The sequence below is a fragment of the Xylanimonas oleitrophica genome, assembly GCF_003244315.1.
GTDB lineage: Bacteria > Actinomycetota > Actinomycetes > Actinomycetales > Cellulomonadaceae > Xylanimonas_A > Xylanimonas_A oleitrophica.
Genome location: NZ_QKWH01000001.1, coordinates 509,248 through 561,849, shown reverse-complemented (window position 1 = coordinate 561,849; position 52,602 = coordinate 509,248). Strand labels below are relative to the sequence as shown.

The window sequence follows — 52,602 nt, the reverse complement described above, 5'->3', positions numbered from 1 at the left end:
GTCGGCGACGGCGGACAGGCCGGGGTAGGTCAGGGCGATGGCGGGCAGCCCGCCGGTCTCCTCGAGGCGGCGCACGGCGGACTTCATCGCTGCGGCGTTGCCGAGGTGGGCGGAGTAGAGCACGAGCCCCTTGACGCCGACCTGCTGCAGGCCTGCGGCGAGCTCGACGAGCAGGGAGACGAGCGTCGCGTCGCTGATGGACAGGCTGCCGTCGAAGTGCTCCAGTGACCAGACCTGGCCGTACGGCAGGACCGGCAGCTCGAGAAGGTCGGCGGCCTCGGCGATGCGGGCGGAGAACGCCTCGGCCGCGTACACGTCGGTGCCGAGCGGCAGGTGGGGCCCGTGCTCCTCGACGGCGCCGAGGGCGAGGATGGCCACCGGCTGCCGCTCGACGGCCTCGCGGACCTGCGGCCAGGTCAGCTCGTTCCAGCGGGTCATCGGCGTCCCTTCCTCTCGGCCAGGCGGCTGTTGACGAGCAGCATCAGGATCAGCACGACGCCGTTGACGACGAGCTGCACCGGCGACGGGATGTTGTAGGAGTTGAGCACCGTGGTCAGGAACGCGAGCACGGCGACGCCCGCGAAGGTACCGGTCATGCCGCCGTGGCCGCCTGCGAGCGAGGCGCCGCCGATCACGGCCGCCACCACGGAGTTGAGCGCGTAGCTGTCCCCGGCGGTCAGGGACGGCGACCCGGAGTAGGCGATGAGCAGCACGCCGGCCACCGCGGCGAGGGCGCCGGAGGCGACGTAGGCGGTCAGGGTGTGCGAGCGGACGGGCACGCCGGAGAGCCACGCGGCCCGGGGGTTGGCGCCCACGGCCTTGAACTGGCGGCCGGCGACGGTGGTGGTCAGCACGAGGCCCACCACGACGAGCAGGCCCAGCCAGACGAGCAGCGAGGCGGAGAAGGGAAGGCCGAGCACGCGTCCGTCGGCCAGCTGGCGCAGCTCGCCCGGGACGACGCCGCGCGGCTGGCCACGGGTGACCAGCGCGTTGACCCCCTGCACCACGGTGGCCATGGCCAGGGTGCCCAGCAGCGGCGGGATGCGGGTGAAGGCGAGCATGACCCCGTTGACGAGCCCGATGCCGGCGCCGACGAGGATCACGACGGGCAGCGTGGTGGCCAGGCTCGCGCCGCTCGCCGCGGACAGCGACGCCGTCAGGATGGCGGCGGTGTTCATGACGGGTCCGACCGACAGGTCCAGGCCACGGTTGATGATGACGAGCGTCTGGGCGATGGCGACCACGCCGAGGGGGGCCGCGTTGGACAGGATCCGCAGGAGCCGGTCCGGGTCGAACCCGTTGCTGGTGCTCAGGCCGAGCAGCAGGAGGCATGCGGCGGTGAGGCCGTAGGCCACCCAGATGGGCGTGGGGACCCGGGCGACCCGCTCGGCCAGGGTGGGCGCGCCGAGCGCGGGCACCTGACGGGGCGTGGTGTCGAGGCTGGTCACGACGCGCTCCTCTCGTCGGCGGGGCGGGCGACGGCAGGCTGCCGCAGCCGCCACGGGACGGTGATCTTCTTGCCGGCGAGGCTGTAGACGCCCACGGCGGCCACGAGCAGCACGCCCTTGAAGATCGTCTGGTAGTAGCTGTCGGTGCCGGTCAGGGTGATGACCTGGCCGACGACGGCGATGATGAGCGCGGCGGGCAGCACGCTCAGGACGGAGCCGATGCCGCCGGTGATGACGATGCCGGCCACGAGCACGGTGGCGATCGAGTCGATCACGGCGCTGGAGCCGACGAGGGCGTCGGCGGTGTAGGTCCGCACCACGATGGCGAGGCCGCCGACCGAGGAGAGCAGGCCGGAGACGGCGTAGACGACGAACGTGGTGCGCCGCACGGGGAACCCGAGGCGGGTGGCGGTCCGGCGGTCGTACCCGGCGGCCTGCACGACCCGCCCGGTGCGGGTCTGCCCCACCCAGAGCCAGGTCGCGACGAGCACCACGAGCGCGACGACGGCGAGCAGCGGCACCGGTCCCACGCTCGCCCCGAGCACGTCGAACACGGCGCCCGGGATGCGGGCTCCCTCGGTGCCCTGCAGGAGCAGGGCCACGCCCTGGACGACGCCGGACATCGCGAACGTCATGAGCAGCGGGTTGATCCCGGCGACGACGCCCGCGGCGTTGAGCAGGCCCACGACGAGGCCGCCGGCGAGGACGAGCGCCAGGGCGAGCGGCGCGCCGCCGGGGAGCACGGGGCTGAGGGCCACGAGCACGGTCGCCAGGCCTGCCGTGGCACCGACGCTCAGGTCGATCCCGCCGTACATGACCACGACGGCCTGGCCGACGGCGATGAGCAGGATCGGGGTGAGGCTGGCGAGCAGCGAGCCCACGCTGACGGGGTTGCGGAACGCGGGCAGGGCGACCGCGGCGACGACGACCACGAGCGCGGCCACGAGCCACAGGAAGCGTGCGCTGCCGACGGACCTGAGCGAGGTGGTGGAGACGCGCGGGAGCAGGGATCCTGCGGCGCTAGACATGGTCGTTCCCTCCGGTGGCGAGGTGCATGACGGACTGCTCGGTGGCGCCGTCGGCGGGCAGGCGGCCGGTGACGCGACCGGCGTACATGACGTACACCTGGTCGGCGAGGCCGAGGATCTCCTGGAGGTCGGTGGACACGAGCAGCACGGCGACGCCCCGGTCGGCGAGCGCCCGCACGACGTCGTAGATCTGCGCCCGCGAGCCGACGTCGACGCCGCGGGTCGGGTCGTTGAGGACCAGCACCTGCAGGTCGTCGTCGATGAGCCAGCGGCCCACGAGCACCTTCTGCTGGTTGCCGCCGGACAGCTCGACGACGGGCTGGAGCACCGAGGCGCACCGGACGGCGAGGGTCTGGACGACGCCGAGCACGGTGGCCCGCTCCTTGCGGGCGGAGACGAACCCGGAGCGGAAGATGCGCGGAGCGGCGGCGAGCATCGCGTTGGCGGTGATCGACTGGTCGAGCAGCAGCCCGTCGAGGCGGCGGTCCGGGGCCACGTACCCGATGCCCGCCCGGACGGCAGCCCTCGGGGTGGCGAACCGCACCGCCCGGCCGGAGCGGCGCACGGTCCCGTGGTCGGGACGGCGCACGCCGGCCACGACCTCGGCCAGGTCGGACTGACCGTGCCCTTCGAGCCCGGCGACGGCGGTGATGACCCCGGCGGGGAAGGAGACGCTCACGTCGTGCAGCCGCCCGGCGACGCTCACGCCGTCGAGCTCGACCGCCGCGGTGGCCTCGTCGGCTGCCCGGACCGCGTCGGGCGCGGCCCGGTCGGGGTAGAACGACGTCGTCTCACGCCCCACCATCGACGCGACCAGGTCCGCACGGGTGCGGGTGGCCAGGTCGCCGAAGTCGACCTGGGCGCCGTCGCGCATGACCAGCACCCGGTCGCAGAGCTCGAAGAGCTCGTCCATGCGGTGCGAGACGAACACGACGGCGGTGCCGGCGGCGGCGAGCCGGCGCACCGCGCGGAAGAGCAGCTCGACCTGCGGCCCCTCCAGGGAGGACGTCGGCTCGTCGAGGATCAGCAGCACGGGGGCCACGGTGATCGCCTTGGCGATCTCGACGAGCTGGCGCTGGCCGACGCTCAGGTCACCGACGGTCGCGTCCTCGTCGATGTCGACGCCGAGCCGGTCGAGCACGGCCCGGGCGCGGGCCCGGCTCTCTGGCTCGCTCGCGGGCTCCGCGTGGTCGAGGGCGAGGTTCTCCGCCACCGTGAGGTTGGCGAAGAGGCTCAGCTCCTGGTGGACCATCGCCACGCGGCGCCCGAGCTCGCCGGTCGGCTCGGCGACGGTGATCTCGCCGGTGTCCGGGGCGAGGCCGCCGGACAGCATGTTCATGAGGGTCGACTTGCCGGCCCCGTTCTCGCCGACGAGGGCGAGGACCTCACCAGCGTCCAGGTGGAAGTCGACGTCGGCGACGGCCCGGGTCGGTCCGAACGACTTGGACACGTGCGTGCACGTCAGCGCCTCCCGTCGTTCACCGGGTCGCGTTCCGTGGGTCTTCTGGCTCACTGGTGAGGTCCTCTGCTCCGTCACGGCGGGTCAGCTCGCGAAGAGCGCCCGGATCTCGTCGTCGGTCATCTCGGTGTTGACCCAGAGGCTGTCGGGCAGGTCCGGGCGGACGAACTCGCCGACGTTCTCCGCCGTGATGACCTCGGGGTCGAGGATCTCGTCCTTGGGGACGTCCTCGCCGTCGAGCACGGCGAGCGTGTTCTCCAGCGCCCGGGCCGAGATCCAGGTGGGCTTGGCGACGGCGATGCAGTCGAAGCCGGTGTCGCCGGCCTCGGTCAGCGCCTGCCACTTCTTGAGCAGGCCGTTGCTGTCCTCACCGGTCATGGGGACCAGCGGGACGCCGGCTGCCTCGAACGCCTCGATGGCACCGAGCGTCATGGAGCCCCCCTGCGACCACACGCCGTCGATGTCCGGGTTCGCGGCGAGCACCGACTCGACCGCCGTCTTGGTGGTGGCCTGGTCCCAGCCGCCGTCCACGGTGGAGACGATCTCGATGCCGGGCGCCGCGTCGAAGACCTTCTTGGCACCGGCGAACCGCAGGTCGCTGGTGGGGACGCCGGCGAGGCCGTTGATGGCGATGATGCGGCCGTTGCCACCGAGCTTGTCGACGAGCCACTCGGCACCGGTGGCACCGAAGTCCTCGTCGTCGACGTTCACGTACGAGGCGTACGCGTCGGTGTCCGCCCCCTGGGCGTTGAGGACCACGGTGATGCCGGCCTGCTCGGCCTGCTGCAGCACGGGGGCGATGCCCTCGGGGGAGATGGGCGTGACGATGATGGCGTCGACGTTGCGGGCGATCATCGACTGCACGTTGGAGATCTGTCGCTGGGCGTCGTTGTCGGACTGCGTGACGATGACGTCCGCGATGCGGTCCGCCTCGCGCTGGGTCGCCGAGGTGAACTCCGCCTCGAGCTGGGCCGACCACGTGTTGCCGACGAAGTAGGAGTCGTAGCCGATGACGTAGGTGCCGTCGTCCTGGCCGCCTCCGGCGACGGTCTCGGACGAGCAGGCGGCGAGGCCGAGGGCGGCAGCGGCGGCGGCCGCGGTGGCTGCGGCGTGCTTCCAGGTCTTCATGGTGATCCGCTTTCCGTCGGGGGCTGGATGTGGGGTGGATCACCAGTACGCTCGCAGTTGTCCGGTCAACCCGTCAACCGGCGAAACACAGTCTTTACCTTTCTGCAACCCACCTTCAAGGAGAACTGATGGGCCTCGCACCGCTCGGCAGCCTCTACGCCTTCCCCTCCGACCTGCTGGACGAGGGACCCGCGCAGGTCGCCCACCAGGCACGGGACCTCGGGTTCGGGTCCCTCGCCGTGGCGGTGGCCTACCACCAGGCCCGGGACGTGGTGCCGCACGCGGGACCCCGCCGCCTGCGTTACAGGCAGGACGGCGTCTTCCTCACCCTCGACGAGCGCCGGTGGCACGGCGCATCCCTGCGCCCGCTCCCCCAGCCCGCCGACGAGACGCGCGCCGTCCAGGAGCTCCTCGCCCTGGACGACCGCCCCGCCGTCGAGGCCTGGACCGTGTTCCTGCACAACACCTCGCTCGGCGCCCAGCACCCGGGCTCCGCCTCGCAGACCTGCTTCGGGGACGCGCTGCTGTCCAACCTGTGCCCCTCCTCCCCCGCCGTCCGCGCCTACGCGACCGCGCTGGCCGACGAGGTCGCCTCCCGCGGCACCGACGTGGTCGCCGAGGCCCTCAGCGCGCAGACCTTCGCCCACGGCCACCACCACGAGCGGTCCTTCGCCCCCGTCGGGCCCGGTGCCGAGGCGGTGCTGGGCCTGTGCTTCTGCACCGGTTGCAGCACCGGAGCTGCCGACGCCGGCGCGGACGTCGAGCGTCTCGCGGCGAGCGCCCGCGCCGTCGTCGACGCGGCGTTCGACGGCGCTGCGCCGTTCCCCGCCACCCTCGACGCGCTCACCGAGGTGCTGGGCGAGGACCTCGGGCACCTGCTGCGCGCCCGGAGCTCCGCCGTCACCTCGCTCGCCGCGCAGGTCGCGGCCGTCGTGCGCAGCCACGGGCAGCGGCTGGCGTTCATGGACCTCACCGGCGCCGTCCTGGGGTACGACGACGGCCTGCCCGAGGGCGCGCCCGCCGCCGCGCAGGCATGGCGCCTGGCGATCGACCCCGCCGCCGTCGCCCGCGAGAGCGACGCCTACGTGGTGCTCGGCTACGCGGCCGACCCGGAGCGCCTCGCGGCCGACGTCGCCTCCGTGCGCGAGGCCGTCGGGAGCGCCGAGCTGCGCGTGATCCTGCGGCCCGGCCACCCGGACACGCGCTCGGCCGAGCACCTGCGCTCGAAGGTCGCGGCCGCGACCGAGGCCGGCGCGGACCGCATCGAGATCTACAGCTATGGGATGGCGCCGCGCCCGGTGCTCGAACGGGTCCGGCTGCCGTACGCCCCGGGGGCCACCCAGGCATGACCGCCTGGCGCGGGCGACCGCCGCGGCACCGCCGCGGCACAGACGAAGGAGGGGCCGGCGCGCGGCGCCGGCCCCTCCTTCGTCGTCTCACCTCAGGCGGCGGACTCGTGGCTCTGCTGCTCGAGCGTCGGCAGCCGCCAGTCGACGGCGTCGTCGGCCCTGGCCCACTCCTCGATCGCGGCGGACCACTGGTCCAGCACGGTCACGTCCTGCACGTTGTTGACGTCGAGAAACTGCATGACGCGCTGCCCCCTGACTGCGACTCCGATCTACCTCGTGCACCGTACTCATCGGCAGCGCACCCCGCACGATGAGGGAAATCGTGCACGCGACGCAGTCACAGCCCGAGCACGCGCATCGCCTCCGCCGCCATCTCGGACGCCCCGAGCGCGTTGGGGTGCACGGGCACCGCGCTGGTGCCCCACAGCACCGGCTCCACCCAGCGGGTCCCTGCGGGCGCACAGGCGTCGCGTCCCTCGCTCGCCTCGGACAGGTCGACGAACGTGGTGCCGGTCTCGGCGGCGGCCTGGGCGATGACGCCGTTGAGCGTGGCCTGCAGGTCGCGCAGGTACGGCACGTCACCGCGTGCGACGGGCATCTTGGTGTAGCAGCCCTCCTGTGCCGGCAGGATCCACGGGTACCCGAGGATCGCGACCTGGGCGTGCGGGGCCCGCGCGTGGATGTCGGTCAGCGCCTGGCGCACTGCGGGGTAGGTGGTCGAGCGGACGACGTCGTGGAAGTGGCTGCCGTACCAGCGCTGACACGGGTTGCCGTAGCCGGCCGTGGTCGCTCCCTTGGCCGCGCACGCCAGGAGCGCGCCGACGAACACGTTGCTGTCGTTGCCGCCGATCGTGATGGTGACGAGGTCGGTGTCCTCGCTCAGCGCGTCGAACTGCGGACGCACGAGGCCCGGGTACTGGGCGCGGGCGAGGTCGGCGGTGTCCGCTCCGCCGCAGGTGACGTCGGCGAGCACCGCCCCTGTCGTGGTGGCGATGATGCGGGGGTAGCTCGCCGTCGATCGCAGGCAGATCGCGGGGGCGGACCTGTCAGGCGGCCACACGCCCGACCCGGCCGAGAACGAGTCGCCCATCGCGACATAGCGGGCGGGCTCCTCGGCGGCCGACGCCGAGACGGCGGTGGCAGGGGTGGCAGCGGTGGCGGTGGCCGTCAAACCGGCTGCTGCGAGCAGCGAGATCAGGCGGGCGGCACGACGGTGTGCACGGCGCATGGCACAACTCCTTTGTTGTCACCTGGCACGGGTGGGTGCGCTGTCAGGACGACACTGCATCCGCTCGTGCTCACGCGCCAGCAGCGGGCGCGGCTCACACCACCCCGGTGACCCCCAGCAGGGACCCGATCCCGTACGTCACCGCGAGCGCGAGCGCCCCGCCGATCACCACGCGGAGGGTGGAGCGCCCGGGCGCCGACCCGCCGATCCACGCGGCCACCCACCCGGCGACGGCGAGCGCCGCCAGCACCACGGCCACGGTGACGGGCACCTTCCACGGCACGGCGACGGCGAGCACCGCGAGCAGCGGCAGCACCCCGCCGGTGAGGAAGGCGACGGCGGAGGCGAACGCGGCGTGCCAGGGGCTGACGACGTCGGCGTCGGCGAGCTCGAGCTCGCCGCGGGCGATGTGGGCCTTCTCGGAGTCGCGCTGGCTGGAGACGGAGACGTACTCCCCGAGCGCCATGGAGATGGCTCCGCCGACGAGGGCTGCGATGCCGGCGGTGAGCAGGGCGGAGCGGGAGGTGGTGGCTCCGGCGACGCCGACGACGACGGCCGCCACGGAGACGATGCCGTCGTTGGCGCCGAGCACGCCGGCGCGCAGCCAGTTGAGGCGTTGGGCGAGGCTCCCGCGGGCTTCGAGCCCCGCGGCGCTCGAAGCCTCGGGGCGCACGCGCGAACCGGGCAGGTGGAGAAGGTCGGCGACGCTCATGGGACCAGCAGAACCCCTGCTGGGGGGTTCGCGCCAGCAAGCGCAGGCTTGCCGAACGGCGCTCAGGCCGACCTCAGATACGGCTCTGACCTGGGTGGACAGCGTGGAACCCGCCCGCAGACCTCACCCGCTCCCCCGACGAGGTGGCGCGCCGTGATCGCCGCTCAGTCGTGCGCGGCCAGCCCGTCGGCGTAGCCGCGCGCGTACGCCTCGGCGGAGCCTTCCCGGAAGAGGTCGTCCTGGCTGGGCCGCACCAGCGACCGTGCGCCGACGGGGGCGACGGCGGGGCCGCCGCCGGGTGCACCGCCGTCGGACGCCTCGCCCCACGCGGCGGGGACGAACCGCCCGAGCCCGCGGACGACGGCGACGGGCCTCCCACCGGCCTTGCCGCGCACCAGCTCCGACGCCGAGGCGATCTCGTCGACGACGGCGGTCACGGTCACCGACAGCGGCCGCCCGTGGGAGTCGACGCCCCCACGCAGGTCGTCGGCCACCTGGACGCCCGCGGCACCGATGGCGATGTCCACGAGCCCGTCGCGCCAGGCACGCCCGGCGGTGTCCGTGACGACGACGCCGAGCCGGTCGATGCCGAACCGCGACCGCAGGGCGTCGCGGAGCGCACGCGCGGAGGCGTCCGGGTCCTCGGGCAGCAGCAGCACCGTGCCCTCGGGCGTGTTGGAGGCGTCCACGCCGGCGGCGGCCATGACCAGGCCGAGCCGGTTCTCCACGACGCGCAGCGGCGGCAGCCCGGGACGTTCGCGCGTGGCCACCACCCGGACGGTCTCGTCGGTGATGGCCTGCTCGCGGTCGTCCGCGGCCACCACGCGCCCCTCGGCCTTGGACACGATCTTGGACGTGACGACCACGACGTCGCCCTCGGCCAGCGCGTCGGGATCGCCGGCGGGGCGGTCGAGCAGGTCACCGACGAGCTCGGCGAGGTCGTCGCCGGGACGCACCTCGCCGAGCCCGGCGGGGGCCCACACGGCCAGCCGCTCGCCGGCCGGCTCACCCACGGGCACGGTCACCGGGAGAGCTTCGGCAGCACCTCGCGGCCGAAGACCTCGATCCACTCGCGCTGGTTGCGCCCGACGTTGTGCAGGTAGATGCGGTCGAACCCGAGGTCCACGTACCTCTGGATGGCCTCGCGGTGCTTGTCCGGGTCGGAGGAGATGACCATGCGGCCCTCGAAGTCCTCCGGGCGCACCAGCTTGGCCATCTGCGCGAAGTCGTGCGGGGAGCGGATGTCGGCCTTGGGGAACTTCATGCCACCGTTGGGCCACTCGGTCATGGCGTTGGCGAGGGCCTCCTCGTCGGTCTCGGCCCACGACATGTGCACCTGGAGCACCTTGGGCATGCCCTCGGGGTCGCGGCCGGACTCGCGCACGCCGTCGTCGAACTTGCCGAACAGCATCTCGATCTTCTCCAGCGGCGCGCCCACGGTGATGAGGCCGTCGGCGTGCTTGCCGGCCCGCTTGGCGGTGACAGGGCCCGCGGTGGCCACGAGGATCTCCGGGGCCACCTCGGGCATGGTCCACAGCCGCGTCGACTCGAGCTTGTAGAACTGGCCCGAGTGCTTGACGTCCTTGCCCTCGATGCCGGACTGGAAGAGCTTCTTGATGATGTCGATGGCCTCGAACATCCGGTTGATGCGCTCGGGAGCCTCGGGCCAGTAGCCCGCCACGACGTGCTCGTTGAGCGCCTCACCCGACCCGAGACCCAGCCAGTGGCGGCCGGGGTACATGGCGGCCAGCGTCGCGGACGCCTGCGCCACCATCGCGGGGTGCCAGCGGAACGTGGGGGCCGTGACGCCGGGGCCGATGTCGCCGCGGGTGCGCTCGCCCAGCGCGGTCAGCACGTTCCACACGAACGCCGCCTGGCCCTGCTGCGGCACCCACGGCTGGAAGTGGTCGGCAGCCATGACGCCGGAGAAGCCGTGCTCCTCCGCGTAGGCCGAGAGCTCGACCACCTCGGTGGGGTGGAACTGCTCGAGCATCGCGGCATAGCCGACGGTCAGACGAGAGGAAGCAGCCATGCTCAGGAGCCTAGTCCCGCCACGGCCCCCACGTCCGCCGGCACCTCGACGGCCGGCACGGCTCCGGTGCCGCGCCACGCGACGTGGAGCACGCAGGCGTCGTCGCGCTGGTTCGCCTCCAGGTCGAAGAACTGCCCCAGCACGTCCCCCTCGTCGACAGGGTCGCGGCGGGCCGCCACCCGCGCGAGCTGGTCGAGGCCGTCACGCAGCCGGCGGTCGCGCCGCTCCACCACGCCGTCGGTGTAGAAGAGCACCACGTCCCCCGGCGCGAGCCGCACCTCGCCCTCGGCCCGCAGCCCCCCGCCTGCGGGCACTCCCAGCGGCGAGGACCGGCCGCCCCACAGGTACTCGACCGTCCCGTCCACGCGGACCAGGAGGGGTGGCAGATGGCCCGCGCAGGCGTACCGCAGCGTCCCGACGACGGTGTCCAGCTCCGCGTAGACGAGGGTGGAGGCGTAGCCCACCTTCCGCCGGGCCACGAACTGGTCGACGAGACCGAGCGTTCCGGCCGGCCCCAGGCCCGGGGCCGCGAGCGCCCGGGTCGCGGTGCGCAGCTGCCCCATCGCGGTCGCGGCGTGCAGCCCGTGGCCGACGACGTCCCCCACGGCCACGGCCAGGGTGGTGTCGTCGACGGGGAACGCGTCGTACCAGTCGCCGCCCACCTCGAGCCCGCTGACGGCGGGGCGGTACTCGGCCAGCACCTCCACCTGCCCGTCGCTGGGCAGGTCCTGCGTGAGCATCGCACGTTGCAGCTCGTGAGCGACGGAGACGCTCTGCTCGTGCAGCAGCGCCCGCTCCAGGGCCACGCCGCCCTGCTGGGCGATCGTGCGCAGGGCCTCGTGGTCGAGCGGGGGGTCTCCTGGGCGGCCGTGCAGCGTGACCTCCAGGTGCGCGTACGTCTCGCCGGTGCCTGCCACCGGGACGACGACGGCACCGCCCGCCGTACCGCCCTGGATCGCGTCGTCCCCGGTCGCGAGCGCCTCCCCGCCGTGCCCCGCCCTACCTTGCCCCGGCCCGCCGTGCCCCGCCCCGACGGCGTGCAGCGCCGCTGCGGCGATCGCGGGGTGACGCGCCACGCTGTCGGTCAGGGCCTGCTCGACCTGCGGCACGGTCGCCGCCCGGGACAGCACCGTCAGCGCGTCGTGCACCCAGTGCAGGCGCTCGGCCGCCTCCTCCGCCGCCGTGCGGGCGGCCACGAGCTCCCTGTCGAACCGCACCCGCTCGCGGGCGGCGAAGAGGGCGACGTCGACGACGGCCTGCCGCTCGTCACGGCGTGCCACCAGGGACAGCAGCACCGGGAGCGGCCCGGCGGGCGTGCGCAGCTCGACCGCCACCTCGTCGACCCGTCCCTGGAGGGTGAGGAACGGTGCCAGGTGGGTCTCCCAGTAGATGCGCCCGCCCACGGTGAGCAGATCGCTCAGACGTCGGCCGCGGACGTCGGGCCGCTCCCCCGGGCCGTCACCGCCCGCCCAGGCGAGGAAGGTGTCGTTCGCGTCGAGGATGCGGCCGTCGCCGTCCAGGCGCAGGAGCGCCACGGGACTGTTGTCCCACGATCGGGCACGGCCGGCGGGTGTCATACGGTGAGGTACTCCCGCATGGCACCGACGAGCTCGTCGGGGGCGCTCAGGTTGGGGCAGTGGCCGACGGCGTCGATGAGGGCGAACTCCGAGCCCGCCAGGTTCTCGTGCACGTACCGGCCCACCTCGACGGGCGCGATGACGTCCTCCCGGCACTGGACCACCAGGCTCGGTGTGCGCACGGCGGCGAGGTCGGCGCGGTTGTCGGAGAGGAACGTGGCGCGGGCGAACCGGTGGGCCACCTTGGGGTCGGTGCGGCAGAACAGCTCGGTCAGCTCGCTGCCGAGCTCGGGCCGGTCCGGGTTGCCCATGATGGCCGGCGCCATGACGGCCGACCACCCCAGGTAGTTCGTCTCCATCGTGGCCAGCAGCTCGTCGATCTCCTCGGCGGAGAACCCGCCGCGGTAGCCGTCGTCGTCGATGTAGCGGGGGCTGGGGCCCACGAGCACCAGCCGCTCGAACAGGTCGGGGCGGCGGGCAGCGGCGAGGATGCCGATGGTCGCGCTCACCGAGTGCCCGGCGAAGACGACCGGGCCGAGGGCGAGCTCGTCCAGCAGGTCCACCACGTCGTCGGCGTACCCGTCGAGGGTCGCGTGACGCTCCGCGTCATAGGCGTCGGGGTGCGCACCGCCGGCGCCGGCGTGGTCGAAGAGCACGACGTGGTGGTCCGCCTCGAAGGCGGGGGCCACCAGGCGCCACATCGACTGGTCGCACCCGAACCCGTGCGCGAAGACCATGGGGGTGCCGTCCGGCAGGCCGGACAGCTTGACGTTGTGGCGCTCTCGTAGGGTCACGCGGTCACAGTACGGCAGGGCGACCGTGGGCGGCCCGGCGAGACGCCCCCGGCGGCCCTGCCCGGGGCGTGCCGCTGGACACACCCCCGCGGGCTGTGCCGGGGCGCCCCCGTGGTGCACAGTGCTCCGGTGAGACGTGTGCATGGTGAGCGCAAGGTGCCCGGTGGCAAGCTGGTCGTCGTCGAGGCGGTGGTGGACGACGGCGGGGCGGCCCCCGAGAGCGGCACGCCGCGCCTGCGCGACGTCGTCGTCTCGGGTGACTTCTTCCTGGAGCCTGACCCGCAGCGTGACGGGAGCCCTCAGCACGGGCAGGACCCGTGGGGCGAGGACGACGCGCTCGCCCGGCTGACGGCGGCGCTGGAGGGCGCCGCCGTCGACGCCCCCTTCGACGCGCTCGTCCAGGCGGTCGAACGAGCCGCCGCGGGAACCGCGCTCATCGGCTTCTCGCCCCGCGACCTGGTGCTCGCCACGATGCGGGCCCTGGGCCGCGCCTCCACGTGGGAGGACCACACGTTCGAGCTGCTCGACGCCGGCTACCAGGGCCCGCGCATGCAGATGGCGCTCGACGAGGTGCTGGCCCGGCAGGTGGCCGAGGGCCGCCGCCGCCCCACCCTGCGGTTCTGGGACTGGGCGGCGGGGTCCGTGATCATCGGCTCGTTCCAGTCGCTGCGCAACGAGGTGGACGTCGAGGCGGCCGACCGGTTCGGCCTGGAGGTGGTTCGGCGCATCACGGGCGGCGGAGCGATGTTCGTGGAGCCGGGCAACGCGATCACGTACTCCCTCTACGTGCCGGACACACTCGTGGCGGGGATGTCGTTCGCCGACTCCTACGCGTTCCTCGACCAGTGGGTGCTGCGGGCGCTGCGCACCGTGGGCGTGGACGCCACCTACCAGCCGCTCAACGACATCGCCTCGCCGCAGGGCAAGATCGGCGGGGCGGCCCAGAAGCGCCTGGCCGCCGGCGGGGTGCTGCACCACGTCACGATGAGCTACGACATCGACGCCCAGAAGATGCTGGACGTGCTGCGTATCGGGCGGGAGAAGCTCTCGGACAAGGGCATCAAGAGCGCGGTCAAGCGGGTGGACCCGCTGCGGTCCCAGACCGGGCTGCCGCGGGAGGATGTGATCGCGGCGATGGTCGCGGAGTTCACGGCTTCGTACGGGCTGCGCCCGGTGAAGCTGGACGACGAGACCCGAGCCGAGGCGCAGGAGCTGGCCGACGGCAAGTACGCGGATCCCGCCTGGCTCGCCCGCGTGCCGTGACAGGGCAGCCTGGTCCGGCTCGACGCGAGGGCTTCCTGTCATGACCGTCTCGCGATAGGTTTCTATCGTTATTCGATAGGTGTCGATCCGGGGAGCCGGCGATGGGTGCGGTAGCGGTCAACTTCCTCAAGGTGCTGCTCGTGGTGGCGATGGGCGGTGTGCTGCTGGTCCAGCTCGTCGTGCTGCCTGAGCAGGCCGCCTGGATGGCCTCGCAGGCGCCCGAGCTCGCTCACCTGCGCTACCCGGTCCTCACGATCGCCGCGCTCGGGCTCGTCCCCGCCCAGGTGGTCGTCGTGTGCCTCTGGCGGCTGCTGACGATGGTCCGAGACGACACCGTGTTCTCCCCGGCGGCGTTCCGGTGGGTCGACGTCGTCATCGCCAGCGGCATCGTGGCCGCCGTGGTCGCGGCGGGGCTGAACGTGGGCCTGGTCGCCGCCGGTGCCGGCCAGCCGGGCGTCATGCTCATGCTCGGTTTCGCGACGGCGGTGGGCGCAGGCGTCGCCCTGCTGGTGTACGTGCTACGCCTGCTGCTCCAGCGGGCCGTGGCGCTCGACGCCGAGACCACCGCGCTGCACGCCGAGCTCGACGGGGTCGTCTGATGCCGATCGTTGTCGACATCGACGTCATGCTCGCCCGCCGCAAGATGTCGGTGGGCGAGCTCGCCGAGCGCGTGGGGATCACGCCGGCGAACCTGGCGGTGCTCAAGAACGGGCGGGCCAAGGCCGTCCGGTTCACCACGCTGGAGGCGCTGTGCGTCGCGCTCGACTGCCAGCCGGGCGACCTCCTGCGCTGGGACCCCGCGCCAGAGGCAGCGCACGCGCAACCCTCCGCTGGTTCTGACACAGCGAGGAGTCAGAGCACCTTCTCGTAGAAGTGCGTCGCGTTCGGGTTGTCGTTGTACCGGTCGATGCGGCGGTAGCCGGCCCGCTCGTACATCGCGATCGCCTCGACGAGCTCCTCGTTCGTGTCGAGCCGCACGACGCCGAGCCCGCGCTCGGCGGCCAGGCCTTCCAGGTGGCGCAGCAGGCGTGATCCCAGGCCGGCACCGCGCCAGCCACCGTGCACCCACATGCGCTTGATCTCGGCCACACCGTCGGCGATCCGGTGCACTCCCCCGCACGCCACGGCCTCGCCGTCGGACACCGCGACGACGAACGCGCCGTGCGGCGCCGCGAGCTTGCGGGCGTCGGCAGCCACGGCCGCGCCGACGTCGACGACGTTGTCCTCGCGGAACCGACGGGCGAGCTCGGCGAAGTAGGCGCCGACGGCGGCACGTGCCGCCGGGTCGCGCGGGTCGACGACCCCGAGCTCGACGGTCGCCGCACGCACCAGGAGGTCCGCCTCTGCGAGCGCCGCGGCGAGCCGCTCCCGCTGGCGGGAGGTGAGGGGGTCGAGGAGCGTCCGTGCGGTGCGCTCGGAGCGGCGGTCGAGCTCCTCCCATGCGGCCCGCCCGGGGTCCGTGAGGTCCACGAGCCTCCGGCGGCGGTCCGCCGGATCGGGCACGACGGCGACGAGTCCCTCGCGCTCGAGCCGGCGCAGGAGCCGGGAGAGGTATCCGGAGTCCAGGCCGAGCCGGGCACGCAGGGCACGCGTGGTGCCGGGCTGGGTACCGATCTCGAAGAGCAGCCGGGCGGTGCCCAGCGGCATGCCGGTGCCCAGGAACGAGTCGTCGAGCACGCCGATGCGCTGGGTGTAGGAGCGGTTGAACCGTCGCAGCACACCGACGTCATAGGAATCCGTGGTCACAATCTCTGACATTAGTCAGAGATCTGCTCCATGACCAGTAATTCCGCACGAGTCGCTCGGCACCCACCGTGGCGCACGAGCCCGTCGGGGCGCACAGTTGGAGGCATGGCGATCACCGGCATCATCGGCAGCGGTCACGTCGGCAGCACCATCGCACGCCTGGCGCTCGGCGCCGGGGACGAGGTGGTGCTGGCCAACAGCCGCGGCCCGGAGACGTTGCAGGGCCTGGTCGAGGATCTCGGGCCTGGCGCGAGCGCGGCGACGGCGGCCGAGGCTGCCGCACGGGCGGACCTCGTCGTCGTCTCGGTGCCGCTCACCGCGTTCGGCTCGCTGCCCGCCGCCGAGCTGGCGGGCAAGCCCGTGCTCGACACCTGCAACTACTACCCGGACCGCGACGGGCGCATCCCCGAGCTGGACTCCGAGGAGACGACGACGTCGGAGCTCCTCGCCCGGGCGCTTCCCGGGGCGCACGTGATCAAGGCGTTCAACAACATCAACTTCCACCACATGTGGACCCTGGCCCGGCCGACGGGGAGCACCGAGCGGTCCGTGCTGCCCGTCGCGGGCGACGACCCGACGCCGGAGGCGGCACGGGCCAAGCAGCTCGTGATCGCGTTCCTCGACCGGGTGGGCTGGGGCGCCTACGACGTCGGGCCGCTCGCCGAGGGCTGGCGGTTCCAGCGGGACACACCTGCCTACGTGCGGCCCTACGACCCGGACGAGCTGGCCTACTGGCCGCCGCGCAGCGACGGCCGGCAGGTCACGGCCGAGCAGATGGCGGAGCTGATCGCGGGGGCGAAGCGCTACCGCGACATGTGACCCGTGCCAGAGGTAGCGCACACCATGGCGTGCGCGGCCTCTGACACCAGCGCGAAGGTGCGATCCGCCGTCGCGGATCTGGGACAATGAGCGACCATGAGCGACTTCCCGACCCCCTCCCCCGCCACGACCCCGCAGCCCGCCACCGACGCGGTATCCGGCGACGTCGTCCGCGCGGTGGTCCGGGAGGTACCGGACAAGGTCTCGCTCGAGGGCCTGGAGCCCAAGCTGGACGAGCGCTGGACCTCCGAGGGCACCTTCGCGTTCGACCGCAGCAAGACGCGCGAGCAGGTCTTCTCCATCGACACGCCGCCGCCCACCGTCTCGGGCTCGCTCCACGTGGGCCACGTCTTCAGCTACACCCACACCGACGTCGTCGCGCGCTTCCAGCGCATGCGCGGCCGTGAGGTCTTCTACCCGATGGGCTGGGACGACAACGGCCTGCCCACCGAGCGCCGCGTGCAGAACTACTACGGCGTGCGCGTGGACCTCTCGCTGCCCTACGACCCCGACTTCACGCCGCCGCACGAGGGCACCGAGGGCAAGGCCGTGAAGCCGGCCGACCAGGTGCCCGTCAGCCGCCGCAACTTCATCGAGCTGTGCGAGCGGCTCACCGCCCAGGACGAGAAGCAGTTCGAGGCCCTGTGGCGCCGCCTCGGCCTGTCGGTGGACTGGTCGCAGACGTACCAGACGATCGACGAGACCTCGCGCGCCACCGCGCAGAAGGCGTTCCTGAAGAACCTGGAGCGCGGGGAGGCCTACCAGGCCGAGGCCCCCGGCCTGTGGGACGTCACGTTCCAGACGGCCGTGGCCCAGGCCGAGCTCGAGGCCCGCGAGTACCCCGGCTCGTTCCACCGCGTCGCGTTCCACCGGCCCGACGGCGAGAAGGTCTACATCGAGACCACCCGCCCCGAGCTCATCCCCGCCGTGGTCGCCCTGATCGCGCACCCCGACGACGAGCGCTACCAGCCGCTGTTCGGCACCACCGTCACCTCCCCGCTGTTCGGCGTGGAGGTGCCCGTGCTGGCCCACCCGGCCGCCGCGATGGACAAGGGCGCCGGCATCGCCATGTGCTGCACCTTCGGCGACCTCACCGACGTGCAGTGGTGGCGCGAGCTGCAGCTCCCGACCCGCTCGGTCATCCAGCGCGACGGGCGCCTGTCCCGTGAGACGCCCGAGTGGATCGCCGGCGGCCCCGGCGCGACGCTGTACGCCGAGGCGCTGGCGGGCAAGACGACGTTCAGCGCCCGCACCGCCGTCGTCGACGCCCTGCGCGAGTCGGGTGACCTGGACGGCGAGCCCAAGCCGACCCAGCGCATGACGAACTTCTACGAGAAGGGCGACAAGCCCCTCGAGATCGTCACCAGCCGCCAGTGGTACATCCGCAACGGCGGCCGCGACACCGAGCTGCGCGAGCAGCTCCTGCAGCGCGGCAAGGAGCTCGAGTTCCACCCCGACTTCATGCGCGTGCGCTACGAGAACTGGGTGGGCGGCCTCAACGGCGACTGGCTCATCAGCCGCCAGCGCTTCTTCGGCGTCGCCATCCCCCTGTGGTACCCGGTGCTGGAGTCGGGCGAGGTCGACCACGACCACCCGATCGTGCCGTCCGTGGACCAGCTCCCCGTCGACCCGACGTCGCAGGCGCCCGCCGGCTACACCGAGGACCAGCGCGGCGTGCCGGGCGGGTTCGTCGGCGACGCCGACGTCATGGACACCTGGGCGACCTCGTCGCTCTCCCCGCTGATCGTCAGCGGCTGGGACCGCGACCAGGACCTGTTCGAGCGTGTCTACCCGATGGACCTGCGCCCCCAGGGCCAGGACATCATCCGCACCTGGCTCTTCTCCTCGGTGGTGCGCTCGCACCTCGAGCTGGACACCCTCCCCTGGGCCAACGCCGCCATCAGCGGCTGGATCCTCGACCCGGACCGCAAGAAGATGTCCAAGTCCAAGGGCAACGTGGTCACTCCCATGGGCCTGCTGGAGACGCACGGCTCGGACGCGGTGCGGTACTGGGCGGCCTCGGCGCGCCTGGGCACCGACGCGGCGTTCGAGGAGGGCCAGATGAAGATCGGTCGCCGCCTGGCGATCAAGGTCCTCAACGCCTCCAAGTTCGCCCTGTCGTTCGGCGTGGACCCCGAGTCGGGCACCGGCGAGATCGTGCTCGACCCGTCGCTCGTGACCGTCGAGCTCGACCGGGCCATGCTCGCCGGGCTCGCGTCCGTGGTGGACGCCGCCACCGACGCGTTCGAGTCCTACGACCACACGCGGGCCCTGGAGACCACGGAGACGTTCTTCTGGACGTTCTGCGACGACTACCTCGAGCTGGTCAAGGACCGCGCCTACGGCGCGGGCCTGTCCGCCGACGAGGTCTCGGCGGAGACGGCCTCCGCCCGCACCGCCCTGGCCCTGGCGCTCGACACGATGCTGCGCCTGCTGGCGCCGTTCCTGCCGTTCGCGACCGAGGAGGTCTGGTCGTGGTGGCGCAACGGCTCGGTGCACCGCGCGCCGTGGCCGACGTCGGAGGGCCTGCGCGCCGCCGCGGGTGACGCCGACCCTGCTCAGCTCTCCGCTGCCGGCAACGCCCTGGCCGCGCTGCGCAAGATCAAGTCCGAGGCGAAGGTCTCGATGCGCACGCCGATCCTCTCGGCGACGCTCGCCGTGCCGTCCGCTGCGCTCACCGGGGTCGAGTCGGCCCTGGTCGACGTGCGTGGTGCCGGCCGGGTCGAGGGTCCGCTCGAGCTCGTGGCCGCGGCCGAGGGCCAGGGCGACGCCGATGTCCAGGGCGGCATCGTCGTCGTGAGCAGCGAGCTGGGCGAGCCGCCGGCGAAGGCCCCCAAGGCCTGACCCCGAGACCTGCCAGAGACCGACGAGGCGCCCCGTCCCTGCGGACGGGGCGCCTCGTCGTCCCGGAGCCGTGCCTGCACGGCTGCGGCCGTCAGCCGCGCGTCACTGCAGGCGCTCGTCGTCCCCGCTCATGGTGGCCGCAACCTCGCGCGGCGTGCCCTCGTCGTCCCACCTCAGCGTCGCACCGACGCCGTCGATCAGCTCGACGGAGCCCTCGGGCGCGAACGTCAGCCCGGCGTCCTGCCCGAACGCGGCACGGATCAGGGCCACCGCGGCGGGCAGCTCCTCGATCCCGTCCGTCACGCCCGCGTCCACCAGCGTGTCCTTCGACGTCGCGATCGAGAGCGGGTCAGGGCCGATCCACAGGCAGCGCCCGTTGAGCGGCCCGCCCGCGCCCTCGTCCTCGACACGCAGCTGGGCGTCGTAGGCGACGTCCTCGCTGAGCACCAGCTCCTCGACCTGACCACGGGCGAGCACGGCCACGACGTCGTCCAGGCTCGTGACGGCGCCCTGCTCGCGGCCCAGCCCCTGACGGAGCGCGGAGAGCGCCTTCTCGCGGCGCCGCTCGCGGTAGGAGTCGAGCGCGTCCTCCACGTTCTCGACGAAGGTGTCCTCACGCACCCCCGCGTTGCGCCCACCGCCCGGCACCTCGACGGTGATCTCCGCGACCGGTCGGTTCAGCTCGTCCTTGACGAGGTTGACGGTCCGGACGTCACCGGTGATCAGCACGATCTCCGGCCGCTCGTCGGCCACGACCTTCTCGATCTCCCGGGCCACCGCCTCGGCGTTGCGCTCCCACGAGTCGAGCGCTCGCGCCTCGATCGTGGCGCTGCCGCCCCGGTCCGCGTTGTTGCCGTGGGAGTTGCTGCGCCGGTCGCTCTGCGTGATCTCGTCGTGCGGCGACTCGAAGGTGCGCGCCTCGTCCCACGCCCGCTGACCCACCAGGCGCAGGTCGGCGCCGGTGCGGTCGACCTCCACCTTGAGGGCGTCGACCTCCTCGTCCGCGGCGAGAGCCGCCTGGAGCAGCGCCGGCGTCGTGCTCCAGACGCCGGCCGGCACCGCCGGGGGCGTCCGCAGCGCCTTGTCCACCAGCACGCCGCTCTCGTCGGCGATGATCACCCGCCCGTGCGCGCCCGGCTTGCGCGTGCGACGCAGGGCGGCGTCCTCGACGGCGGCGAGAACCCCGTCGGGTGCGCCCTGGTCGGCGAGCGCCCGGCGCACGCCGTTCCACCGGGTCACCACGTCCTTGTCGGCGGCGTCGGCCGACCGGGTCGAGTCCAGGTAGACGGTGGCGAAGGGGCCCGGGTGGCCGATGAGCGGCTTGATCCAGTCGATCTTCATAGCTGTAGTCACACCTCGCTGTTCTCGGCGGTCCCTCCAGCCTGCGACGGGCCGGAGGGCCACGCCACCGCGCGCGGCGCTCGTCGACCGTCCTGGGCCCACGACGGCGGGACGTGTCCCTGCGGGACGAGAGGTGCGGGGCTGCCTACCCGCTTCAAGAGAACGTGTCGAGCGGCGGCAGGTCGCCCTCGCGGCGGCCCGCCTCGTACTCCGCGGCGATCAGCTCGTGGTGGCGGATCACCTCGGCCACGATGAACGCACGGAAGGCCTCCGCGAACGCCGGGTCCAGCCCCGACTCCGTGGCGATCCCCGTCAGCCGTGCGATCTGCTGGTCCTCCCGCGAGGGGTCGGCGGGCGGCAGCCCGCCCTGCGCCTTCAGCTCCCCCACGCGCCGTGTGAGCTTGAACCGTTCGGCCAGCAGGTGCACCAGCGCCGCGTCGATGTTGTCGATGCTGCGCCGCAGCCCGAGGATCTCGGCCGGCATCTCGGGGTTCGCCATGCCCCGATCCTACGTTCGCGCCCCTGGGCGGCCCGACGCCGTCCGGCCCTCTCGCGCGGCCGTGTAAGGTCACCCCCGGTCCGGGCGCCCCTGCCCGGGCGCAGACGGCAGGAGACGAGCCCCGCATGAACACCGCCACGACGCCCGCTCTGGTGGATGTGCCCGAGAGCACCAGCATCAGCACGCTGCTGGCCGACCGCGTCGCACGCGCCGGTGAGGCACCGCTCCTGGAGCGCCGGGAGACGCCCGACGGCCCGTGGCTGCCGGTGACGGCTGCCGAGTTCGACGCGGACGTGCTCTCCGTCGCACGCGGCCTGCTCGCCCGCGGCATCGCGGCCGGGGACCGCGTGGCGATCATGTCCCGCACGCGCTACGAGTGGACCTTGCTCGACTATGCCGTGTGGGCTGCGGGCGCCGTGCCCGTCCCCGTCTACGAGACGTCGTCCCCCGAGCAGGTGCACTGGATCCTGTCGGACGCCGAGGTGCGCCTCGCCGTGGTGGAGACGCCGGCGCACGCCGACGCCGTGGCCTCGGTCCGTGACCGGCTGCCGGCCCTCGAGGACGTCGCCGTCATCGACACCGGCGCTCTCGACGCGCTGCGGGAGGCCGGTGCTGCGGTCCCTGCCGAGAAGGTGGCCGAGCGCCGCGCCCAGGTGCGTCGCGACGACCTGGCCACGATCATCTACACCTCTGGTTCCACCGGCCGCCCCAAGGGGACCGAGCTGACCCACGGGAACTTCGCGCACCTGGCGCTCAACGCCCGCGAGGTGCTGCCCGAGCTCCTGGAGCGCGACGGCGCCCGCACGCTGCTGTTCCTGCCGCTCGCCCACGTGTTCGCCCGCCTGATCCAGGTCGCCGTCATCACGTCGAGCGCGGTGCTGGGCCACACCCCGGACGTCAAGAACCTCGTGCCGGACCTGGGTTCGTTCAAGCCGACCTTCCTGCTCGCCGTGCCGCGCGTGTTCGAGAAGGTCTACAACTCGGCCGAGCAGAAGGCCGCCACCTCCGCGCTCAAGCGCCGCATCTTCCACTGGGCGGCCCGTACCGCCATCTCCACCTCCCGCGCCCAGGACGCCGGCACGGTGCCCGTGGGCCTGCGCGTGCAGCACTCCCTGGCCGACCGGCTCGTGCTGGGCAAGCTGCGCGAGGCCATGGGCGGGCGGGTGGAGCACGCCGTCTCCGGCGGCGCGCCGCTGGGCGAGCGCCTGGGCCACTTCTTCCGCGGCGTCGGCGTCACCGTGCTCGAGGGCTACGGCCTCACCGAGACCACGGCGCCCACCGCCGTGAACCTGCCCCGCTCCGTGGCGATCGGCACCGTCGGCCCCGCGTTCCCGGGCACGAGCATCCGCATCGACGACGACGGCGAGATCCTCCTGGCCGGGCCCCACCTGTTCCGCGCCTACCACAACCAGCCCGAGCTGACGGCCGAGGCGATCCAGGACGGCTGGTTCCGCACCGGCGACATCGGCTCGCTCGACGCCCAGGGCCGGCTGCGCATCACGGGCCGCAAGAAGGAGATCATCGTGACCGCCGGCGGCAAGAACGTCGCACCGGCCGTGCTCGAGGACCGCCTGCGCTCGCACCCGATCGTGTCCCAGGTGGTGGTGGTCGGCGACCAGAAGCCGTTCATCGCCGCCCTGGTCACGCTGGACGCCGAGATGCTTCCCGGCTGGCTCTCGACCCGTGGCCTGCCGGCCATGCCCCTCCAGGAGGCGCGCACGCACCCCGACGTGCTGGCGCACCTGGAGCGGGCCGTCTCTCGTGCGAACGAGGCCGTGTCCCGCGCCGAGTCGATCCGCAAGATCCACGTGCTGGAGGACGACTTCACCGAGGCGAACGGCTACCTGACACCGTCGCTGAAGGTCAAGCGCGCCCTGGTGCTCCAAGACTTCGCCGACGTGATCGAGGCGATCTACACGAGCGGCCCCAGGCCGAGCGTCCAGAGCGTCGACGTCACGGGCTGACGACCCGCCCAGCACAGCCTGCACAGCACGCTGCCGCCGCCCCTGGCTCAGGGACGGCGGCAGCGTCACGCTCGGGCTCGTCCCTCCGAGAGGACGAGCAGCGGGTCAGGCGCTCTTCTCGCGCGGCGTGCGCCCCCGGACGGGGTTCGCGCGCGGCACCAGTGTCGGGTTCACGTTCTCGAGCACCACGGCGCGGGTGATGACCACACGCTCGACGTCGTCTCGGCTCGGCACGTCGAACATGACCTGCTGCAGCACCTCTTCCATGATGGCGCGCAGACCACGGGCGCCCGTGCCGCGCAGGAGTGCCTGCTCGGCGATGGCCTCGACCGCGTCGTCCTCGAACTCCAGCTCGACGCCATCGATCTCGAACATCCGCTGGTACTGCTTCACCAGGGCGTTGCGCGGCTCGGTGAGGATCCGCACGAGCGCCTCGCGGTCGAGAGGCGAGACGGACGCGATCACGGGCAGACGGCCGATGAACTCGGGGATGAGACCGTACTTCTGCAGGTCCTCGGGCCGGACCTCGGCGAAGAGGTCCTCCTCCGCACCGGTCTCCATGGGGGCCCCGAAGCCGATGCCGCGCTTGCGGGCCCGCGCGGCCACGATGTCGTCGAGGCCGGCGAAGGCACCGGCCACGATGAACAGCACGTTGGTGGTGTCGATCTGGATGAACTCCTGGTGCGGGTGCTTGCGCCCGCCCTGCGGGGGTACCGACGCGGTGGTGCCCTCCACGATCTTCAGGAGCGCCTGCTGCACGCCCTCGCCCGAGACGTCACGGGTGATCGACGGGTTGTCGGCCTTGCGGGCCACCTTGTCGACCTCGTCGATGTAGATGATGCCCGTCTCGGCCTTCTTGACGTCGAAGTCAGCGGCCTGGATGAGCTTGAGGAGGATGTTCTCGACGTCCTCGCCCACGTACCCGGCCTCGGTCAGGGCCGTGGCGTCCGCGATCGCGAAGGGGACGTTGAGCATCTTGGCGAGCGTCTGCGCCAGGTACGTCTTGCCGGTGCCCGTGGGGCCGATCAGCAGGATGTTCGACTTGGCGATCTCGACGCCGTCCTCGCCGTCGGTGCGCCCGGCCTCCGCGGCCTGGATGCGCTTGTAGTGGTTGTACACCGCCACGGCCAGCGCCCGCTTCGCGGAGTCCTGCCCGATGATGTACTGCTCGAGGAACTCGAAGATCTCCCGCGGCTTGGGCAGCTCGGTGAGCCCGAGCTCGGCCGCCTCGTTGAGCTCCTCCTCGATGATCTCGTTGCACAGGTCGATGCACTCGTCGCAGATGTACACGCCTGGGCCTGCGATGAGCTTCTTGACCTGCTTCTGCGACTTGCCGCAGAACGAGCACTTGAGCAGGTCAGCCCCGTCACCGATCCGTGCCACCAGGCGTCTCCTTCTCTACAGCGGGAGTCATGCAACTGCGACCATTCCACACCACCGCGGCGACGTTGTCAGCCGGTTTGCCCGGTGCGTCGCATCTCCGACGGCGTGACCAGGAGATTTCCCCCGGTCACGCCGTCGGGACGTGCCTCAGCGGGCCGTGACCGCCTGCGGCTTGCGCGACTCCAGCACCAGGTCGACGAGTCCGTAGTCCTTGGCCTGCGCCGCCGTGAGGATCTTGTCGCGCTCGATGTCCTCGCGGACCTGCTCGACCGTGCGGCCCGAGTGGTGCGCGAGGGTCTCCTCGAGCCACTCGCGCATGCGGATCAGCTCGTTGGCGTGGATCTCGATGTCCGACGCCTGCGCGTAGCCGCCGCCCTCCATGGCCGGCTGGTGGATCAGCACGCGCGCGTTCGGCAGCGCGTACCGCTTGCCCTGCTGGCCGGCGGCCAGCAGCACGGCCGCGGCGGAGGCCGCCTGGCCGAGGCAGACCGTCTGGATCTGCGGCTTGATGTACTGCATCGTGTCGTACAGCGCCGTCATCGCGGTGAACGAGCCGCCGGGGCTGTTGATGTACATCATGATGTCGCGGTCCGGGTCCTGGGACTCCAGGACCAGCAGCTGCGCCATGACGTCGTCGGCCGAGGCGTCGTCCACCTGCACGCCGAGGAAGATGATGCGGTCCTCGAACAGCTTGGTGTACGGGTCCTGGCGCTTGAAGCCGTAGGCGGTGCGCTCCTCGAACTGCGGCAGCACGTACCGGCTGGACGGGGCGCCGTGGGGCAGCCCGATCCCGCCGGGACGGGCGAAGTCGCCGGCGAGGCGGCCGGCCGTGGCAGCGAACTGCACGGGGTTGATCGACTCCGAGCTCATGTGGCTCACCTGTTTCTCCTTCGCTCTGCGTTCGCCGGTCAGCTCGCGGTGTTCATGCCGCCGCCGCCCGCGAGCGAGGCGTTCTCGACCACGTGGTCGATGAAGCCGTACTCGAGCGCCTCGGAGGCCGTGAACCAGCTGTCACGGTCGTTGTCCTTGAGGATCTGCTCCAGCGGCTTGCCGGTCTGCTCCGCGGTCAGCTCCGCCAGCACCTGCTTCATGTGCATGATGAGCTGCGCGTTGATGCGCACGTCGGTGGCCGTGCCGCCGATGCCGCCCGAGGGCTGGTGCATCATGACGCGGGCGTGGGGCGTCGCGTAGCGCTTGCCCTTGGCGCCCGAGGAGAGCAGGAACTGCCCCATCGAGGCGGCCATGCCCATCGCCACCGTGGCGACGTCGGGCTCGATGAACTGCATCGTGTCGTAGATCGCCATGCCGGCCGTGATCGAGCCGCCGGGGCTGTTGATGTACAGCCAGATGTCCTTGGTCGGGTCCTCGGCGGCCAGGAGCATCATCTGCGCGCAGATGGCGTTGGCGTTCTCGTCGCGCACCTCCGAGCCGAGCCAGATGATGCGCTCCTTGAGGAGCCGGTTGTAGATGGAGTCGTTCAGTCCGAAGCTGGGTCCGTCAGCGCGAGCCACGGGACCGTTGCTGTCCATCCGCAGCGGGTCGTTCACGTCGGTCTCCTTAGCGATCGGTGTCGCTCGACCCTAACGTGACCGGCTGCCGCCGACGTCCCAGGCACGGGGCTGTTTCGCTCACGGCGCATGTGCCCGCACCGCCTGCAGCGTCAGGCGGAGCCGGCCGCACCGAGGAGCGTCTGGGCGGCAGCGCGGGCCGTCGCGTACGGGGCCGGAGCGGTGCCCATGCCGTCCTCGGCGAGCGCGCCGTCGTACAGCAGCATGAGCGCTCCCGCGAGGGTGTCGGGCCGGGCCAGCCCAGCCTCGGCGCACAGGTCGCGGACCCGCTCGCGGACCCACGCCTTCTGGCGGGCCACCTCGAGCGCGACGGGGTGCTGCGGGTCGGCCACCTCGGCCCGCGCGTTGATGGCCGCGCAGCCGCGGCCCATACCCCGCCCGGACCATGCCTGCGCGGCGTCGAAGAGCGCCAGCACGCGCTCGGGCCCTGGCTGCGGCCGGGCGGCCAGGGTCTCCTCCAGGAGCGTGCGCCAGGCCTCGTCGCGGGCGCGCAGGTAGGCCACTGCGAGGGCGTCCTTGGACCCGAACCTGTCGTAGATGGTCTTCTTGGTGACCCCGGCCTCGGCCGCGATGGTGTCGACTCCCACCGCGTGGAGGCCGTGCTCGTAGAACAGGCGCGACGCCGCGTCGAGCACCTTGCGCGCGGCGGGGGTGAGAGCTGTCCGGTCGGCCATGCGAGAACTATACCGACCTGTATATTCACAGCATGGGTATACAGGTCGGTATACACGGGCGGGTGCGACTCGCTGCCGCCGCGGTCGGCTTCGTCGCGTGCTGGAGCTCGGGGTTCCTCGCCGCGAAGGTCGGCACCGCTCAGGCCCCCGCGGTCACGCTGACCCTCTGGCGCTTCCTCGTCGCCGCCGCCGTCCTGGCCCTCCTGCTGGCGGCGCGCCACGCCGTCGCGACCTGCGGGGGCAACCGCCCCCGCACACCCGGCGACGCCCGCGCCGCACCCGGCCTCGGCAACCCTCCGCGGGGACGCCAGCTCGCGCACCAGGCGGGCATCGGCGTGCTCTCCCAGGTGGGGTATGTGCTCCCCGTGTACGGCGCGATCGCCCTCGGCGTCAGCACGGGGGCCGCCTCCCTGGTCGACGCCGTCCAGCCGGTGGTCGTGGCGACCCTGGCCGGGCCGCTGCTCGGGGTGCGCGTGCACGCGGCGCAGTGGGCGGGGCTCGTCGCGGCGTCCGGCGGCGTCGCCCTCCTGGTGGGCGCCGACCTGCGCGCCTCCGACGCCCCCGCAGCCGCCTACGGACTGCCGGCCGTCGCCGTAGCCAGCCTGGTGGCTGCCACCTTCTGGCAGCGACGGCTGGCCGTGACCAGCCCCGCGCTGCCCGCGCTCACCGTGCACACCGCGGCGTCCGTCGTCGTCCTCGTGCTCGTCGCCGTCGCGACGGGCACGGCCACCCCACCCCGGGACCCCACGTTCTGGGCCAACGCCACCTTCACGGCCCTCGTGCCGATGCTCGGGGCCTACACCTTGTACTGGCACCTGCTGCGCTCGGTCGATGTCACCGTGCTCAACGCGCTGCTCTTCCTCGTCGTGCCGACGACGACGCTGGCCGGGGCCGCGTTCTTCGACGAGCCCTTCACGGTCGGGACGCTCACCGGGCTGGTGCTCGCCGGCGCCGGGGTCGCCGCCGTCATCGGCGGTGAGCGCCGCCGCGGCGCCCCCGAGGGGGTCTCCGACCGGGCGGGCGAGCACGCGCCCGGCAGCGCCGCACGGGGCTGAGCCCGCGGCACCACCCCAGGACGGCCGTCCGGGAGGGCCGTCCGGGAACGGCCCAGTGTGCACGACGACGGCCGGCACCCTCCCTGTGGAGGGTGCCGGCCGTCGTCGCGCTTCGACCGGAGGCTCAGGCCTCGGTGGTCTCCTCGGCAGCCTTCTTCTTCGCCGGGGCCTTCTTCGCAGCAGGCTTCTTGGCCGGCTTCTCCTCGGCAGCGGCCTCGTCGGCGGCCTTCTTCTTCGCCGGAGCCTTCTTCGCAGCAGGCTTCTTGGCCGGCTTCTCCTCGGCGGCGGCCTCGGCGGCCGGCGCCTCGGCAGGAGCGTCCTCGGCCTCAGCGGCCTCGGCGGCGGCCGACTCGAGCGCCGAGCTCGCGGCGTCCTCCTCGTCCGAACCGATGAACTCGCTCAGGTCGACGACGTTGCCCTCGCCGTCCTTGACGTCGATCTTGCGCAGCGCCACGGCCAGCGCCTTCGAGCGCGCGACCTCGCCGACCATCGCGGGGATCTGACCGCCCTGGTCGAGCGTCTGGATGAACTGCTGCGGCTCCATGCCGTACTGGCGCGACGCCTGGACGAGGTACTCCACGAGCTCGCCCTGGCCGACCTTGACCTCGAGCTTCTCGGCGAGGGTGTCGAGCAGGATCTGGTTCTTGAGCGCCTTGGTGGCGTCCACCGTGACCTCGGCCCGGTGCTCGTCGTCCTCGAGGCGGCCCTCGGACTCCAGGTGGCGGTGCACCTCGGCCTCGACGGCACCGGACGGAACGGGGACCTCGACGGCCTCGAGCAGCTTCTCGAGGAGCACGTCGCGAGCCGTGACGGCCTGGTTCGACTTCTTGATGGAGGCGACCTGCTCGCGCAGGTCGGCCGTCAGCTCCTCGAGCGTGTCGAACTCGGAGGCGAGCTGGGCGAAGTCGTCGTCCGCCTCGGGCAGGTCACGCTGCTTGACGGTCGTGGCGGTGACGGTGACCTCCGCCTCCTCGCCCTCGTGCTCACCACCGGCGAGCTGGGTGCGGAAGGTGGTGGTCTCGCCGGCCGAGAGACCGGTCAGCGCCTCGTCCAGGCCCTCGAGCATGTTGCCCGAGCCGATCTGGTAGGAGATCCCGGAGACGGAGTCGACCTCCTCCTCGCCGATGACGGCCTTGAGGTCGATCACGACGTAGTCGCCCTCGGCTGCCGGGCGGTCCACGCCCACCAGGGTGCCGAAGCGCTCGCGCAGGGCGTCGAGGCGCTCGTTGACGTCCTCCTCGGTGACCTCGGTCGACTCGACGGCGATGTCGAACGTGCTCAGCTCGGGCAGCTCGATCTCCGGGCGGACCTCGACCTCGGCCACGAACTTCAGCTGGCCCTCGCCCGCCTTGGCGGGGATCTCGGTGACCTCGACCGACGGCTGGCCCAGCGGGCGCAGGTTCTGCTCGGAGGCGGCCTGGCCGTAGAAGCCCGAGAGGGCGTCGTTCACGGCGTGCTCGACGACGGCGCCCCAGCCCACGCGCTGGTTGATGATCTGCGGGGGGACCTTGCCCTTGCGGAAGCCGGGGATGTTCACCTGCTCCGCGATGTGCTTGTAGGCGTGGTCGATGCTCGGCTTGAGCTCGTCGTAGTCCACCTCGACGGTCAGCTTGACCTTGGTGGGCTCCAGGGTCTCGACGGCGCTCTTCACTTCGATGGTCTCCAACTGTGATCGGGTGCGTGCGCGCGCGTCTGCGTCAGCGTTTCCGCGGCACGGGGTGCAGGTTCCGTACGACGACAGCGTTCGACAGGCGTACGGGCAACCCGTTCATCCTACGGCAACGGCATGCCGCTCGCGGCAGGGTCCGCCGGGCCTCTCCCGGGCCGCCGCGCGCAGGTCGCGCGGCGGCCCGCGTCGTCGGGCTCAGGGCCCGCGAGGGGGCGGCGGCGCGGCCCCCACCAGCCCCGCGTCCGGGTCCTCCTCGACCTGCGGCCCGGGCACCGGGAGCACGTCGGCGGGCACCGGCCGGGCACGGCGCACGACGGCGTCCACGGCCGTCCCGAGCAGCAGCCCGACGGCGATGGCGAGCACCACGGCCAGCAGGGGCTGGTCGCCGAGCCACGAGCCCGCCCACAGCCCGATCGCCGTCGTGACCACGGCCCAGGCGAGCGCGGCCAGCGCGCTGAGCGCCGCGAAGCGCCGGTGGGCCAGGCCGCTCGCGCCGGCGGCGAGGCTGACGGCCACCCGGCCCACGGGCACGAACCGGGCGGTGAGCACCACGGAGCCGCCGCGCCGCTCGAGCGCGAGCGCCGCCCGGGCGACGGCGGCGGCGAGCCGCGGGTGACCGGCGGCAGGCCTGCGGCCGAGCCAGCGCCCGGTGAGGAAGGCGAGGTTGTCCCCGATCCAGGCGCCGGCACCCGCGACGGCGACGAGGAGAGCGAGCGGTGGGCCACCGCCCGCGGCGGAGACGGCCGCGAGAGCCACGAGCACGCCCTCGCTCGGCACGGGCGGCAGGACGCCGTCGACCACCGCGGTCAGGAAGAGGACGCCGAGGGCCCAGGGCCCGGCGGCGGCGTCGAGCACGAAGGCGTTGAGGGCGTCCACGCCCTCAACGCTCCCAGACGCCGGGGACAGGCGGATATCGGGTGCTTCCCTGGCCTGACCCTGGTCTTGCCCTGCCTGCCTCGCCTGTCCGGTCGGCCCCTCCCTGCCACGGGCCGGCCGCACAGGTCGGCAGGCGGCGGGAGACGACGGCGGCCGGCCCCTGGCGAGGAACCGTCGGCAGGCGTCGGGCTGACCGGATCTGAACCTGCGCCCCCTTGGCCCCCAGGGGCCGTGCATCTTCGGCTCGCCGAGGGCGACCCGGTGGCACCTCGTCGGTGGTACCTCGTCGGTGGCACCTAGTCGGTGGCGCTGGCGATGGTGAGTGTCGACATCAGGGCGGCGTGCTGCTCGTCGGTCAGGCGCCGGAGCGGTGAAGCCGCCGTGACTTCTGCGGCCATGTGATCCAGGACACGCGCCCCCGCCTCCGTGACCGTCACGATTCGCCGCCGTCGATCACTGACGTCGGCGGCCCGGGCGACGAGGCCGCGGCGCTCGAGCTCCCCGATCAAGACCGTGGCGTTCGAGGGATCGCACCGGAGACGATCTGCGAGCTCCCGCATGCTCGGGCTCGTCTCGGCACCGCCGAGCAGCCACAGGGCTTCGGCCAGATTCGCGGGCAGACCCTCGCCCGCGGCCGCGCGCATGGCCAGTTCGCGGTGTCGTGCTGCCACCTGGTCGACGAGCACTGCCAGCACGACCGTCTCTCCGCAATCCATGACCCCGACCTCCTACTTGAAAAATTCAAGTGAATTCGCTTTGCTTGAGGAATTCAAGGATAGGAGTCCAGGATGCCAGGGATCATCTCCGCCCAGGAGATCGCCGTGGCGCGGCGAGGTGGCCCCGACGTGCTCGCCGTGCGCACGGTCGAGCGGGCGGTTCCCGAGGGGGATCAGGTGCTGATCCGGGTGGCCACGGCGGGAGTCGCCTATGGTGACCTTCTCCTCCGGGAGGGCCTGGTCCCAGGGGCCGGCTCCTCCCCCGTCCCGGGGTATGACGTCGTCGGCGTCGTGGAGGAGGCGGGCCCGACCGCGCGCTTCTCTCCGGGCGACCGGGTAGCGGCATGGACGGGCGGCACCGGTGGATACACGACCCGCGCTCTCGTCAGCGACCGGTACGTGGTCATCGTCCCCGACTCGGTCACAGATGAGACGGCTTCGGCTCTCGTGCTGACCTACATCACAGCCTGGCAGATGCTCACTCGGGCATCGTCCGTGGGAGAAGGTGGGACCATTCTGGTCCACGGAGCGACAGGTGCGGTGGGGCAAGCGGTGGTGGAGCTCGCTCGGCTGCGCGGCCTGAGGGTGATCGGGACGGGTTCGTCGCGGCGCCTTGCGGCGCTCTCCGGTGACGACTTCGTCGGGGTGGACCGGGCCGGGGACTGGAGCGCGGAAGTCCGTCGCGCTGCGTCCGATGGGGTCGATGCCGCGTTCGACGGTGTCGGTGGCCGCGTGGGCCGGAGGTCTCTCTCCCTGCTCCGCACGGGCGGCACGCTGGTGGTCTACGGCGCGACGGGCGCTCTCCGCAACGGCCGACGCAGCATCGTGGGCCTCGCGGGCGCTGCTCTCGGGAGCGCATGGGCGACGTCCATGGGTCTCTTCGTGCGCGGTATCGGCATCCAGGGCTACGTCTCCACCCGATTCGTCGCGGACCACCCCGCATGGTTCGCCTCCGACCTCACGCTGCTGCTCGAGCTCGCCGCAGAGGAGCGCATCGCTCCCCGCATCGCCGCCACCCTTCCGATGGAACGTGCAGCGGAAGCCCACCGCATGCTCGCCCGCGGGGTCGAAGGGAAGGTGATCCTCCGCTCGGACTCATGACCGCGATGCTGGATGCGGAGGTGCTAGGCAATCAGGCACTGCGCCTCAGCCGGTCACGGTCCGCGTCGGCCCTCCGGCACGAACGACGAAGCCCCGACGAGAGCTCTCTCTCGTCGGGGCCTTTCGGTCGGGGTGACAGGATTTGAACCTGCGACCCTCTGCTCCCAAACCAAATGTTACTGTACGTAGGTCCGCGCGAGACGCGCGTTCATGCGGCCCTCGTACCCAAGTAGGGCACAATATGCACGGTGACATTGCTACAGGACATTGCTGCAGAAGGAGCACAGTGAGCAAGGAGCGTCGAGTCGCCTACGGGACCGGCTCGGTCTACCCGATCCACGACCACCCCGACTGCCCGCCCTCGGAGTGGGTCACCGACGAGACCGGCAAGCGCGCACGGGTGCGCCCACCGCACACCTGCAAGGGCCACTGGCGCGGTGCCCTCATGGCCGGCACCACCGCGAACGGCACACCCCGGCGCATCAGCGTCTACGGCTCCTCCGAGGCCGAGGTGAAGCGCAAGCTGCGCGTCAAGCGCCGCGAGGTCGAGACCCACGGCGCGCCGACGGCGGGCGTCCGCGCCTCCACCACCGTCAACGCCTGGTCGGAGACGTGGCTGCCGATCTACCAGACCAGGGTCACGCCGAACACGTACCGCACCGACGCGTCCATCGTGCGCAAGTGGATCTTGCCCACGATCGGCGGGCGGCGCTTGGCCGAGCTCACCCCGGCCGACGTGCGCACCCTGACGCGCCGGATCATCGACGCCGGGAAGTCGACGACGACCGCCGGGTACGCGCAGTCGGTCCTGATGCGGCTGTGCAAGGCCGCGGCGCTCGAGGGGCACCAGGTGCCGCAGCGGGTGTTCCTGGTGCCGCGTCCGGAGAAGGCGAAGCACGACCGCAAGGACATCCCCCTCGACCAGGCCAGGCGGATCCTCAAGGTCGCGTCACTGCGGGAGGACTACTCGCGCTGGCTGGCCGGGTTCTACGGCGGCCTGCGTCAGGGTGAGGCGCTGGGCATGGAGTGGGACCGCGTCGACTTCAAGGCCCACACGATGCTCGTGTCCTGGCAGATGCAGCGCCTGTCCTACAAGCACGGGTGCTGCAAGAAGGCGCAGCCGCCGACGTGCGGGAAGAGGAGCGCGGCGTCGTGCCCGGCGCGGGGGTTCGCCATGCCGGACGGGTACGAGGCACGGCAGGCGCACCTGACGTGGCACTGGGTGCGCCCGAAGTCTCGCGCGGGCGAGCGCGTGCTGCCCATGGCCCCGAAGCTGGAGGAGGCGCTGCTCGAGTGGCGGGACGCCGGGCCGTCGCCGCTGGGGCTGGTGTGGGCGCGGCCCGCCGACGGTCTGCCGTGGGACAAGCACGGCGACGGCGATGCCTGGCGGTCCATCCAGGAGCAGGCGGGCGCGCGCCACCCGGCCGGCCGCCTCTACACCGGGCACGAGATGCGGCACACGACGGCGAACCTCCTGCGCGCGGAGGGCACGCCGGAGGAGGTCATCACCGCGATGATGGGCCACGCGTCCCTGGCCTCGACGCAGGCGTACCTGCACGCCGACATGGACCGCGCGCGGGCGGCGCTGCTCAAGGCGACCGCCGCGCTCGACTGAGCGGCCCTGCCAGACACCAGAGCGCCCCACCTTCCCGAGCGGGAAGGTGGGGCGCTCTTCGTCATGCGCGGGGTCGCGTCGCGCGGATCGTGCGGGCCCGCTCCATGAAGGTCGCGTGAGCCGCGGTGATCGCCTCGGCGAGCTCCGACTCGGTCAGGTCTTGGTAGTCGGCGGCGGCGGCCGGCAGAGCGATGCGGCCTGACTCGGTGGCGGCCTCGGGGCTGTCCGGGACGGCGCCGCCCTCGGCGATGCGGTTGATGGAGCCGACGGGCCAGCCGAGCCAGCGTTCGATCTTGGCCAGTGGCTGGGTGCGGGGCCACTGATCGCCGTTCAGGAAGCGGAGCACGGTGACGTCGGCGACGCCGGCGAGCGCTGCGGCGCGGGTGCGGGAGACGCCCCTCTCGGTGATCGCGGCGTCTACGGCGTGGCGCGCGCGGGCGCGCCCCTCGGGGGTTGCTTCGGGCATGAGTGGGTCCTCGGGGTCATGTTCGCTCCAGTTGGGTCACATCGTGGCACTGCCAGGGTGATGGGGACACACCCCGGAGGGTAGCCGCAGGTTGCTGCGTGTCGCACGCATCCGCGCTGCACCTCACGGCGCGTCCGTGGGGTGAAGTCCAGACTCGTCAGCCACTCCTACTGGACATCACCGAACGTTCACTGCATCATTGTGTGCATTGGAGCACCGAGATTCGGTGGAAGTTGAGCCTGAGGAGGCCCCCATGGTCGTCCGATTCGAGAAGGCCGCCTGGTCTGTCCCGGAGTTCGCCCAGGCCGTCGGCATCTCCCAGCAGGGCGTCCGCGACCTCATCCGGGCCGGGCGGATCAAGGCCAAGCGCCTGAACCCCGACCTGGACCTGCGGTCGAAGTACCTGATCACCACGACGCCCGCGGAGTTCACGGACTCCCTCGTCGACGCCTGACAGCCCAGAACAGCAGCAGGCCAGCACCCCCGACATCACCACCACAGATCAACCAGGGGCCTGGCCTACCACTCACGAAGGAGGGTACCCATGAACGGGTACGACTGGAAGCGGGACGCGCTCGAGGACCGAGCCGCCCGGCTCGCCGCCGCCGAGGCCGTCCCGGCGTGCGAGGTCCCCGACTGCGAGTCCACGCAGGACGTGCACCACAGCATCGACCTGGGTCTGGACCTGTGCGGGCAGCACGCCGTCGAGTTCGACGCCTGGGCCGCCGCGCACCCGCGCGCGTTCTACCTGGACTGGCCGGTGCTGCGCACGGCGCACGGGCTGGCCGAGGCCGGTCACGTGCGGCTGCCGGTGCTCGGCGCCGCGCTGGTCCTGATCGTCGTGCTGACGGCGGCCGCCGCTGCGCTGGTCGTCGCGTTCGCGGCGCCGCCGCTGTCGGGCGGCACGCTCGCCGCGCTCACCATCCTCGTCGGTGCCGGCTGGTTCGCCGCCCGCTACGTCGTGGCCGGCGGTGGTGCGCGATGAGCACGACCTTCGCCGCGTGCCTGTGCACCGACGGGCGCCACACCGAGCTCGACCACCTGCCGTGGGACGACCGGGCGGCCGCGCTCGAGGATCTGCGGTCGTGCCGTGTCCGGCGCGCGCACCTGATCGAGCAGACGGTCCGCGTGGTGTCCGCCGAGCCGGTGGGGGTGGCCCGATGAGCGCCCGCATCGAGACCGCCGCCGCCCTGGACGCCTGGGTGAGCGAGCACCAGTTCGACCACTTCGACGCCTACGAGGAGGTAGTGGGGTCGTGCGTCCTGGTGTCCGACCTGCGCGCCGCCCTCGCTCCGCTGCTGGCCGAGGCGGAGGAGCGCGGCGCCCGGGAGGCGCTGGATTGGGCCGCCGAGCACCTGACGGACGGCATGACCTACGAGGACGTGGCCGCCCTGAACTCGTGGGCAGCCATCGTGGCCGCACAGGGCGTCATCCGCGCCCGCGCCGTGCAGATCGGAGGCGACCAGTGACCGCCGTCGACACCCGCCCCGTCGCGCCCGCGCCCGGCACGCCCGAGTGGCAGCGCCTGGTCACCGCGTCCAAGGTCGCCGCGATCCTCGGGCTCTCGCCCTGGGACTCGCCCCGCTCCGTGTGGCACGTCCTGCGCGGCGAAGTCCCCGCCGACGACGGCCGCAACGGCGACGTCAAGGCGCGCGGCCACTACCTCGAGGACGGCATCCTCCGCTGGTGGTGCGACCAGCACCCCGAGTTCGGGCACGTCAAGCGCCAGTTCTACCGCGAGCTCGGCACCTGGGCCGCCGCGACGCCCGACGGCGCCGCGTGGCGCACCCGGCCCGCCCGCTTCGCCCAGGTGCAGCCGCCCGAGGCCGTCGTCGACGCCAAGACCGCCCGCGACGACGACGAGTGGGGCGCCCCGGGCACCGACGAGGTCCCGGCCTACTACGCCGCCCAGATGCAGTGGCAGATGCACGTCACCGGCGCCCGCCGCGGCTACATCGCCCTGCTCACCACCCGCCTCGACTTCCGCGAGTACCGCCTCGACTACGACCCCGACACCGCGGCTGGGCTCGAGCAGATCGCGCACGACTTCTGGCTCTCCACCCAGGACCCGACCGCGGCGCCAGCGCTCGACGACCACGTCGCGACGTTCGACACCCTCAAGCGCCTCCACCCGCTGATCCAGCCCGACACCAGCGTCGAGATCTCCGAGACGGCCGCGCGCGAGTTCGTCGAGGCGCAGGCCGCGAAGAAGGCCGCCGAGGCCGCCGAGCGCGCCGCGAAGTCCCGCCTCCTGGAGGCCATGGGCTCAGCCCGCCTCGCCAAGTACGGCGACGTCGTCGTGGCGCGCCGCCAGGGCAACAAGACCGGCGTGTCCCTCGTGGGCGTCGCCAAGACCCTCACCGAACCGAAGGAGTGACCCCCCATGTCCACCGAGATCACCACCCGCGGGCCCGCCTCGGACCTGACCATCAAGGACGGGCAGGCGTTCTTCACCGAGAAGCAGGTCGCCGCCCTCCACCAGCTCGGCGTGTCCAACGCGAGCAACGCCGACCTGGCCGTGTTCTTCCACACCGCCACCCGCACCGGCCTGGACCCGTTCGCCCGGCAGATCTACATGATCGAGCGGCAGGGCAAGCAGACCATCCAGACCGGGATCGACGGGTTCCGGCTCGTGGCCCGCCGTGCGACTGACCGGGCCAAGGGCACGTTCGGGTACGAGGACACCCTGTGGTGCGGCGAGGACGGCCAGTGGAAGGACGTGTGGCTGTCGAACAAGGCGCCGGTCGCCGCGAAGGTCACGGTCCTGCGGGACGGCCAGCGCTACCCCGCGATCGCGCTCTACCAGGAGTACGTGGCGCTCAAGCGTGACGGGAAGCCGAACTCGATGTGGGCGTCCAAGCCGGCGCTCATGCTCGCGAAGTGCGCGGAGGCGCTGGCGCTGCGCCGCGCGTTCCCGCAGGACCTGTCGGACGTGTACTCGCCGGAGGAGATGTCGGCCGCCGTGCCCGTCGACGAGCCGGCTGAGCCGTCGCCGCGCTCGGGCTCGGCGAAGCTGGCGGCCGCGGTCGCTGGCCGCCGGGCCCCGCGTCCGGCCGGCCCGGCGGAGGAGGTCCACGACGCCGAGGTCGTCGAGGACGCGGTCGAGCGCGTCACGCCCGACCCGCAGGACCCCGCGGCCGGCGACGAGTTCGCCACCCCGGCGCCGAAGCCTGCAACGAACGCGCAGCGGTCCGCGCTGCTGGAGGCGCTGGCCGCCCGGCAGATCGCGGCGACCAAGCCGCAGGTGCTCGCGTTCCTGACCGCACAGCTCGGGCGTGAGGTGAGCGCGACCGACGAGCTGACCGCTGACGAGGTCGAGGGCCTGCTCATCGAGATCGGGCAGATGGAGGGCGCAGCGTGAGCGCCGAGCACATCGCCACCGCCCCTGACCGGGACCGCCCGGCGCCGACGACCGCCCAGGTGCGGAGCGCGTTCGTCGCGTGCCGCATGAACATCGACACCGTGCCGGTGACGCGCCGTGCCGCCGAGTCTGAGTTCGACGCGTGGCTCGCCCGCCACGACGCCGAGGTGGAGGCGCACGCCGCCCGAGAGGCGACGGAGCGCGCCGCTGTGACGGCCTGGACCGTGGGCATGGAGGACGGCCCCCGGATGGCTGAGGCGCGCGAGTACGGCTCGGCCATCGCCCGGGAGATCCGCGCCCGCGCTGAGAAGCCGGGAGGCCGCCGTGGCTGAGCGTGTGGAGCGGCTGACCAACGACGAGGTGCGTCGAGCGTTCATCTCCGCCCGTCGGTGGGTGGACGGTACGCGGTGGCGCGGCATGGAGGAGGAGGACGGCGCCCGGTTCGACCGCTGGCTCGCCCAGGTCGAAGCCGAGGCGGAGGCGCGCGGCGCCCGGGAGGCGATTGCCAAGGTGCTCGCCGAGCAGATCACCTCCGGCGGCATCCGCTCTGCGGTCGTGCCCGTGGCCGCCATCGAGGCGGTGGCCGACCGATGACCGCCGACGTGATGCAGCGGCTCGCGGAGATGCAGGCACAGGCCGAGCGAGTTCACCGCTTCGGTGGCATCGAGCAGGAGGTGGCAGACGACGTGCGCGGTCTCGTGGCGTTCGCCCGCGAGGTGCTGGCGCTGGCGGACGAGCGCGACCCGACGGTGTCCGGCTCGCTGCTCGTGCGGGAGGTCCGCAACATCGCCGCGACGACGCTGGGCGGTGAGGGCCGTGGCTGACGCGACCCCGCTCGACCGCGCGGCCAAGGAGGCGTACCTCTCCCGCTGCGGCTACCACGAGGGCGCCGCAGTCCTGTGGGGCGGCACCACCGACGCCGTGCGTGAGTCCTGGGTGGAGTTCGTGCGCCCGATCCTCACCGCCGCGCTCGACGTCGAGGAGATGGCCCTTCTGGTCTTGGCGACCAAGCCAATCGACCTGGACGAGTCTGACGCCCGCGAGCTGGCCGAGGCCCTGCGCGCGCACCTGCTGCGGGAGCGGCCATGAAGCCCTGGACCCTCACCTGGGCCCAGGCCGAGGCCCTCCGCCACGAGTACGCCGCCACCCACGGCGACACCCCCACCATCACCGCCACCCGGCGTGCCCTGCTCGAGCAGGCCGCCGCCGGCATGGACGGCAAGCACCGACCACCCCGGCAGCCGTCCGTCCGCCGTCAACGCGTCATCGAGCTGCGCGCCGCGCGCGACCGCATCGACGCCCGACTCATCGCTCTGGGCGCCCGCCCCGGGCCCTCCACCCGCACCGCCTGAAAGGGACCATCACCATGGCCGGAGAGACCACCATCACCGTCGTCGGCAACCTCGTCGCGGACCCGGAGCTGCGGTTCACGCCGTCCGGCGCCGCGGTCGCGAACTTCCGCATCGCGTCCACGCCCCGCACGTTCGACAAGCAGGCCAACGAGTGGAAGGACGGCGAGAGCCTGTTCCTCGCCTGCTCGGTCTGGCGGGAGGCCGCCGAGAACGTCGCCGAGTCCCTGACGAAGGGCATGCGCGTCATCGTCCAGGGCCGCCTCACCCAGCGGTCCTACGAGACCCGCGAGGGCGAGAAGCGCACCGTCGTCGAGCTGCAGGTGGACGAGGTCGGACCGTCGCTGCGCAACGCGACCGCCAAGGTCACCCGCGCCCAGCGCGCCGGCGGCAGCAGCGGCGGCCAGCGCGCGGCCGGCGGCCAGCAGAACGACCCGTGGGCCACCGGTGGTGGCGGCGGGTTCGCGACCGACGAGCCGCCGTTCTGATGGGCGGCTACCTGTTCCTCGCGCACGCGAGCACCGCGCACCCGCCTGCGGTCATCGTGTCGGTTCCGCCGGCCGAGGGTGGTGCCGCATGACCCGACCAGCCGCACCCGCGCACCAGGCCACGGCCGCCGTGCGCGAGCACGCCGCGCTCGGCGACGTCCGGCACCTGCTCCGCGCGCTCGAGCGGACCCTGCCCGGCACGCCCCGGCACCAGGAGCTGCTGACAGAGCTTGAGCAGGCCCGGTCACGGCTCTCTGCGGCGAGGGAGGCCCGCGCATGACCGCCCTCGACGTCGGCGCCATCGCCGACCGCTACACGCGCGCGCTCGACTCGAAGCCGGGCAAGGGCCCAGTCACGGAGAAGGGGGTCGCCGCCCTGCAGGACTCGGTGTGCGACGTGCCCGACTTGCTGGCCGCCCTGGCCGCCAATCACGACGTCGAGGCGCACGCCCGGCTCGCGATGATCCGTGAGTACGCCACCGGCCTGCTCGACGCCCGCATGGTCGACGCCAGCGTGACCGCCACCGACCTGCTCACCCTCCTGAACACGCCCGTCGAGGAACTGCGGGCCGAGGCAGGTGACGACGATGCCTGAGCGCATCCAGCTGCGCCGCACGAAGGGTTGGCGCAAGCCCGAGGGCGCGATCGTCGTCACCCGTGGCACGAAGTGGGGCAACCCCTTCGTCATCACCCACGTCGTCCCTACGGAGTGGTGGGTCATGGACGTGAAGTACGCAGACGCCACGTCCGCGCACGAGGCGTCCGTCGACCGATACCGCGAGTACCTCCCGACCGTCCCCGACCTGGACGTGACGGAACTCGCCGGCCACGACCTCGCCTGCTGGTGCCCGCTCGACCAGCCCTGCCACGCCGACGTGCTCCTCGAGCTCGCGAACGGCGGTGCCTCGTGACCGCCCTCGACGTCGACCTGACCCTCACCGTCGGCTGCGCTGCCGACGGCTGCACGCGACCAGCCGTCGTGGCCGGCCGGACGATCTGCCCCGGCCGCCACCCCTCCCAGCCCGTCTGCGGCATCCACCAGGCCCAGCTCATCGCCGGGTGGATCGACGTCGCCCTCTCCCCGGAAGGCGTCGTCGTCTGTGACGAGCACGAGTACCAGCTGCCGATGCCGCCGGTCGAGTGGCGGGTGATCTGATGCCCGCTGCCGTCGCCGACGTCGTGGCGCTCGACGTCGACCTGAACGCGCACGTCGGCTGCGCCTACCCCGACGACGCCTGCGCGCAGCCCGGGACCTGGGTCGAGACCCGGTCCTGTTGCCGGCGCAACCGCACCCTCTGCCTGGCCCACGCCGACGAGCTTGAGCGGCGCTGGGACGAGTGGGCCGAGACTGCCCGACTCGTCCGCACCGCCGTGGTCGTCTGCGCATGGTGCGACACCAAGCCCATGCCCAGACCCACCTGGCGCCCCCTCTGAACGACCAGACCAACCGGAGAGACATGACCACCACCACCGCACCCCAGCAGACCCCGACCGAGCAGATCCTGCGCGGCACGCCCGAGGAGCGCGCCGCGTACACCGAGCGCGTCGGGCCCGCCAAGGTCCGCGCCGACCTCGCCGCTCTGCAGGCCAAGCTCAAGGACCAGCGCACCATCAAGGGCGCCCTCGTCCAGGCCGGCGACCTCGACCCCAAGGACCACGCCCGCTGGCTCGCCGGGCAGACCGCCTACGAGATGCACGTCAAGACCTGGATCGCCGAGCTCAACGAGCAGTACCCGCCGGTGGCGCGCACCGAGGACGAGCAGCGCGCGTTCCGCAAGCGCGCGACCCGCCACCACTTGCAGACGATCGACACGCTCGCCATGGCCATCAACGCCTACCTCGAGGACGAGGACGCCTCGGAGGACCTGCTGGAGGATGCTCTGGACCAGGCGACCCTGTTCCTCGGGGACCGACCAGCCGTGACCGTCCGCGACGCCCTCGCCCAGGGCTTCATCCCCCACGAGCAGGGGCGGTGAGCGCCATGACCGCGGACCTGTTCACCGCCGCCGAGCCTGTCCCGGCCAAGCCGTCTGACCGGGCGGTCACCGAGGACCTGATGGCGCGGCTCAAGCGGCACTACATCAAGCCCGGTGCGCCCCTGCCCGGCGGCGTCTTCGTCCCCGAGGTCGGGCAGAACGGCTCGTGGGGTCGCGGCCGCCGCTGCGACGCGATCTACGTCGGCTTCACCGGCACCAGCGGGCGCCTGCTCGTCGGCCACGAGGTCAAGGCCTCCCGCGCCGACTGGCTCACCGAGCTGGCCCAGCCCGGCAAGGCCGACACCTGGGCCGACGAGTGCCACGAGTGGTGGCTCGTCACCGTCCCTGGCGTCGTGCACGACGGCGAGCTCCCGGACGGGTGGGGCCTCATGGTGCCCGGCCGGTCCAAGACCCGCATGCAGGTCGTCACGCCGGCTCGCCGCAAGCCCGCCGACCACCGGCCGTCGTGGGACGCCGTGCGCTCGGTCATCGCCCGACAGGACACCCTCCGACAGGACGCGATCCGAGAGGGCATCGCGGCCGGCACGGCGAAGGTCTACGAGGCCCAGGAGGCCCGCGTCCAGGATCTGGTGGAGCAGCGGCTGCGCGCCCGCGGCGACGTCGAGTCCATCAGCGCCGAGCTCGACCGCATCCGCCGTGCCCTCGGCGTGACGCGCGTCCTGCCGTCGGAGGAGCGCGCCTTTCGCGACAGCGAGTGCACCGAGGCCGACCTGGCCGACGTCGCCGCGCTCCTGCGTCACCACGGCACGCTCGCTGAGGCCGCCTGGGGCCTGGTCTCCCGGTACGGCGAGCACCCGTTCATGCAGCTCCGCCGCGCTGTCGACGCGGTCGATCGTGCGCGTCAGGCCGTCATCAACTCGATCCGGGAGGGCAGTGCCCATGGCTCGTGAGTACGCCCAGCTGCGCCCCGCCATGTGGGCGGACGACGACTACACGGACCTGTCGTTCGGTGCCCAGTGGCTGTACGAGTACCTCCTGACGTCGCCGTCCCTCACGTTCGCCGGCGTCGCCGACTGGCGCCCCGGACGCATCGCGCAGGCCGCGAAGGACGCCACCCCCGCGTTCGTCGAGGCCGCCGCCGGCGAGCTCCAGGCCGGGCAGTTCATCCTGATCGACCGGACCACCGAAGAGGTCTTGATCCGGTCGTTCGCCAAGCACGACGGGCTCCTCAAGCAGCCGAAGATGGCCGTCGCGTTCGCCAAGGCTGTCGAGGCCATGTCGTCCAAGACGCTGCGGCAGGTGCTCGTCGGGCAGCTCGTGCGGCTGCGGAAGTCGGCGCCGGACCTGCGGGCGTGGGACGTGCCGGCCGTGTCCGAGCTGCTGGACCGGAGGGCGCTGTCGTTCGACGAGGGGGCCGCGGTCCTGGCCGAGTCGAACCCTACGGTTTACCCATCGGTTTACCCTTCCGGTTCCCCTTCGGGTTCCGCGATGCCGGAGGGTACGGGTTCCACATCGGGTTACCCACCGGTATCACCAGCACCTACACCAGCACCTCAGCACCAGGCACCCCAGAGGTCTACGACCTCTGGTCAGGGCGCGGCTGACGCCGCGACGACGACGGCGCGCAAGCCTGCGGCGAAGAGGGGCACCCGGATCCCGGACCCGTTCCCGGTCACGACCGAGATGGTCGCCTGGGCGCGTGCCGAGTGCCCGGGCCTGGACCACAAGCGAGTCACGGACGCGTTCGTGGACTACTGGCGGGCCAAGCCCGGGCACCAGGGGATCAAGCTCGACTGGGTGGCGACGTGGCGCAACTGGCTGCGGCGCGAGGCCGAGTCGCAGGGCTTCCGGCCGGGGCCGGCCAGCGTGTCCGCGGCGGCGGCCGGGGCTAGGCCGGTGTCGGAGGTCGACCCCTACGGGTTCGGTCCGGGCATCCGGTGTGCTCACGGCACGACGTTCCACGACCCTGAGTGCGAGAGGTGCGAGGCCGAGAAGGCTGCTCGCCGGGCCGCCCGGAAGGCCGGTGGGGCGTGACGACCATGACGGCGGACCACGCCCTGGTCGGGCTGGCGCTGCTGCACCACGACGTCGTCGACGACGTCGCCGTTCAGGCGGACGACTTCACCGACCCCCGGTGCAGCGCCGTGTGGGCCACGATGCGGAACCTGCGCGCCGCGGGACAGCCGACGGACCCGCTGACGGTCTTGGCGGCCCTGCCTGGCGATGTCCGCGGCGTGGACGGGCCGTGGCTGGCCGACCTCGTGGGCGCGGCTCCCGTGCGGGCACTGGCCGACCACCACGCCCGCCTGGTCATGGAGTCCGCGACACGCCGGCGTCTCGCTGAGACGGCAGCGCGCATCCGGCAAGGCGTCGACGAGAACGTCCCGGCGGCGGACCTGGTCGAGATGGCTCGCGGGTGGATCGACAGCACCTCCCGCGACATCACGACGTCCACCGGGTACCTCGGCGAGCACCTGTCCGAGTTCGTCGACCAGCTCGACAGCAAGCCGGACGCGGTGCCCACCCCGTGGGCTGACCTGAACCACCTCATCGGCGGGTGGCGGCCCGGGTGCATGTACGTCATCGGAGCGCGACCCGGCGCCGGCAAGACGCTCATGGCCGTGCAGGCCGCCCTGGGCCTGGCCGAGCACGGGCACGTCGCGGTCAACAACCTCGAGATGTCGAAGTTCGAGGTCGACGCGCGGATCATCGCCCAGACGGCCCGCGTGAACCTCGGGGCGCTGATCGACCACCGGCTCACCGAGGACGACTGGGCGAAGGTCGCCAGGGTCCTGCCAGCCGTGCAGGCGCTCCCGCTGTCGATCATCGACGACCCGCGCGTCACCACCACCGACGTGCGGTCCCACGCGCGCACGGTCGCCCGGCGGGGCAAGCTCGCCGCGGTCGTCGTGGACTACATCCAGCTCATGCGCGACCCCTCCGGCGGAAGGCGCATGCGGTCGGAGGTCGTGGCGGAGTTCTCCCGCGACCTCAAGATCCTCGCCAAGGAGCTCCACGTCCCGGTCCTGGTGCTGGCGCAGCTCAACCGCGGCCCCATGGGCCGTGCCGGGGCCAAGCCGATGATGTCGGACCTCAAGGAGTCCGGCGCGCTGGAGCAGGACGCGGACGTGGTGATCCTCCTGTCGGAGAACCCGGACCACCCGGAAGAGACGCTGACGATCGTGGACAAGAACCGCTGGGGGGCCAAGGGCGAGTTCCAGCTGATCAAGCGCGGCCACTACGCGCGTCTGGACAACTACCAGCACGACCTCCGCTGAACCGTCACCCGCTCATGCTCCATGTTCGGCGTTGCAACATTCGGTGATACTCGGTAATGTCACTGGTGTTCCACCACCACCACAGAACCTGGAGCACCGAATGTCCACCGACGGACCCACCTCCTTCCAGACCGCGATCCTGGCCGGCCTGTCCAACAAGTCGTCCCGCGAGATCTACCAGGGCACCGTGCCCGCCCACGCCAAGGCCCGCCGCCGGGCCGCCAACAAGGCGGCCCGCCGAGCCCGTGCCGTGAACCGGGGGCGCTGACCATGGGCCGCACCATCACCGTCGAGCACGGCGGCAAGACCTACGGCGGCCAGGTCGGCACCATCGAGTCGACCACGTTCGGCACCACGGACCACGGCATCGTCACCGCGATGCTCCACGTCAAGTTCGACGGCGGGGGCATCGGTGTCGGCGGCATGGTCCTCGACACGCCCCGCAAGGACGAGGTCGGCAAGAGCCTCGGCCGCGAGGGCTCCGCCTACGGGCTCGACCTCCTGATGTGGATCATGCGCACCGTCGGCGTCGACCGGTGGGAGAAGCTGCCCGGCAAGCAGGTCATCGTCCTGTTCGACGGCGGCAGGTCCTCCTACCTCGGCAGCACGTCGGTGGGCATCGCGCACATCACCGACGAGCGCGAGGTCCTCATCCTCGACGACCACGCCAAGACCTGGCGCGAGCGTGAGGAGGCGGCCCGATGACCGCCCCATCCGGCTACGTCGCCCGGCACCTCGGCGCTCCTGCCCCGAGCACGGACGACAGCCCCACGGCGTACCCGCACGCCAAGGTGCGCGAGCAGGTCGCCGAGGTCGTCGCCAGCCACCGCGGGCGCATCCTCGCCAAGGGTCGCGGTCTGGCCACGGGCACGTTCTACTCCCCGCAGCCCGTCGAGAACCGGCGCCCCGTCGAGCGCCCGCGGCACGAGGCGCCCGTCGCCGTCCGCCTGGCGCAGGTGCTTCGCCGCGACCTGGCCGACGTGCTGACCCTGCCGTCCGCCAGCGCGCCCGACGTGCTGCGCGAGCTCGCCCTCGCCAGGGTGTCCGGCCTGCTGGCGGACGCGGCCCCCCGAGGGAGCGCAGCATGACCGCCCCGCTCGACCGCGCCACCGCGGCACTGCTCGACCCGGCCCACATCACCGACGAGGACGCCGCCCGCGCTGTCCTGTCCGCCGCGCTCGACGACATCGACGAGATCGCGCGGGTGCTCCTCATGGTGACCCAAGGCGAGGGCGTCTCGCCTGAGTACGCGTGGTCGGTCCAGGACCCCGAGGTGCAGGAGGAACTCCTCGCCCAGGCCGAGGCCGTGCGCGCGTACCTGCTGGGCGGTGAGGGCCGATGAAGCACCTGCCCGAGACCCAGTACGACGGCGCCCGCGCCCGCTGGGCACACCGCCACGACGCCCTGGCCGAGGCCGAGCGCACCGGCGGCATCGTCCAGATCACCGGCCCGCGCTCCGCCGGCATCGCCGGTGAGGTCGACGCCCTGTCCCCGGCTGCCATCCCGACCACCGGCCGCCACGAGACGCTCTTCACCCGCCCGGACGCGGCGACAGTGCTCGGCCCGCAGGCCGTGCCGGGCAACTCGCTCGTGCAACTCGACGCCCACGAGGACGCCGTGCGCGCCGTGCTCGACGCCACGGCCGCGCTGGCGCGGGACCTGCGCGAGATGGACCGCACTGGCGCCGTCACCCTGGACACCTGGCCGGCGGCCCGCAGCCTCATCGCCGCCCACGACCGCCTGGCGGAGGTGCAGTCATGACCGCCCTCACGCTCGGCGCCCGGGTCCGCATCCACGCCGGGCAGTACGTGCCCCGCTCCGTGATCGGAGCGCACGGCACCGTCGCCGAGGAGCTCGCCACCAACTGGCGCGGCCAGCACTTCACCTACTACCAGGTCGACGTCGACGGTCAGGGGCGGTGGGCCTTCGAGGCCCACGAGCTCCAGGCGCTGGACCCGGCCGGCGAGGTGGTGCCCGCTCCCGCCCCGCCGGCTGGCACCACCGAACTCCCGCCCGGCCTCCAGCACACCCTCGACAAGGCCGCCGAGCGGTCCCGCGTCGCCGAGGAGACCGCCGAGGCCGCCGTCGCGTTCATGCACGCCTTCACCAGCCGTGGCTTCGACTACGTCCTGATCGCCGACCTGAACGCTGCGGCGCAGCGGTGGGAGGCGGTGCGCTGATGAGCCGCTATCCCGACCCGGAGGGCCGCGAGGCGTTCCTCGCCGCGCTCGAGTACGGCGTGAGCCCGCTTGTGCCGCGCGACCGGCCGCCGGTGCGTCCGGCCGCCACCCAGACCAGCACGACCCAGAGCACCGGAGGTGCCGCATGACCCGCCACGCCCACATCACCCACATCGACCCGCCGCAGGGGGGTGCGTCGAAGTGAGCGAGGTCCGTTACCTGCGCCGTGGAGACACGGTGGTGACCATCCCGGTCAAGTACGCCGACGAGGCCGAGAAGTACATCACCGAGGGGGGCTACACCGAGGTCCAGGTCGTCCCGCTCGACGCCATCGTGATCCGGTGCGAGGACCTGCCGGAGGTGAAGCCGCTGCGAGGCGGGGGCCACACGGCAGGCACGGCGACCCGCTCGTTCGGCAGCGCCGAGGACTACATGCAGTACGCGCTCTCCGCCCTCGCCATCGCCGTGCACCTCCGCGAGCACCCGCCCGTGGACGAGGCCCAGGTGCAGGCGCTGAGCGGCGTCCTGGAGGAGGTCGCGACGCTCCTCAAGGCCGAGTACCGGCCCGAGGTCGCCCGCCGTCTCGCCGAGCGCGGCGTCCGCGTGGAGGTGTCGAAGTGATCCCCCAGTACGCGAAGAGCACGGACCGGGACGTCATCGCGGCCGTCCAGCGCAACGAGCAGGGCCGCATCGACTTCCGCGTCCAGGCGCGCGCGTTCGCGCAGAAGTACAGCGCCGCCGAGAAGCCGGCCACCTGGATCCACTCCTGGGCTGGCAGCTACAGCCTCACCGGCATCGCCGGGCCGGCCAAGGACGGGCACGGCCGGTGGACCAAGCCAGATCACCAGGGAGCGACCAAGCCGTTCAAGAACAACCCGCTCCACACCGAGTTCACGGCAGTCCGCTTCCGGGCCGAGAAGGTCCCCGGCATCGACGAGGGCGGCTACGTCACGGGCTACCGCGACTTCTCCACGATCATGCACACCCCGATCCTGTTCGTGCAGGACGGCGTCGCCTACATGGGTCTCGGCGGCATCCCGCTCTCCGACCAGTCCGGCGGCTGGGGCAAGGGCGAGTTCGACGCCGACCTCTGGGCGGAGATCCTCGCGTCCGAGTGGCACGCGGCCAAGGAGGCCCACACGGGCGAGGCGGTGAAGCCATGACCGCCGTCGAGCAGACGGACCCGCAGGCGCTCGACCTCGACGCCATCGAGGCCCGCGCGACGGCGGTCGACGCCGCCCTCGCCGAGGTCGACCGCCGGGACTCCGCGGACGAGAACTACGCCGTCAGCATGGTCCCGAGCCTCGTGAGCAACGCCGTGGACGAGTCACAGGCTGACGTCCCTGACCTTGTCGCCGAGCTCCGCCGTGCACGCACCGCTCTGGACGCCCTCGGCACCGAGCGCAACGCGTGGGCACGGCAGATGGCCGACCTGCGCGACGACCTCGACGCCGCACGCCAGGAAGCCGCCGAGGAGCGGGCCCGCCGCGCGGCAGCCGAGACCGAGCGCGACGTGCTCACCGCCAACGTGCACGAGATCGCCGCCGAGGCCAGCGCTGACATCCCGCAGGACGTCGGCAACGCCACCGCGCACCTCATCGCCCAGCGCCTGCGCGAGGCGCTCGCCAGGGCGGAGACCGGCCAGTGATCGGGAACCCCCACATCGTCGCTGCCGAGCGCACGCTCGACGGCCTCGGCTCCGCCCAGTCCGCCACGCTCATCGCGGCCAAGGCCCAGGTCTCCGCCACCCTCGCCATCGCCCACGAACTCCGCACCCGCAACCTGCTGGAGCTCATGCAGTGGGAGGCGTCGGTCGGTGCCGTGCCGAACACCGTGCACGACGTGGTTCGGGCGCGCCTGGCCGAGCCAGCTCAGGGCGGTGAGGGCGCATGAGCCACGACACCCACGTCTCCGTGAAGACCGGCCTCGCCCGCGAAGGCGGCTGGCTCTACACCGCCCGCGCCCACTGCAGCACCTGCGGCTGGGCGGGCCCTCACCACCAGCACCGCAAGCGCACCCTCGCGGCGCAGTCGGCGCACACCGACCTCCGCAACCACGAGGAGGCCCGACCGTGACCGCCCCGTACTACGCGGACGAGCACGTGACGCTCCACCACGGCGACTGCCTCGAGGCGACCGCATGACGACCGTCCGGGCCGCCACCTACCTCGGCGCCCCCCAGTACCTCGTCGACACCGAACACACCTGCCACGGCCGCGGCTGCACCCGCCAGCTCGTCCTCGACCGACGCGTCCGCCTCAACGACGGCACCTACCGCCTCGAGGGGCTGCGCCACGACGGCACGGCCATCCACGTCTACATCGACCGCACGGAGACCCCAGCATGACCGCGAACCTCACGATGACCGACCTGTTCTGCGGCGCCGGCGGCAGCTCCACCGGAGCCGTCTCGGTGCCCGGTGTGCAGGTGCGCCTGGCCGCGAACCACTGGGACAAGGCCATCGAGACCCACAACACGAACCACCCCGACGTCGACCACCTGCAGGCCGACATCTCGCAGACGGACCCCCGCTACGTGCCGCACACCGACATGCTGTGGGCGTCCCCCGAGTGCACGAACCACTCCCGAGCCAAGGGCCGCAAGGCCGCGCCGATCCAGCCGGACCTGTTCGGCGACGTGCTGCCCGACGCAGCGGCCGAGCGCTCGCGCGCGACCATGTGGGACGTCGTGCGGTTCACCGAGGCACACGACTACCGCGCCGTGCTCGTGGAGAACGTCGTCGAGGTCGTCGACTGGTCGAGCCCGACCGGGACCCGCGGCGGCCTGTTCCAGGCGTGGCTCGGCGCCATGCACTCCATGGGCTACCGGCACCGCATCATCAGCCTGAACTCCATGCACGCCTCCGCGATGGGCCTGCCGGCCCCGCAGTCGCGCGACCGGGTGTACATCGCGTTCACGAAGGAGGGCGAGCGCGCCCCGGACTTCGAGCGCATGCAGCGGCCGAAGGCGTGGTGCCCGCGCTGCGAGACCACCGTCGAGGCCATGCAGTGGTGGAAGAGGGGCGACGGGCAGACCCGGCCCGGCCGGTACCGCTCCCAGTACCTCTACCGGTGCCCGTCGAGCTCGTGCCGCAACGAGGTTGTCGAGCCGTACTGGATGCCCGCGAGCTCGATCATCGACTGGTCCAACCCCGGCCAGCGCATCGGCGACCGGGACAAGCCGTTGGCGGAGAAGACCATGCGCCGCATCCAGGTCGGCATCGAGCGCTACTGGGCGCCCCTGCTGGTCGAGAACGGCGGCAACCCCTACGACGCCGCCGACCCGCGGCACCCGCGCCACGGCGACCCGAACTCCTACTACCGGGCGTGGCCGCTGTCCGAGCCGACGCAGACCATGCACACCCGCGAGTCCAAGGGCATCGCCCTGCCCCCGCTGGCGGTGCCTGTCGAGGGCCGCGAGGGCAAGGAGGCGCGCATCGCCGCCGAGGCCATGCGCACGATGACGACCCGCACCGAGACGGGCTTCGCGTTCCCGCCGTTCCTCGCCGAGCTCCGTGGTGGCGGGTCCGTGGCCCGGCCGGCGTCCGAGGCGCTGGCGACTGTCACCGCCTCGGGGAACCACCACGGGCTCGTCGTCCCGTCCGGCGGCACGTGGAACGAGGACGCCCGTCCGACCGTGGGCCCCATGCCGACCATGCTCACCCGGGAGGCCTACGCGCTGATCCACCGGAACAACGGCGGCGGCGCCGAGATGACCACGCCCGCGTCCGAGCCCGTGCGCACCGTCACCACCGCCGGCCACCAGTCGGTGCTGCAGGCGGAGCGGCCCACCATCGAAGTCGAGGACGTCCGGTTCCGCATGCTCGAGCCCGACGAGATCAAGCGCGCCATGGCCTTCCCCGGCGACTACGTCATGGTCGGCAACCGGCGCGAGCAGGTGAAGCTGAGCGGCAACGCCGTGACGCCCCCGGCCGCGCGCGACCTCATCGCGTGCGTGGTCGAGGCCATCACTGGCGAGGCGGTGGCCGCGTGAGCCAGCCGGGCACGCTGCCGCGGATGGACGTGTGGCCGGAGGGCTTCACGCCCCGCCGGTGGCTGACGTTCGACGAGCAGGCGCAGGCGTTGTGCTCCCAGACCGACCCTGACGCGTTCTTCCCCGAGCAGGGCGGGTCCTCGCGGGCGGCCAAGCAGGTCTGCGCTCAGTGCCCGGTGCGGGAGGCGTGCCTGACCGTCGGCCTGACCCGCGGTGAGCGCGACGGCGTGTACGGCGGCACCACGCGGCGCGAGCGAGAGCGGATGTGGAAGAACCCGCCGGCAGGCGCGCGGCGCCCCGCCGACGGCGAGGAGCTCGTGGCGGCGTGACCCGGCAGCGGGTGAAGAGCGGCCGGACGGCGCCCCCGAGGTGTCCCCGAATGCTCTTCACCCGCTGTTTCACCCGCTGCGACTCGCAGATTCAGGGGGGTACCGGCACAGTGCCGGGCGCGGGCCGCAGCAGGGCGGACCGCGGACAGGACAGGAGACGCGTCATGAGGCGCGAACGGCCGCCGAACACCGTGCCCGACCCGTCAGGCACCAGCAGGTGCAGGGGCGGCACCTGCCGACCCCGCCGGGGCGGCAACTGCTGCACTTCTCGGCCCTCAGTGGGTGAAAACGTTCCGGTCACGGCCGGGACCTGCGGGAAGACCCCCGGGCGGGTGACCAGGACAGACGCTGCACCGGGCTCTACAGTGTCGCGTGTCACCTGCTCGTTCGAACATGTGTTCGACACGCCATGACGAAGGGACACGCCAACAGCACCCCCGACCCGACATACGATCCCTCCACCAGAAGGACAGAAAACGGCCCGCACCCCACAGACTCCGGCCAAGAAGACGAGGGGTACGGGCCGCTGAAAACCACTCCCGAAGGAAGGCAACTGCCAGTGTCACACAATGATGTCAGCAGTCGCTCTGTGACGTCCGTGTTCCAGCCGCTGACTGTAGCGGACTACCAGCGGCGCATCGCCGTGGCCATGCTCGCCCTGACCGCGAACGACAACCCAGAGCTGGCCCGCATCCGGGCCATCGAGGCGCTCATGGGCACGACGTGCGACGACCGGATGTCGCTCTCGTAGAGCCGAAACCAGCCCCAGGGCACGACAGAGGCCCGAGACTCCGTTGAGCTTCATTGCTGCGGGTCTCGGGCCTCGGTTCGTTCCGGGCGCGGCGAACGCTTCGGCCTGCCCCAAGGGGTGCGCGCGCAGGCCTGGTGGTGCCATTCGATTGAGTTGCGTCTGTCGCGTCCACGACATGGTGGTGGACGCGGCCTGATCAGCCGGTGCATGCCCTGAACGTAACGCAACAAATCGGAACGTGTCACCTCGACAGCGGGTGAAATGGGGTACCAACATTCGGGAACATGCAGTAATGTGGGGCACATGGCCGCACGAACCGCACTCGACGACCTGCACCAGGCAGCCTCCACCGTCGACAGCGACACCACCAAGCTGCGGCACTCGCGCGCCGTGCGCGACCACCACGTCATCCGCGCCCACGCCGAGGGCTACTCCCGAGAGGCCATCGCGCAGGCCGCGCACCTGTCCGGCCCGGGCGTCCAGAGGATCCTCGCACGCGCCGGCGTCACCAACCCGCGCCTGAGCCGCCGACCCCGGCAGGCCGCATGAGCACCGCGACCTGGGCCGGCGCCCTGATGCTCGCC

The 52,602-nt window shown here is 72.4% G+C and carries 71 protein-coding genes (1 of these 71 only partly in view); 48 read left to right on the top strand and 23 right to left on the bottom strand.

What is annotated here, in order from left to right; all coding sequences use genetic code 11:
* The 5 genes in view from DNL40_RS02825 to DNL40_RS02805 are tightly spaced (at most 30 nt apart) and all read right to left on the bottom strand, a layout consistent with a single transcriptional unit that may run on beyond the window.
* Nucleotides 1–438 carry the 5' portion of a creatininase family protein gene (locus DNL40_RS02825; RefSeq protein ID WP_111249686.1) on the bottom strand. It extends 294 nt beyond the left edge of the window, so only the first 438 of its 732 coding nucleotides appear in the window; its start codon is at nt 436–438; its stop codon lies beyond the left edge, outside the window.
* Nucleotides 435–1,448 (bottom strand): ABC transporter permease, encoded by a 1,014-nt coding sequence (locus DNL40_RS02820; RefSeq protein WP_179950901.1) that lies wholly within the window; start codon nt 1,446–1,448, stop codon nt 435–437. The genes DNL40_RS02825 and DNL40_RS02820 overlap by 4 nt, the downstream gene beginning before the upstream one ends.
* Nucleotides 1,445–2,476 carry an ABC transporter permease gene (locus tag DNL40_RS02815; protein WP_111249684.1) on the bottom strand — a complete coding sequence of 344 codons (1,032 nt, stop codon included), beginning with the start codon at nt 2,474–2,476 and terminating at the stop codon, nt 1,445–1,447. The genes DNL40_RS02820 and DNL40_RS02815 overlap by 4 nt, the downstream gene beginning before the upstream one ends.
* The gene (locus DNL40_RS02810; protein ID WP_179950900.1) at nt 2,469–3,989 is read right to left on the bottom strand and encodes a sugar ABC transporter ATP-binding protein; all 1,521 of its coding nucleotides are present in this window, start codon (nt 3,987–3,989) and stop codon (nt 2,469–2,471) included. Before DNL40_RS02810 ends, DNL40_RS02815 begins: the two co-directional genes overlap by 8 nt.
* Nucleotides 3,990–4,019: 30 nt before the next feature.
* Nucleotides 4,020–5,063: an ABC transporter substrate-binding protein gene (locus DNL40_RS02805; RefSeq protein ID WP_111249682.1), complete on the bottom strand. Its 1,044-nt coding sequence runs from the start codon at nt 5,061–5,063 to the stop codon at nt 4,020–4,022.
* A 128-nt stretch (nt 5,064–5,191) separates the two neighbouring features.
* Between DNL40_RS02805 and DNL40_RS02800 the strand changes: the two genes are divergently transcribed.
* Nucleotides 5,192–6,412: a hypothetical protein gene (locus DNL40_RS02800; protein ID WP_111249681.1), complete on the top strand. Its 1,221-nt coding sequence runs from the start codon at nt 5,192–5,194 to the stop codon at nt 6,410–6,412.
* Between the two features lie 92 nt (nt 6,413–6,504).
* On the opposite strand, the gene DNL40_RS16325 is transcribed toward DNL40_RS02800, so the two are convergent.
* The 7 genes from DNL40_RS16325 to DNL40_RS02770 form a co-directional block, all read right to left on the bottom strand.
* Nucleotides 6,505–6,651, bottom strand: coding sequence for a hypothetical protein (locus DNL40_RS16325; protein ID WP_179950899.1), 147 nt, complete (start codon nt 6,649–6,651; stop codon nt 6,505–6,507).
* Nucleotides 6,652–6,749: 98 nt separating this feature from the next.
* Nucleotides 6,750–7,640 (bottom strand): SGNH/GDSL hydrolase family protein, encoded by an 891-nt coding sequence (locus DNL40_RS02795; protein ID WP_111249680.1) that lies wholly within the window; start codon nt 7,638–7,640, stop codon nt 6,750–6,752.
* Between the two features lie 94 nt (nt 7,641–7,734).
* On the bottom strand, nt 7,735–8,352 hold the full coding sequence (locus DNL40_RS02790; RefSeq protein WP_111249679.1) for a VIT1/CCC1 transporter family protein: 618 nt from the start codon (nt 8,350–8,352) through the stop codon (nt 7,735–7,737).
* A 164-nt stretch (nt 8,353–8,516) separates the two neighbouring features.
* Nucleotides 8,517–9,371: a coenzyme F420-0:L-glutamate ligase gene (gene cofE, locus DNL40_RS02785; protein WP_425450751.1), complete on the bottom strand. Its 855-nt coding sequence runs from the start codon at nt 9,369–9,371 to the stop codon at nt 8,517–8,519.
* 2 nt (nt 9,372–9,373) lie between these two features.
* Nucleotides 9,374–10,384, bottom strand: a complete 1,011-nt coding sequence (locus DNL40_RS02780) for a TIGR03557 family F420-dependent LLM class oxidoreductase (RefSeq protein WP_111249678.1) — start codon at nt 10,382–10,384, stop codon at nt 9,374–9,376.
* A gap of 2 nt (nt 10,385–10,386) precedes the next feature.
* Nucleotides 10,387–11,919 (bottom strand): SpoIIE family protein phosphatase, encoded by a 1,533-nt coding sequence (locus tag DNL40_RS16880; protein ID WP_111249677.1) that lies wholly within the window; start codon nt 11,917–11,919, stop codon nt 10,387–10,389.
* A 38-nt stretch (nt 11,920–11,957) separates the two neighbouring features.
* Entirely contained in the window at nt 11,958–12,698 is a 741-nt protein-coding gene (locus DNL40_RS02770; RefSeq protein ID WP_179950921.1) for an alpha/beta fold hydrolase, read from the bottom strand.
* Nucleotides 12,699–12,893: 195 nt separating this feature from the next.
* On the opposite strand from DNL40_RS02770, the gene DNL40_RS02765 reads away from it, so the two are divergent.
* The 3 genes from DNL40_RS02765 to DNL40_RS02755 all read left to right on the top strand — a co-directional run bounded on the left by DNL40_RS02765 (nt 12,894) and on the right by DNL40_RS02755 (nt 14,889).
* The gene (locus tag DNL40_RS02765; protein ID WP_111249675.1) at nt 12,894–14,018 is read left to right on the top strand and encodes a lipoate--protein ligase family protein; all 1,125 of its coding nucleotides are present in this window, start codon (nt 12,894–12,896) and stop codon (nt 14,016–14,018) included.
* Between the two features lie 101 nt (nt 14,019–14,119).
* Nucleotides 14,120–14,617: a DUF2975 domain-containing protein gene (locus DNL40_RS02760; protein ID WP_111249674.1), complete on the top strand. Its 498-nt coding sequence runs from the start codon at nt 14,120–14,122 to the stop codon at nt 14,615–14,617.
* On the top strand, nt 14,617–14,889 hold the full coding sequence (locus tag DNL40_RS02755) for a helix-turn-helix domain-containing protein (RefSeq protein WP_111249673.1): 273 nt from the start codon (nt 14,617–14,619) through the stop codon (nt 14,887–14,889). The genes DNL40_RS02760 and DNL40_RS02755 overlap by 1 nt, the downstream gene beginning before the upstream one ends.
* Here DNL40_RS02755 and DNL40_RS02750 read toward each other — a convergent pair.
* Complete coding sequence (locus DNL40_RS02750; protein WP_218925976.1) at nt 14,871–15,764, bottom strand: bifunctional helix-turn-helix transcriptional regulator/GNAT family N-acetyltransferase; 894 nt, start codon at nt 15,762–15,764, stop codon at nt 14,871–14,873. The genes DNL40_RS02755 and DNL40_RS02750 overlap by 19 nt on opposite strands.
* Nucleotides 15,765–15,794: 30 nt before the next feature.
* On the opposite strand from DNL40_RS02750, the gene DNL40_RS02745 reads away from it, so the two are divergent.
* The gene (locus DNL40_RS02745) at nt 15,795–16,583 is read left to right on the top strand and encodes an NADPH-dependent F420 reductase (RefSeq protein WP_111249671.1); all 789 of its coding nucleotides are present in this window, start codon (nt 15,795–15,797) and stop codon (nt 16,581–16,583) included.
* A 96-nt stretch (nt 16,584–16,679) separates the two neighbouring features.
* Nucleotides 16,680–19,427, top strand: coding sequence for a valine--tRNA ligase (valS, locus tag DNL40_RS02740; protein WP_111249670.1), 2,748 nt, complete (start codon nt 16,680–16,682; stop codon nt 19,425–19,427).
* Between the two features lie 102 nt (nt 19,428–19,529).
* Here valS and DNL40_RS02735 read toward each other — a convergent pair whose 3' ends face one another.
* Both DNL40_RS02735 and DNL40_RS02730 read right to left on the bottom strand, forming a co-directional pair.
* On the bottom strand, nt 19,530–20,768 hold the full coding sequence (locus DNL40_RS02735) for a baeRF2 domain-containing protein (RefSeq protein WP_111249669.1): 1,239 nt from the start codon (nt 20,766–20,768) through the stop codon (nt 19,530–19,532).
* Between the two features lie 154 nt (nt 20,769–20,922).
* Complete coding sequence (locus DNL40_RS02730) at nt 20,923–21,267, bottom strand: chorismate mutase (RefSeq protein ID WP_111249668.1); 345 nt, start codon at nt 21,265–21,267, stop codon at nt 20,923–20,925.
* 125 nt (nt 21,268–21,392) lie between these two features.
* Here DNL40_RS02730 and DNL40_RS02725 point away from each other — a divergent pair, with 125 nt between their 5' ends.
* Nucleotides 21,393–23,231 (top strand): AMP-dependent synthetase/ligase, encoded by a 1,839-nt coding sequence (locus tag DNL40_RS02725; protein WP_111249667.1) that lies wholly within the window; start codon nt 21,393–21,395, stop codon nt 23,229–23,231.
* A gap of 105 nt (nt 23,232–23,336) precedes the next feature.
* Here DNL40_RS02725 and clpX read toward each other — a convergent pair whose 3' ends face one another.
* The 4 genes from clpX to DNL40_RS02705 all read right to left on the bottom strand — a co-directional run bounded on the left by clpX (nt 23,337) and on the right by DNL40_RS02705 (nt 26,856).
* Nucleotides 23,337–24,614 (bottom strand): ATP-dependent Clp protease ATP-binding subunit ClpX, encoded by a 1,278-nt coding sequence (gene clpX, locus DNL40_RS02720; RefSeq protein ID WP_111249666.1) that lies wholly within the window; start codon nt 24,612–24,614, stop codon nt 23,337–23,339.
* A gap of 147 nt (nt 24,615–24,761) precedes the next feature.
* Nucleotides 24,762–25,484, bottom strand: coding sequence for an ATP-dependent Clp protease proteolytic subunit (locus DNL40_RS02715; protein WP_111249665.1), 723 nt, complete (start codon nt 25,482–25,484; stop codon nt 24,762–24,764).
* Between the two features lie 38 nt (nt 25,485–25,522).
* A complete protein-coding gene (locus DNL40_RS02710; protein WP_111249899.1) occupies nt 25,523–26,143 on the bottom strand; it encodes an ATP-dependent Clp protease proteolytic subunit in 621 nt (206 codons plus the stop codon).
* Nucleotides 26,144–26,274: 131 nt separating this feature from the next.
* Complete coding sequence (locus DNL40_RS02705) at nt 26,275–26,856, bottom strand: TetR/AcrR family transcriptional regulator (protein WP_111249664.1); 582 nt, start codon at nt 26,854–26,856, stop codon at nt 26,275–26,277.
* 32 nt (nt 26,857–26,888) lie between these two features.
* Between DNL40_RS02705 and DNL40_RS02700 the strand changes: the two genes are divergently transcribed.
* Nucleotides 26,889–27,911 (top strand): DMT family transporter, encoded by a 1,023-nt coding sequence (locus DNL40_RS02700; RefSeq protein ID WP_111249663.1) that lies wholly within the window; start codon nt 26,889–26,891, stop codon nt 27,909–27,911.
* 124 nt (nt 27,912–28,035) lie between these two features.
* Here DNL40_RS02700 and tig read toward each other — a convergent pair whose 3' ends face one another.
* The 3 genes from tig to DNL40_RS02685 all read right to left on the bottom strand — a co-directional run bounded on the left by tig (nt 28,036) and on the right by DNL40_RS02685 (nt 31,172).
* The gene (gene tig / locus DNL40_RS02695; RefSeq protein ID WP_111249662.1) at nt 28,036–29,562 is read right to left on the bottom strand and encodes a trigger factor; all 1,527 of its coding nucleotides are present in this window, start codon (nt 29,560–29,562) and stop codon (nt 28,036–28,038) included.
* A 213-nt stretch (nt 29,563–29,775) separates the two neighbouring features.
* Nucleotides 29,776–30,456: a DedA family protein gene (locus DNL40_RS02690; protein WP_111249661.1), complete on the bottom strand. Its 681-nt coding sequence runs from the start codon at nt 30,454–30,456 to the stop codon at nt 29,776–29,778.
* A gap of 296 nt (nt 30,457–30,752) precedes the next feature.
* Nucleotides 30,753–31,172, bottom strand: coding sequence for a MarR family winged helix-turn-helix transcriptional regulator (locus DNL40_RS02685; RefSeq protein ID WP_111249660.1), 420 nt, complete (start codon nt 31,170–31,172; stop codon nt 30,753–30,755).
* 129 nt (nt 31,173–31,301) lie between these two features.
* On the opposite strand from DNL40_RS02685, the gene DNL40_RS02680 reads away from it, so the two are divergent.
* Nucleotides 31,302–32,273, top strand: coding sequence for a zinc-binding dehydrogenase (locus tag DNL40_RS02680; protein WP_179950897.1), 972 nt, complete (start codon nt 31,302–31,304; stop codon nt 32,271–32,273).
* A 286-nt stretch (nt 32,274–32,559) separates the two neighbouring features.
* Complete coding sequence (locus tag DNL40_RS02675) at nt 32,560–33,888, top strand: tyrosine-type recombinase/integrase (protein ID WP_179950896.1); 1,329 nt, start codon at nt 32,560–32,562, stop codon at nt 33,886–33,888.
* Between the two features lie 61 nt (nt 33,889–33,949).
* Here DNL40_RS02675 and DNL40_RS02670 read toward each other — a convergent pair whose 3' ends face one another.
* Complete coding sequence (locus DNL40_RS02670; protein WP_111249657.1) at nt 33,950–34,354, bottom strand: hypothetical protein; 405 nt, start codon at nt 34,352–34,354, stop codon at nt 33,950–33,952.
* Nucleotides 34,355–34,607: 253 nt separating this feature from the next.
* Here DNL40_RS02670 and DNL40_RS02665 point away from each other — a divergent pair, with 253 nt between their 5' ends.
* The 38 genes from DNL40_RS02665 (at nt 34,608) to DNL40_RS02500 (ending at nt 52,567) form a co-directional block, all read left to right on the top strand.
* Nucleotides 34,608–34,808 carry a hypothetical protein gene (locus DNL40_RS02665; protein WP_111249656.1) on the top strand — a complete coding sequence of 67 codons (201 nt, stop codon included), beginning with the start codon at nt 34,608–34,610 and terminating at the stop codon, nt 34,806–34,808.
* 90 nt (nt 34,809–34,898) lie between these two features.
* Entirely contained in the window at nt 34,899–35,339 is a 441-nt protein-coding gene (locus DNL40_RS02660; RefSeq protein WP_111249655.1) for a hypothetical protein, read from the top strand.
* A complete protein-coding gene (locus tag DNL40_RS02655; RefSeq protein ID WP_111249654.1) occupies nt 35,336–35,518 on the top strand; it encodes a hypothetical protein in 183 nt (60 codons plus the stop codon). The genes DNL40_RS02660 and DNL40_RS02655 overlap by 4 nt, the downstream gene beginning before the upstream one ends.
* Nucleotides 35,515–35,823 (top strand): hypothetical protein, encoded by a 309-nt coding sequence (locus DNL40_RS16320; RefSeq protein ID WP_179950895.1) that lies wholly within the window; start codon nt 35,515–35,517, stop codon nt 35,821–35,823. The genes DNL40_RS02655 and DNL40_RS16320 overlap by 4 nt, the downstream gene beginning before the upstream one ends.
* Nucleotides 35,820–36,731, top strand: coding sequence for a YqaJ viral recombinase family protein (locus DNL40_RS02650; protein ID WP_179950894.1), 912 nt, complete (start codon nt 35,820–35,822; stop codon nt 36,729–36,731). The genes DNL40_RS16320 and DNL40_RS02650 overlap by 4 nt, the downstream gene beginning before the upstream one ends.
* A gap of 6 nt (nt 36,732–36,737) precedes the next feature.
* A complete protein-coding gene (bet, locus tag DNL40_RS02645; protein WP_111249652.1) occupies nt 36,738–37,715 on the top strand; it encodes a phage recombination protein Bet in 978 nt (325 codons plus the stop codon).
* Entirely contained in the window at nt 37,712–38,047 is a 336-nt protein-coding gene (locus DNL40_RS02640) for a hypothetical protein (RefSeq protein WP_111249651.1), read from the top strand. Before bet ends, DNL40_RS02640 begins: the two co-directional genes overlap by 4 nt.
* Entirely contained in the window at nt 38,040–38,309 is a 270-nt protein-coding gene (locus DNL40_RS02635) for a hypothetical protein (RefSeq protein WP_111249650.1), read from the top strand. Before DNL40_RS02640 ends, DNL40_RS02635 begins: the two co-directional genes overlap by 8 nt.
* Nucleotides 38,306–38,539, top strand: coding sequence for a hypothetical protein (locus DNL40_RS02630; protein WP_111249649.1), 234 nt, complete (start codon nt 38,306–38,308; stop codon nt 38,537–38,539). The genes DNL40_RS02635 and DNL40_RS02630 overlap by 4 nt, the downstream gene beginning before the upstream one ends.
* Nucleotides 38,532–38,804, top strand: a complete 273-nt coding sequence (locus tag DNL40_RS02625) for a hypothetical protein (protein WP_111249648.1) — start codon at nt 38,532–38,534, stop codon at nt 38,802–38,804. Before DNL40_RS02630 ends, DNL40_RS02625 begins: the two co-directional genes overlap by 8 nt.
* Nucleotides 38,801–39,067: a hypothetical protein gene (locus DNL40_RS02620; protein ID WP_111249647.1), complete on the top strand. Its 267-nt coding sequence runs from the start codon at nt 38,801–38,803 to the stop codon at nt 39,065–39,067. The genes DNL40_RS02625 and DNL40_RS02620 overlap by 4 nt, the downstream gene beginning before the upstream one ends.
* Before the next feature lie 14 nt (nt 39,068–39,081).
* Nucleotides 39,082–39,552: a single-stranded DNA-binding protein gene (locus DNL40_RS02615; protein ID WP_111249646.1), complete on the top strand. Its 471-nt coding sequence runs from the start codon at nt 39,082–39,084 to the stop codon at nt 39,550–39,552.
* A gap of 88 nt (nt 39,553–39,640) precedes the next feature.
* On the top strand, nt 39,641–39,832 hold the full coding sequence (locus DNL40_RS02610) for a hypothetical protein (RefSeq protein WP_111249645.1): 192 nt from the start codon (nt 39,641–39,643) through the stop codon (nt 39,830–39,832).
* Nucleotides 39,829–40,146 (top strand): hypothetical protein, encoded by a 318-nt coding sequence (locus tag DNL40_RS02605; RefSeq protein ID WP_111249644.1) that lies wholly within the window; start codon nt 39,829–39,831, stop codon nt 40,144–40,146. The genes DNL40_RS02610 and DNL40_RS02605 overlap by 4 nt, the downstream gene beginning before the upstream one ends.
* Nucleotides 40,139–40,462 carry a DUF4326 domain-containing protein gene (locus tag DNL40_RS02600; RefSeq protein WP_111249643.1) on the top strand — a complete coding sequence of 108 codons (324 nt, stop codon included), beginning with the start codon at nt 40,139–40,141 and terminating at the stop codon, nt 40,460–40,462. Before DNL40_RS02605 ends, DNL40_RS02600 begins: the two co-directional genes overlap by 8 nt.
* Nucleotides 40,459–40,707 (top strand): hypothetical protein, encoded by a 249-nt coding sequence (locus DNL40_RS02595; RefSeq protein WP_111249642.1) that lies wholly within the window; start codon nt 40,459–40,461, stop codon nt 40,705–40,707. Before DNL40_RS02600 ends, DNL40_RS02595 begins: the two co-directional genes overlap by 4 nt.
* Entirely contained in the window at nt 40,707–40,985 is a 279-nt protein-coding gene (locus tag DNL40_RS02590) for a hypothetical protein (RefSeq protein WP_146252003.1), read from the top strand. Before DNL40_RS02595 ends, DNL40_RS02590 begins: the two co-directional genes overlap by 1 nt.
* Before the next feature lie 23 nt (nt 40,986–41,008).
* Nucleotides 41,009–41,527 carry a hypothetical protein gene (locus DNL40_RS02585; RefSeq protein WP_111249640.1) on the top strand — a complete coding sequence of 173 codons (519 nt, stop codon included), beginning with the start codon at nt 41,009–41,011 and terminating at the stop codon, nt 41,525–41,527.
* On the top strand, nt 41,524–42,438 hold the full coding sequence (locus DNL40_RS16575) for a hypothetical protein (protein WP_218925975.1): 915 nt from the start codon (nt 41,524–41,526) through the stop codon (nt 42,436–42,438). The genes DNL40_RS02585 and DNL40_RS16575 overlap by 4 nt, the downstream gene beginning before the upstream one ends.
* Nucleotides 42,428–43,522 (top strand): hypothetical protein, encoded by a 1,095-nt coding sequence (locus tag DNL40_RS02575; RefSeq protein WP_146252002.1) that lies wholly within the window; start codon nt 42,428–42,430, stop codon nt 43,520–43,522. The genes DNL40_RS16575 and DNL40_RS02575 overlap by 11 nt, the downstream gene beginning before the upstream one ends.
* Nucleotides 43,523–43,527: 5 nt before the next feature.
* Nucleotides 43,528–44,766 carry a replicative DNA helicase gene (locus tag DNL40_RS02570; protein ID WP_245885639.1) on the top strand — a complete coding sequence of 413 codons (1,239 nt, stop codon included), beginning with the start codon at nt 43,528–43,530 and terminating at the stop codon, nt 44,764–44,766.
* A gap of 100 nt (nt 44,767–44,866) precedes the next feature.
* Complete coding sequence (locus tag DNL40_RS16315) at nt 44,867–45,034, top strand: hypothetical protein (RefSeq protein WP_179950893.1); 168 nt, start codon at nt 44,867–44,869, stop codon at nt 45,032–45,034.
* Between the two features lie 2 nt (nt 45,035–45,036).
* Nucleotides 45,037–45,471, top strand: a complete 435-nt coding sequence (locus DNL40_RS02565; RefSeq protein ID WP_111249637.1) for a hypothetical protein — start codon at nt 45,037–45,039, stop codon at nt 45,469–45,471.
* Nucleotides 45,468–45,854, top strand: a complete 387-nt coding sequence (locus DNL40_RS02560) for a hypothetical protein (protein ID WP_111249636.1) — start codon at nt 45,468–45,470, stop codon at nt 45,852–45,854. Before DNL40_RS02565 ends, DNL40_RS02560 begins: the two co-directional genes overlap by 4 nt.
* Nucleotides 45,851–46,108: a hypothetical protein gene (locus DNL40_RS02555; protein WP_111249635.1), complete on the top strand. Its 258-nt coding sequence runs from the start codon at nt 45,851–45,853 to the stop codon at nt 46,106–46,108. Before DNL40_RS02560 ends, DNL40_RS02555 begins: the two co-directional genes overlap by 4 nt.
* A complete protein-coding gene (locus tag DNL40_RS02550; RefSeq protein ID WP_111249634.1) occupies nt 46,105–46,527 on the top strand; it encodes a hypothetical protein in 423 nt (140 codons plus the stop codon). Before DNL40_RS02555 ends, DNL40_RS02550 begins: the two co-directional genes overlap by 4 nt.
* Nucleotides 46,524–46,946, top strand: coding sequence for a hypothetical protein (locus DNL40_RS02545; protein ID WP_111249633.1), 423 nt, complete (start codon nt 46,524–46,526; stop codon nt 46,944–46,946). Before DNL40_RS02550 ends, DNL40_RS02545 begins: the two co-directional genes overlap by 4 nt.
* On the top strand, nt 46,946–47,095 hold the full coding sequence (locus DNL40_RS16310) for a hypothetical protein (RefSeq protein WP_179950892.1): 150 nt from the start codon (nt 46,946–46,948) through the stop codon (nt 47,093–47,095). Before DNL40_RS02545 ends, DNL40_RS16310 begins: the two co-directional genes overlap by 1 nt.
* A 52-nt stretch (nt 47,096–47,147) precedes the next feature.
* On the top strand, nt 47,148–47,567 hold the full coding sequence (locus DNL40_RS02540; protein ID WP_146252001.1) for a hypothetical protein: 420 nt from the start codon (nt 47,148–47,150) through the stop codon (nt 47,565–47,567).
* Nucleotides 47,564–48,109, top strand: a complete 546-nt coding sequence (locus DNL40_RS02535) for a hypothetical protein (protein ID WP_111249631.1) — start codon at nt 47,564–47,566, stop codon at nt 48,107–48,109. Before DNL40_RS02540 ends, DNL40_RS02535 begins: the two co-directional genes overlap by 4 nt.
* Nucleotides 48,106–48,594, top strand: coding sequence for a hypothetical protein (locus DNL40_RS02530; protein WP_111249630.1), 489 nt, complete (start codon nt 48,106–48,108; stop codon nt 48,592–48,594). The genes DNL40_RS02535 and DNL40_RS02530 overlap by 4 nt, the downstream gene beginning before the upstream one ends.
* Nucleotides 48,591–48,839 (top strand): hypothetical protein, encoded by a 249-nt coding sequence (locus DNL40_RS02525; RefSeq protein WP_111249629.1) that lies wholly within the window; start codon nt 48,591–48,593, stop codon nt 48,837–48,839. Before DNL40_RS02530 ends, DNL40_RS02525 begins: the two co-directional genes overlap by 4 nt.
* On the top strand, nt 48,836–49,021 hold the full coding sequence (locus DNL40_RS02520; RefSeq protein ID WP_111249628.1) for a hypothetical protein: 186 nt from the start codon (nt 48,836–48,838) through the stop codon (nt 49,019–49,021). Before DNL40_RS02525 ends, DNL40_RS02520 begins: the two co-directional genes overlap by 4 nt.
* Before the next feature lie 64 nt (nt 49,022–49,085).
* Entirely contained in the window at nt 49,086–49,292 is a 207-nt protein-coding gene (locus tag DNL40_RS02515) for a hypothetical protein (RefSeq protein WP_111249627.1), read from the top strand.
* Nucleotides 49,289–50,938 carry a DNA cytosine methyltransferase gene (locus DNL40_RS02510; RefSeq protein WP_111249626.1) on the top strand — a complete coding sequence of 550 codons (1,650 nt, stop codon included), beginning with the start codon at nt 49,289–49,291 and terminating at the stop codon, nt 50,936–50,938. The genes DNL40_RS02515 and DNL40_RS02510 overlap by 4 nt, the downstream gene beginning before the upstream one ends.
* Nucleotides 50,935–51,267, top strand: coding sequence for a WhiB family transcriptional regulator (locus DNL40_RS02505; RefSeq protein ID WP_245885583.1), 333 nt, complete (start codon nt 50,935–50,937; stop codon nt 51,265–51,267). Before DNL40_RS02510 ends, DNL40_RS02505 begins: the two co-directional genes overlap by 4 nt.
* Nucleotides 51,268–51,856: 589 nt before the next feature.
* Nucleotides 51,857–52,018, top strand: coding sequence for a hypothetical protein (locus DNL40_RS16305; protein WP_179950891.1), 162 nt, complete (start codon nt 51,857–51,859; stop codon nt 52,016–52,018).
* A 303-nt stretch (nt 52,019–52,321) separates the two neighbouring features.
* Nucleotides 52,322–52,567: a hypothetical protein gene (locus DNL40_RS02500; RefSeq protein WP_111249625.1), complete on the top strand. Its 246-nt coding sequence runs from the start codon at nt 52,322–52,324 to the stop codon at nt 52,565–52,567.
* The last annotated feature ends 35 nt before the right edge of the window (nt 52,568–52,602 follow it).

Excerpts from the sequence above, each read along its gene's own strand:
- DNL40_RS02815 (WP_111249684.1), bottom strand. The coding sequence starts at position 2,476 with ATGTCTAGCGCCGCAGGATCCCTGCTCCCGCGCGTCTCCACCACCTCG.
- DNL40_RS02805 (WP_111249682.1), bottom strand. The coding sequence starts at position 5,063 with ATGAAGACCTGGAAGCACGCCGCAGCCACCGCGGCCGCCGCCGCTGCC.
- DNL40_RS02800 (WP_111249681.1), top strand. The coding sequence starts at position 5,192 with ATGGGCCTCGCACCGCTCGGCAGCCTCTACGCCTTCCCCTCCGACCTG.
- DNL40_RS16325 (WP_179950899.1), bottom strand. The coding sequence starts at position 6,651 with ATGCAGTTTCTCGACGTCAACAACGTGCAGGACGTGACCGTGCTGGAC.
- DNL40_RS02795 (WP_111249680.1), bottom strand. The coding sequence starts at position 7,640 with ATGCGCCGTGCACACCGTCGTGCCGCCCGCCTGATCTCGCTGCTCGCA.
- DNL40_RS02790 (WP_111249679.1), bottom strand. The coding sequence starts at position 8,352 with ATGAGCGTCGCCGACCTTCTCCACCTGCCCGGTTCGCGCGTGCGCCCC.
- DNL40_RS02780 (WP_111249678.1), bottom strand. The coding sequence starts at position 10,384 with ATGGCTGCTTCCTCTCGTCTGACCGTCGGCTATGCCGCGATGCTCGAG.
- DNL40_RS02770 (WP_179950921.1), bottom strand. The coding sequence starts at position 12,698 with ATGGTCTTCGCGCACGGGTTCGGGTGCGACCAGTCGATGTGGCGCCTG.
- DNL40_RS02760 (WP_111249674.1), top strand. The coding sequence starts at position 14,120 with ATGGGTGCGGTAGCGGTCAACTTCCTCAAGGTGCTGCTCGTGGTGGCG.
- DNL40_RS02755 (WP_111249673.1), top strand. The coding sequence starts at position 14,617 with ATGCCGATCGTTGTCGACATCGACGTCATGCTCGCCCGCCGCAAGATG.
- DNL40_RS02745 (WP_111249671.1), top strand. The coding sequence starts at position 15,795 with ATGACCAGTAATTCCGCACGAGTCGCTCGGCACCCACCGTGGCGCACG.
- valS (WP_111249670.1), top strand. The coding sequence starts at position 16,680 with ATGAGCGACTTCCCGACCCCCTCCCCCGCCACGACCCCGCAGCCCGCC.
- DNL40_RS02735 (WP_111249669.1), bottom strand. The coding sequence starts at position 20,768 with ATGAAGATCGACTGGATCAAGCCGCTCATCGGCCACCCGGGCCCCTTC.
- DNL40_RS02730 (WP_111249668.1), bottom strand. The coding sequence starts at position 21,267 with ATGGCGAACCCCGAGATGCCGGCCGAGATCCTCGGGCTGCGGCGCAGC.
- DNL40_RS02725 (WP_111249667.1), top strand. The coding sequence starts at position 21,393 with ATGAACACCGCCACGACGCCCGCTCTGGTGGATGTGCCCGAGAGCACC.
- DNL40_RS02715 (WP_111249665.1), bottom strand. The coding sequence starts at position 25,484 with ATGAGCTCGGAGTCGATCAACCCCGTGCAGTTCGCTGCCACGGCCGGC.
- DNL40_RS02710 (WP_111249899.1), bottom strand. The coding sequence starts at position 26,143 with ATGGACAGCAACGGTCCCGTGGCTCGCGCTGACGGACCCAGCTTCGGA.
- DNL40_RS02705 (WP_111249664.1), bottom strand. The coding sequence starts at position 26,856 with ATGGCCGACCGGACAGCTCTCACCCCCGCCGCGCGCAAGGTGCTCGAC.
- DNL40_RS02700 (WP_111249663.1), top strand. The coding sequence starts at position 26,889 with ATGGGTATACAGGTCGGTATACACGGGCGGGTGCGACTCGCTGCCGCC.
- DNL40_RS02685 (WP_111249660.1), bottom strand. The coding sequence starts at position 31,172 with ATGGATTGCGGAGAGACGGTCGTGCTGGCAGTGCTCGTCGACCAGGTG.
- DNL40_RS02670 (WP_111249657.1), bottom strand. The coding sequence starts at position 34,354 with ATGCCCGAAGCAACCCCCGAGGGGCGCGCCCGCGCGCGCCACGCCGTA.
- DNL40_RS02665 (WP_111249656.1), top strand. The coding sequence starts at position 34,608 with ATGGTCGTCCGATTCGAGAAGGCCGCCTGGTCTGTCCCGGAGTTCGCC.
- DNL40_RS02660 (WP_111249655.1), top strand. The coding sequence starts at position 34,899 with ATGAACGGGTACGACTGGAAGCGGGACGCGCTCGAGGACCGAGCCGCC.
- DNL40_RS02655 (WP_111249654.1), top strand. The coding sequence starts at position 35,336 with ATGAGCACGACCTTCGCCGCGTGCCTGTGCACCGACGGGCGCCACACC.
- DNL40_RS16320 (WP_179950895.1), top strand. The coding sequence starts at position 35,515 with ATGAGCGCCCGCATCGAGACCGCCGCCGCCCTGGACGCCTGGGTGAGC.
- bet (WP_111249652.1), top strand. The coding sequence starts at position 36,738 with ATGTCCACCGAGATCACCACCCGCGGGCCCGCCTCGGACCTGACCATC.
- DNL40_RS02630 (WP_111249649.1), top strand. The coding sequence starts at position 38,306 with ATGACCGCCGACGTGATGCAGCGGCTCGCGGAGATGCAGGCACAGGCC.
- DNL40_RS02620 (WP_111249647.1), top strand. The coding sequence starts at position 38,801 with ATGAAGCCCTGGACCCTCACCTGGGCCCAGGCCGAGGCCCTCCGCCAC.
- DNL40_RS02615 (WP_111249646.1), top strand. The coding sequence starts at position 39,082 with ATGGCCGGAGAGACCACCATCACCGTCGTCGGCAACCTCGTCGCGGAC.
- DNL40_RS02610 (WP_111249645.1), top strand. The coding sequence starts at position 39,641 with ATGACCCGACCAGCCGCACCCGCGCACCAGGCCACGGCCGCCGTGCGC.
- DNL40_RS02605 (WP_111249644.1), top strand. The coding sequence starts at position 39,829 with ATGACCGCCCTCGACGTCGGCGCCATCGCCGACCGCTACACGCGCGCG.
- DNL40_RS02600 (WP_111249643.1), top strand. The coding sequence starts at position 40,139 with ATGCCTGAGCGCATCCAGCTGCGCCGCACGAAGGGTTGGCGCAAGCCC.
- DNL40_RS02590 (WP_146252003.1), top strand. The coding sequence starts at position 40,707 with ATGCCCGCTGCCGTCGCCGACGTCGTGGCGCTCGACGTCGACCTGAAC.
- DNL40_RS02585 (WP_111249640.1), top strand. The coding sequence starts at position 41,009 with ATGACCACCACCACCGCACCCCAGCAGACCCCGACCGAGCAGATCCTG.
- DNL40_RS02575 (WP_146252002.1), top strand. The coding sequence starts at position 42,428 with ATGGCTCGTGAGTACGCCCAGCTGCGCCCCGCCATGTGGGCGGACGAC.
- DNL40_RS02570 (WP_245885639.1), top strand. The coding sequence starts at position 43,528 with ATGACGGCGGACCACGCCCTGGTCGGGCTGGCGCTGCTGCACCACGAC.
- DNL40_RS16315 (WP_179950893.1), top strand. The coding sequence starts at position 44,867 with ATGTCCACCGACGGACCCACCTCCTTCCAGACCGCGATCCTGGCCGGC.
- DNL40_RS02565 (WP_111249637.1), top strand. The coding sequence starts at position 45,037 with ATGGGCCGCACCATCACCGTCGAGCACGGCGGCAAGACCTACGGCGGC.
- DNL40_RS02560 (WP_111249636.1), top strand. The coding sequence starts at position 45,468 with ATGACCGCCCCATCCGGCTACGTCGCCCGGCACCTCGGCGCTCCTGCC.
- DNL40_RS02555 (WP_111249635.1), top strand. The coding sequence starts at position 45,851 with ATGACCGCCCCGCTCGACCGCGCCACCGCGGCACTGCTCGACCCGGCC.
- DNL40_RS02550 (WP_111249634.1), top strand. The coding sequence starts at position 46,105 with ATGAAGCACCTGCCCGAGACCCAGTACGACGGCGCCCGCGCCCGCTGG.
- DNL40_RS02545 (WP_111249633.1), top strand. The coding sequence starts at position 46,524 with ATGACCGCCCTCACGCTCGGCGCCCGGGTCCGCATCCACGCCGGGCAG.
- DNL40_RS16310 (WP_179950892.1), top strand. The coding sequence starts at position 46,946 with ATGAGCCGCTATCCCGACCCGGAGGGCCGCGAGGCGTTCCTCGCCGCG.
- DNL40_RS02530 (WP_111249630.1), top strand. The coding sequence starts at position 48,106 with ATGACCGCCGTCGAGCAGACGGACCCGCAGGCGCTCGACCTCGACGCC.
- DNL40_RS02520 (WP_111249628.1), top strand. The coding sequence starts at position 48,836 with ATGAGCCACGACACCCACGTCTCCGTGAAGACCGGCCTCGCCCGCGAA.
- DNL40_RS02515 (WP_111249627.1), top strand. The coding sequence starts at position 49,086 with ATGACGACCGTCCGGGCCGCCACCTACCTCGGCGCCCCCCAGTACCTC.
- DNL40_RS02510 (WP_111249626.1), top strand. The coding sequence starts at position 49,289 with ATGACCGCGAACCTCACGATGACCGACCTGTTCTGCGGCGCCGGCGGC.
- DNL40_RS02500 (WP_111249625.1), top strand. The coding sequence starts at position 52,322 with ATGGCCGCACGAACCGCACTCGACGACCTGCACCAGGCAGCCTCCACC.